The organism is Bradyrhizobium sp. BR14999, from assembly GCF_056106085.1.
Map to the genome: position 1 here is coordinate 7,116,040 of NZ_CM148536.1, position 57,462 is coordinate 7,173,501.

Genomic DNA, 57,462 nt, shown 5'->3' on the forward strand with positions numbered 1-57,462 from the left:
CGCGGCCATGCGATCGCGATTGCACGGGCCGTTGCCGGCGAGCACCTGCTTGAATTCGGTCCAGTCGATCTCGCTGTAGCGCCAGTGCCCGTCCACATCCTGCGTCATGGCAGGATCTGGAATGGTGAGGCCGAGATATTGCGCCTGCGGCACCGTAGCATCGACGAATTTCTGGCGCAGCTCGTCATTGGAGAAGCGCTTGATCTTCCACTTCGTCGAGGTGTCGCTGTGCTGGCTCGTCGCATCCGGCGGGCCGAACATCATCAGCACCGGCCACCACCAGCGGTTCAACGCATCCTGCGCCATCGCCTTCTGCTCCTCCGAGCCGCGGCACAGCGTCAGCATGATCTCGTAGCCCTGGCGCTGGTGAAATGACTCCTCCTTGCAGACGCGGATCATCGCGCGCGCATAGGGGCCATAGGAGCAGCGGCACAGTGGGATCTGGTTCATGATCGCGGCGCCGTCGACCAGCCAGCCGATGGTGCCGATGTCGGCCCAGGTCAGCGTCGGATAATTGAAGATCGAGGAATATTTGGCTTTGCCCGCGAGCATCGCGTCGACCAGTTCTTCGCGCGAGGTCCCTAACGTCTCGGCGGCGGCATAGAGATAGAGCCCGTGGCCGCATTCGTCCTGCACCTTGGCGAGCAGCGCGGCCTTGCGGCGCAGCGTCGGCGCGCGCGTGATCCAGTTGCCCTCGGGCAGCATGCCGACGATCTCGGAATGGGCGTGCTGGGAGATCTGGCGGGTGAGCGTCTTGCGGTAGGCCGCCGGCATCCAGTCGTTCGGCTCGATGCGCTCCTCGGCATCGATGCGGCCCTGGAATTGCGCAGCCCTGGCCGCGTCCTCAAGACCGCGATCGTCGGTCTCGGCCGTGTTCAGCGCCTGGGTGTACATGCGCATCCTCCCGATTTGTTGGGAGGAAATATATAACAGAATTTAGTTCATGCAAGATATTTCTGTAACATATAGATCAAACGCCGAACCTCCGTTCCAGAAGCTTCCGCGCCGCGGGCAAGGGTCCCCTCTCGTTGGTTCCATGGCTGTCGAGCCATTGTTCCGACGGAGCCAGCAGTGCGCGATAAATCTCGCCGCAAAGCGCACGCGCCGCCCTGCCCGGCCAATCCGACGGCAACAGGCTTTCGGGCAACAGCGGATCGCGCAGCACCACGCGGCGGTAATAGTGGATCAGGAGGATGCGCGCGGTGAAGGCGTCAGCCTCGGATAAATCCGTGCCGCGCGCGATCGCGGCACGGAGCGGCTCGAACGTCTTCATGAATTTCAGATACGCATCCGCAGTGCGGTCCAGCGGCCAGCTCGCGCTGAGCAGGCGGCGGCCGCTGTCATCCTCCGCCGAGACTTCGAGACGGATCGCGCCCACGGCCTCGTCGGGCACCGGTACGCCCGACGGCGCGACCCATACGCCCGGCAGCGGACTGCCGAAGCCGGCATTGCGGAGTGCCTCGCGCGAGGCGTCGCGGTCCTCGCCGTTGCCGATCAGGAGCAGCTCGAAGCGACCGGTCCAGTCGGACGGCGGCGGATCGTAGATGTGGCGCGTCGCGGCCTCGAAAGTCTGGCGTCCCTTTTCGGCCAGCCGATAGAAGCTGTTGCGGCCGACCTTTTCGCGGGTCAGCCAGCCATCGGCCGCAAGGCGCGACATCGCGGTGCGCACCACGCCACTGTCGATGTCGAGGCTTTCGAAGAATTCCAACAGCGTGCCGAGCCACACCACACCGCCGCGCGGCACGATGGCGTCACCGAACACGGTGATGACGATGGAGCCGGTGCGCGACGGCTCGCGCTTGAGCTGGTCGATGATACGGGACAACGGATGCGCCATCCGCGAGGCATAGCGCGTTTGGTGCGGGCGCGACAATGGACGGGAGCGACGAGGCGAGAGCCAGGCTCGATCCTTCGAGACGGCGCGTCCTCTTCTCCCTCTCCCCGTTCCTACGGGGAGAGGGTTGGGGTGAGGGGCTGTATCAGCAAACTCAGTAGCAGACGGACTCGCGGAGATTCCCCCTCACCCGCCACGCTCCGCGTGTCGGCCTCTCCCCGCAAGCGGGGAGAGGCGAAGGAAGCAATCACCTGTGCGGATCGGGATAGGCCAGGCTGCGCCAGCCGCTGCGATCGAACGGCCGCCACTGGCCTTCTTTCTGCGCGAGGCGGTCGGCCACGGCATAGACCACGGCGGGATGATGACCCATGCCGCAATGGCTGCTTTCGACCTCGATGCTCTCGGTCTGCGCTCCCGATTTCTCCATGCAGCCCTGCCAGGCGCAGACGCCGTCGGTGCGGCTGAAGATGGCGGTGGTCGGCACCGGCGGCGGGAGGGCTAGCTCGCCGCCGAAACGCGGATCGACCTCGTCGGCCTTGCGCCCGCTCGCCCATTCATAGACGCGCCAGGCGTTGGTCGAGCGCGGATCGCCGGCAAAGGGGCTGCCGAGCGTGATCACCTGGCGTACGCGCTCCGGCATCATCTTGGCGAGCTGGCGCGCATAGAGGCCGCCGAGGCTCCAGCCGACCAGGCTGATCTTGCGGCCATGCGTGTCGCTGAGCTCCTGGACCAGATCGACCATCGCGTGCTGGACGCCGGGACGCAGTCCGTAGTTGCGACCCTGGCGCCAGCCGCTCACCGCATAGCCTTTGCTGGCCAGAAACGCGCGCAGCGCGCGCGTGGACGTATCGGAGGCCACGAGGCCCGGCAGTACCAGCACCGGATGCCCATCGCCGCGGGGCGCAAGGCTCAGCAGCGGCAGCGCGCCGAGGAATGCGCCGAACTCATGAATCGCACGCCCCTCCAGAAACATCAGGGTGCGGGACGGCGGACGCAGCGTCTGGGCAGTTGCGGTCATCAATTTTTCCCCTGGGACGAATTCCTGGAAAGGCCGCCGGCTGCGATGCCGGCAAACGGGCGTGAATTCCAATACGCCGGCTTCTTGATCGTTCCGCAGCGCAACATGAATCAGCTAGGCGGCCGGTTCCCGACATTCAAGCGGGAGAGGCGCAAGGCGACAATAGGCCCGCGCGTTAATGCTAACGGCCGTGACGCAAAAGTCACAGCAATCGGAGCAGGAATTCTACGGAGTAGAGCGCAAGTCCCGCGAGGCCGCCGATCAACGAACCGTTGAAGCGGATGTATTGCAGGTCGCGTCCGATGTTGATTTCGATCAGCGAAATCAACTGCGTCATATTCCACGCCTTGACCTGGTCGGAGATGAAGGTCGAGACGCCGCCCTTCTGATCGGCGACGACGCTGCGCAGCACGGTCACCAAGCCCTTGTTGATCTCCCCGCGCAGTTCGGCATCGCCGGCGAGCGCTTCGCCCGCGGCGACGAACATGCCGGCGAGATGATGCTGGAGCACTTGCGTCTCGCCGCTTGCGCTGCGCTCGATGAAGGAGCGCGTGTTGGCCCAGACGGTGCGGGCGAGATCGGCAAGCTCCGGCCGCGCCAGCAGATCGCGCTTCAGGCCGTCGATGCGGTCGATATAGGCCCGATCGGTGCCGAGCTGGTCGACGAAGTTCAACACCATGCGATCGAACTCGCCGCGGAACGGATGTTTGGGGTCGCTGCGCACTTCATTGAAGAAAGCGGTGGCGGACGCCACGATCTTGTTCACCAGAAACTTGTCGGCGCGATAGAGCCGCAGCAACGTCGGCAATTCCGCGCGCACCTTCTCGCGGATCATCGCCATCGTCTCCTTCTGATTCAGCGTGTCGTGCATCACGCGCAGGAGATCGTCGAACAGAATCTGGTGCCGCCCTTCCGCGACGAAGCCGCGCAGCGTGCCCGCGGCGAGCGGCGCAAGGTCGATCGCCTGGAGCTGGGAAGACATGCGGCGGATGATGAAGGTCATCAGGCCCGAGCTTTCCGTCGCTGAGAACGCCTCCGGCAGCAGGCGCAGCGCAAAGCGCGCGAGATCGTCGCTGCGCTTGCGGTCACGCAGCCAGTCGGCGACGAAGGAGCCGAAATCGATTTCCTTCAGCTTGGCCTCGACGGGACCGGTCTCGAGGAAATGCACCTGGATGAATTCGCCGAGCTTGTCGGCGATGCGGGCCTGGTTGCTCTGGATGATCGCGGTATGCGGGATCGGCAGGCCGAGCGGCCGTTTGAAGAGCGCGACCACGGCATACCAGTCGGCGAGCCCGCCGATGGTCGCGGCTTCCGCGAAGGCCGCGATGAAGCCGAACACGGGATGCACGTTCAGCAGGAGTTTTGCGACAGTGAACAGAGCGAGCGTCGAGGCCAACACCAGCGTCGCCAGCGCTTTCACGCGCCGCAGCTCCGCCGCGCGTTCGGCGTCGCCGGGGGTGTCGAAGGAAAAGGTGGCGGGTGCGTTCATGACTGCATCACCCTACCCGTCATTGCGAGCGAAGCGAAGCAATCCAGTCTGCCTCCGTGGAAAGACTCTGGATTGCTTCGTCGCTTCGCTCCTCGCAACGACGACTGCGGCAGCGCAAAACAAAGGCCCGCCGAAGCGGGCCTCAAATTCAGTTGCTACTCAGGCGCCAAATCAGGCGGTCTTGTTGTAGACCTTGGCAAAGTTGTCCTGAGCGGACTTCGCACCGTTGGCGGCGAGCTTGCCGAGATAGTCGGCGGTCGCCTTTGCACGCGAGACGAACGCTTCGCCGCGGGCGCGGAGCAGGCTCGACTGGATCTCGACGGCCTCGCTGATCGACTTGGCGGACGCGAGCTTGTCGATGCCCGAGAAGAACGCCTCGGCGTCCTCATAGATCGCCTGCTGGATATTGCGGCTGATCTTGCCGGCCTCGGCGACGGATTCGGTCACCGCGTTCTCGACGGCGGCGGTCACCCGCTCGGAGCCGGCGAAAGCTTCGGCGGCACGGTCCTTGGCGGTGTTGGCGGTCTTCTTGACGAACTCGCGGGCGGCCTCGGGAACTTCCAGATTCTGGATGTTCTTGAAAGCGTCCTTGAAGCCCTCGAAAGCGGTGTTGGTTTCAGTGGTCATGGGGTTCTCTCCATCCTCATTGGTCTGAGCTATGGCTCACCCCGTCCGCATTGGCCCGGGGCATGGCTTATATGGCGTAGTAAATTGTGCGATGCAATATTCGTATTGCAGTGCGATATCACGAAATCGTGAACAGCCTTAACACAAGGCGCCACAGTGCCCTAGTTGGAGGCCGTCTCGGACGAATTAGGTCCGTACCGGCCCGATCTTCGGCTTAATGCTGGACGGCGCCTGGCAATCCATAGGCCTCCATCTGCGCCTGAACCTGCGCGATGTTGTGCCCCAGCACGACAATGTCATGGGTCTTGCCATCGATATCCCGCACGTGGTCGCGCAGCAGCGCCTCGGCCTTGAACCCGAGGCCTTCGAAAAGCGCGATCGCCGCCTGCTGGTCGACCGTCATCTGCACCGAGAGCTTTTCCAGGCCAGCCCCGAGCGCAAGTGCAAAGGTCTCCTGTGAGAGCGCCTTCCCCACACCCTGCCCGCGCACGTCGGACGAGACCACCATGCGGATCTCGCCGACATGAGGCGACCAGGAATGCGGATCACGCACCAGCGTGCCGCAGCCGACGACCTTGCCGTCCCTCACCGCGAGCAGGCTCGTGATTGCGCCGCGCTCGATCTCCTTGACCCAGGCGGAGAGCACCTTCGGCTCGCTGATATTGCGTGGCAGGAACAACAGATCGTGGGACGGAAGACCTTGGCCGAAGGCGAGCACCGCGGCTTCGTCTCCGGGCGACATCAGGCGGATCTCGATATCACCAGCATCGGTCTTGATGTGACGCGGATAGGAACGCTGCTCACTCATGTCGATCTCTTTCCCAGCCAGGAGTCCAATTTTGGCCACAGCCGCTTCACCGCGTTGGCACCGGCGACGAGGGAGACGTGGCCGCCCTTCAACATCACCTCTTCCTTGTCCTCGGAGCCGATCTTCGCGATCAGGTGCTTTGCGGCGTCATAAGGCACGATGTGATCGTGCTCGGCGACGGCATGAAGGATCGGCACCTTGATGTTTTCGAGCTTCGCCGCGCGGCCGCCGACCGACATGGTGTCGTTGAATAGCTTGTTGTCCCACATCAGGTCCTTGGTGATGGTGCGGAAATACTCGCCCGCCAGCGGCAGCGTGTCGGTCGCCCAGCGGTCGAACATGCGGTAAGACTTGACGAACTCGTCGTTCCAGATGTTTTCCCAGAGCTGGATTTGGCTCACCGTGCGCGAGGCCGGACGCAGCATCTCGAACGAGGACAGGATCATCTCCGGCGGCACGTTGCCGACGCTGTCGACGAGATGGTCGACATCGAAATAGCGGCGGTCGGAGAAATTCGAGAACAGCTTCATCTCGCGGAAGTCGATCGGCGTGGTGAAGCAGATCAGATTCTTCATCGGCCCGTCCTTGTGGATCGAGCCGTAGAGCAGCGACAGCACGCCGCCGAAGCAATAGCCGATGACGGAAACGTCCTGCTCGCCGGAATCGGCTTGCACGCGGCGGACGCAATCCGGGATGAAGTCGAGGACATAGTCCTCCATCCGCAGGCTCTTCTCCTCCGGCCTCGGCGCGCTCCAGTCGAGCATATAGACGTCGTAACCGCGCTTGAGCAGGAACTCGATGAAGCTCTGGCCGGGGACGAGGTCGAGAATGTAGCCGCGATTGGTCGTCGCCATCACGATCAGCACCGGGATGCGGTAGATCTCGTCCGACATCGGCCGGTAGTGGTAGAGGCTCATCGTGCCGCGCGAATGCAGCACGTCCTTCGGTGTCGAGCCGAGCGTGGGGCCGGAGGTCGAGAAATATTCGACACCCTTGATGCTGCGCTGGATCGCGCGCTGCACCTCGGTCTGGATGCGCTCCGGGATAGATGCGAAATCAAGTCCCGTCGGCGCATTCATTTCTGCTCTCCGTTTTCGGAGGGCGGACGCTTCGTCCGCGGCGGCCGTGGCGTCCCATCGGAGCCTTGCGAGATGCCCGAACTCGCCGCCATTTGGCTCAGTATCGACTTCATCTCGTCGAGCTGGACTTCAATGGACTGGAGCCGCTCCGCAAGACCCGTGACCTGCTCGCGGCTCGGCAGGTTCATTGCGACGAGGTATTTCTCCACGAGCTCGCCGAGCTGCTTCTGAGCACCTGCAGCAACTCCTCCCGCACGGTTCATCGCCTGTGAAAACTCGGGCGATGACATGGCCTGGTTGGCGAAGGAGTTGAACCCCTTCTCCATCTCGCCCACCATCTTCTGCCATAAGGCGACGGGGTCGTTGGTCTTGTCGGTCATCGGCGTCCTCCTGGTATCGAGAGCTTCGACGCCCTTCTTTTTGGCCATACCACACCGTTGCGAGGGGCCGGTCAACCGGCAAGCGACCCGGTGCCGCACACACGGCTTCTTTGCCGCGGGAAACCGTGCAATACAGCATTGGTCAGCAGCAAGGGAAAGCGACCGTGACCGTCCATCAGCCGCCCCAGACCGTCCGCGCCAATGGCATCGACATCTGTTACGAGATTTTCGGCAACGGCAACGCTGAGCCGCTGCTGCTGATCATGGGGCTCGGGGCGCAGATGATCCATTGGGACGATGCGTTCTGCGAGCAGCTCGCCGCGCGCGGCTTTCGCGTGATCCGCTTCGACAATCGCGATATCGGCAAGTCGAGCCATCTGACGGGCGGCAAGCGGCTAACGCCGCTCGAGCTGTTGAAGCTGCGCTTCCTCAGGATTCCCGTGGCAGCGACCTACAAGCTGATCGACATGGCCAGGGACACGGTCGGGCTGATGGACGCGCTCGGCATCAAGTCGGCGCATCTGGTCGGCGCCTCGATGGGCGGCATGATCGCGCAGGAAGTGACGCTGTCGTTCCCCGAGCGCGTGCGTTCGCTGACCTCGATCATGTCAACGACAGGCAATCCGCGCGTGCCGCCGCCGACACGCGAGGCGGCCGCCATGCTGATGGCGCCGCCGCCGCGCAGCAAGGAGGAATTCATGGTCCGCTTCGGCCAGACCTGGAAGGTGCTGCGCGTCGGGCATTTTCCCGAGGAGGAAGCGCTCGACCCCGGTCGTGCCGAGCGGGTGTTCGCGCGCGGACTTAATCCGGCCGGTGTCGGCCGGCAGCTCCGCGCCGTGCTCGCCTCCGGCAGCCGCAAGGAACGGCTTCATGGCATGAGGACGCCGACGCTGGTCATTCACGGCACCGTCGATCCCCTGGTCCATCCCGAGGGTGGCAAGGACACGGCAGCGTCAATTCCAGGCGCCAAGCTATTGATGATCGAGGGCATGGGCCACGCGCTGCCGATGCGGTTCTGGCCGGAGATCATCGGCGCGATCGACAAGCACGCGCATGGGGCGGCGGCGCAGGCGGCGTAGACCGCCGGTCTCCTTACGGTGACCATGTGAGTGGCTGGTTACTCTCTTAACGAAAGCCGGCGCGAAAGCTATACAGGCCTTCCTCAATCGCAAAGAAGCTGCGGCCTCTCGGAGCTCACATGCATTCGATCGTCCGACCAGGCGCAATGATCACTGCTGCAATTCTCATGCTCTCGCTCGCCAGTAGCGCTGCGATGGCCGGTAGCGCGCAAGAAGAAGCCAATCGCAAAACCTTACTGGCCTTCTACGAGAAGGGTCTCAATCAGAAGGACGCTGATGCGGCGCTTACCCATGTCGGCGACCGCTACGTCCAGCACAATCCAAACGCGGCCGATGGACCGGATGGCTTCCGAAAATTCATCGGCTTCCTGCGCGAAAAGTTTCCGAACTCGCATAGCGAGATCAAGCGCAGCTTCGTGGATGGCGACTTTGTGATCCTACACGTTCACTCCGTTCGCGAGCCCGGCAGCAAGGGGCGCGCAATCGTGGATATCTTCAAGCTGGAAAACGGCAAGATCGTCGAACACTGGGACGTCGTTCAGGACATTCCTGAAAATCCCGCAAACGGCAACACGATGTTCTGACGGATAGAACAGCGGCTGAGGAACGGCCTAACTTTTCCGCGCAATCCAGATCACGTGGCGCGCGCCGCCGCCTCTGCCGGTGGCACGGACGTTGACTTCATTGACATCGAAGCCGGCACGGCCGAGGCGCTTGGTGAAGGCGGGGTTGGGTCCTGAAGACCAGACAGCGAGCACGCCGCCCGGCCGCAGCGCCATCTTCGCCGCCGTGAGCCCGCGCGCATCGTAGAGCGCGTCGTTGCCCTTCCGGGTCAGCCCTTCCGGCCCGTTGTCGACGTCGAGGAGAATGGCGTCGAAGGCGGACCGCTGCGCCCGGATGATTTCGCCAACGTCGGTCTGCCGGATGCTCACCCTGGGATCATCGAGGCTGTCGCCGAAGACCTGCGCCATCGGGCCGCGCGCCCAGGCCGCCACCGCAGGCACGAGTTCGGCGACCACGATCCTCGCGTTGCTTCCGAGCACGGCAAGCGCCGCACGCAGCGTAAAGCCCATGCCGAGGCCACCGATGAGGACGACGGGCTTTAAGACATTCTCGATCTGCTTTGCCGCCAGCGTCGCAAGCGCCGCCTCCGAGCCCGACAAGCGGCTGTTCATCAGCTCGTTGCTGCCGAGCTTGATGGAGAACTCGTTGCCGCGCCGCATCAGGCGCAGCTCACCGTCGGAACCGGGGATTTGCGCGGTGTCGATCTTTTCCCAGGGAATCATGCCTGACGTTTAGCACGATTAGCCCGGATGGAGCGCCCGCCCTATCCGCCCGCCCAGACGTCCAGCACATAGCGGTTCTTCGCGCCCATCTCCTCGATCCAGCATGCGCTGGCCGCGGCATCGCTGCCGCTCTTCTCGCGGTGGATCGCGACGAGCGCGGCCTTCACGTCGGGCTCCATCTTGCCGCCGTCGCCGCAGACATAGATGATGGCGCCTTGCTGGATCAGCGGCCAGACCTTGTCCTTCTGCGCGGCAAGTACGTGCTGCACATAGGTCTTGGGTCCGTCCGCGCGCGAGAACGCCGTGAAGAGCTCGGCGATGCCGCTTGCCGCCAGCGCCTTCAATTCGTCCGCGTAGAGAAAGTCCTGGTCGGGGTGGCGGCAGCCGAAGAACAGCATGGCCGGACCGAGCGTGGCCCCCTTCGCCTTGCGCGCGGCGCGCTCCTGAAGGAAGCCGCGGAATGGGGCAAGTCCCGTGCCCGGCCCGATCATGATGATCGGCACCGATGAATCATCGGGAAGCCGGAAACCGGCCTTGGTCTCGCGCACCGTCGCGTAGATCGCATCGCCCGCGCGACGGTTGGCGAGATAATTCGAGCAGATGCCTTTATAGGTGCCGCTACCGGAGGCTGCCGGACCTTCGACCACGCCGACGGTGACGCTGCATCGCGCCGAGTCGACCGACGGCGAGGACGAGATCGAGTAGTAGCGCGGCGCCAACAGCGAGAGCATTTCCAGATAGACGTGAAACGGCAATTCGCAGGCCGGATATTCGAGCAGCAGGTCGAACACCGATTTGCGCTTGGCCAGGATCTCGCTGCGGTAGCGCTCGGCCGGCTCTGCTTCCTCGCCGACGAAGGCCAACAGCTTCGGTTTGGTGACCGGACAGCGGGTGTGCTCGGCCATGATCTGGATTTGCTTGCGCGTCGCCACCTGCTGCAGCTCGACGAACTCGCTGAGCAGGCGGCCGACCGATACGGCCTCGCCAACCGGCAATTGCGCGCGCCGGCCTTCGGCCACCTGAAGCCTGATCTGGTCGGCCGGCAGGAAGCCGAAACGGCGGGCGACCGAGTCCACCAGCGTTGGATCGTTGCGCGGGACGACGCTTAAGTGATCCCCGACGCGGTAGGTGATGTTGGACGGCAGCTGCACCTCGATGTGGCGCGTCGAACGCTCCGAGGGATTTGACCCTTCCTTGTTCTGGAGCTCGTCATTGACCAGCACCTTCATCGCCACCGCGCCGCCCTGGGCGACGATGGTGTTGACGGCGGTCACCGCGACGGGCTCGATCGCGTAAAGCGGATCGTCCTCCGCGGTGCGGGTGAAATTCCAGTCGATGCCGAATTCCTTGGTCGCGACCTGGGCAGCCGCCGGGAACCATTTCTGAAACTGGCCGTCGAGATCGCTGCGCGCATCGCCTTCGCCGCGCGGGAAGACGGCGCGCCCGCCATGCGCCGACAATTGCTCGTCGATGAAGCGCGGCACCGACTGATAGGTCGCCGCCCAGTCGCTGTTGCCGCAGCCGAACACGGCGTAGCGCACATTGGCAAAGGCATCCGTCGGCAAGTCGCTGCCGAGCCATTTGACGAACTGCGTCGCGTTATCAGGCGCCGCACCGTTATAGGAGGCGCAGATGATGAGCACGCCGCCCTCCTGCGGCAGCTTGCCGACGTAATCGTCGAGCGGGCCAAGGTGAACGGCGAAACCGTTGATCTCGGCGAGATCGGCCATGCGCGTCGCCAGTTCCTCGGCGGTGCCGAGATTGGAGCCGTACAGCACCAGCATCGGTGTGTTGTGGCCGGGCCGCGCGGTCGGCTGGCGTGGCGCCCTCGGTGCCGAGGCCACAGCCGCGATGGGACCGCCATAGGCACCGCGCTCGCGGTCGGCACGCGGGCGCACCTTGATCTTGAAGCCTTCCGGCTTCATCGTCAGCGTTTCCTTCAGGTGCATTTGATAGCGCTGGTGATCGATCAGCTTGAAGCGCTGCAGGATCATGCCGAGCGCAAGCGCAGCCTCGTGCATGGCAAAGCCGCGGCCGATGCAGGCGCGCTGGCCGTTGCCGAACGGCTTCCAGGCATTGATCGGCCGCTTGGCTTCCGCTTCGCGGCTGAAATTCTCGGGATCGAACGCATCCGGGTTCGGTCCCCAGACGCTGGGATCGCGATGCAACGCCGTCACTAAGATGGTCGTGAACGTGCCCTTCCTGAGTCTGTACTTGCCACCGCCAATGGTCTCGTCGTTGAGCGGCGAGATGCCGTAGGCCGGCGCCGGCGGCCACAGCCGCAGTGCCTCTTTCAGGATTTGCGTGATGTAGGTGAGCTGCGTCACCTGCTGATAGGTCGGTTTCGCATTGACGTCGGGGCCGAAGACGCGGTCGACCTCGTCATAGGCCTTCTTGAGAATGTCCGGATGCTTGAGCAGCGCATAGAGCGTGTAGGACAACAGGCCGCTGGTGGTCTCGTGACCCGCGATCAGGAAGGTGTTGATCTGGTAGCGAATGTTGACGTCATCGAGCTGCTCGCCGGTCGGGCGGTCGACGCCGGTCATCATCGCGGCCAGCATGTCCTTCTTGTCGTCGATCCCGTCCGCACTCTTGCGGCGCTCCGCGATGATCTCGTCGACCATCTTGTTCATGAAGGCGACGTCTTCGGCCAAGGTCTTGCGCCGCTTCTGCATCCAGAGCTGCTCGAACGGCAAGCCGCGCGTCATCATGATGGTTTCGAGCGAGCGCACCAGCGACTCGACGAAGGGGTGGTAGTCGCGCCGGTAGAACGAGTTGAAGCGATAATCGAAGCCGCACAGGCCGATCGTATCAAGCGTTAGCGCGGTCATGTCGTGGACGACGTCGATCTCGTCGTCGGCGTTGAGCCGCTCCCATTTGTGGACGAGTTGCTCGGCGATATCGACCATGCTCGGATGATAGGACTGCATGGCGCGGTTGCCGAACGGCTGGAGCAGAATGTTGTGCGCCTTGCTCCAGTTCGGCTCCTTGGTATCGGCCGTGAACAGGCCATCACCGCCAACCGCACGCACACGCCGCAGCGCGCCCCGCACCGTCTTGTCGAAGCGCTTCTCGTTGGAGAGTTCGTCGACGAGATCGTGGCCGGAGACGACGACGATCGGCGAGCCCATCATGTCGAGCCAGAAAATCGGACCGAGCTCCTTGGCAAGCCGCGTCAGGTGCTGCACGGGGGCGGCCGAGTCCAGCGACAACATGTTGCCGACCACCGGCTTGGTCGGCGGATGCGGGATCGGGTCGAGTCGGTTCTTGGCTGACATGAAAAGCGTTTCCCCCTCAGTAACCCTCGTCATTGCGAGGAGCTCTTGCGACGACGCAATCCAGAGTCTCTCCGCGGATACATTCCTGGATTGCTTCGCTTCGCTCGCAATGACGGCCTAGCCAAACCGCCTTCTACGCCATTCGATCAGCTTGGCGCTGACCTCCTCCGGCTTCTCCTGCTGCGTCCAATGGCCGCTATCCTTGACGAGATACTTCTCGAGATCGGGAATCAGCTTGTCCATGCCATCAGCGGAGGATGGCGGCAACACCGCGTCATTCTCGGCCATGATCATCAGCGACGGTACGCGGACCGTATGATCGAGCCCTTCGGCACGCGTCCAGTTGCGCGACATGTTGCGGTACCAGTTGATGCCGCCGGTGAAGCCGGTTCTGGTGAAGGCATCGACGAAGACTTTCTTCTCTTCCGGCGACAGGATCGGCGTACGCGGATCGTGCTTCGCGTCATAGGCGGCAATCATCTGCGGAAATGCCAGATTGAGCCGCGGCGAAGCACCGACACCGGCAACCACCTCCTCCGGCGGCGCGTCGGCCGGGCGCGGCACCGGCTTACGCATGAACGCATCGAAGGTCTGTTCGACACGGCTGCCGAAAATCCTGTCCGGCTCGCGCGCCGGATCCTGGAACTGCACGATGTACATCTTGTCGCCGAAGCGTGCGCGCAACAGCTCGATCGGATCGGCCCAGGCGCGATTGGTGTGGGGCGTGTTGATGCCGACCACGCCGGCGACCCGGTCGATATGCCGCAACGGCATCTGCCAGACGACGAAGCCGCCCCAGTCGTGACCGACGAAGATCGCCTGGTCGATCTGCAGATGATCGAGCAGTCCGACGAGATCGCCGGTCAGGTTCTCGATGTCGTAGGCCTCGACCGGCTCGGGCCGGTCGGTCGCACCGTAGCCGCGCTGGTCCGGCGCGATCACGCGGATGCCGGCCTCGCTCAACGCCTTGATCTGGTGCCGCCAAGAAAAGGCGAGCTCGGGCCAGCCGTGGCACAGCACGACCGGCGGCTTGTCATCGGCCGGGCCAGCCTCGTAATAGCCCATGCGGATTCCGTTCGTCGTCGCGAACTTGAGCGGTGGCATTTCAATCATGGCGAACTTCCTACTCCGCAGCACCCTTGATATCGGCCGCGGGCGGCGCATAGGCCGCCTCTAGTGCGGTGAACTCTTCCGGCAGCATGTCGCACATCACCTGCACATGCGGAATGATGTTGGCGCCGACGATGAAGCCGAAATCGAGCTGGTCCCGATAGCTCTGCACGGTGATGTTGAGCGCCTGCCCATGCGTCGCGATCGACACCGGGAAGATGTGCAGAAGCTCGGCCCCTGCGGCATAGAGCGTCTGTCGCGGTCCGGGCACGTTGGATACCGTGATGTTGGCGGCCGGCGGCAGCACGTCCGACAGGTTGGAGCGGCTGTAGAGCAGCGCCAGGATCTGCACCATGATCGGTGCGCCCAGCATCGAGATATTGGAGACCTGCGGCATCAGTGCCCGCAGCGGATGCGACATCTCCTTGGACTTGGTCGATTGCGCGATGATCGCTTCGAGCCGCGCCTTTGGATCGGCGATGTTGGTCGCGATCGAGCAGATCATGCCGAACACCTGGTTGTTGGCCTCGGTGTTGCCCTCCTCGCGCAGCGAGATCGGCACGGCGGCGGTGAGGGATTTCGCCGGCAGCGTGCCATATTGCTGCAGATAGCGGCGGACCACGCCTGAGGCGAGCGCCAGCACCACGTCGTTGAGCTTGCCGCCGGCCTGCTTGGCCAGCGCCTTCGCCCGTGACAGTGAAATCGATACGCCGGCGAAACTGCGCTCCGACGAGATGGTCTTGTTGAGCATGGTCGGCGGCGACACCATGCTGGCGAGGCTCTCGCGCGACTTCGGATCGGCGACCTTACCGAGCACGTCGGAGACGCTCTTGAGCACGGTCGGGATGTTGCCAGCGAAGCGTACCGCACTCTCGATCTGGTACATCGCATTGTCGAACAGGATCGAACCGATGTCACTCTTGCCGGTGCGCGGCAATTGAAGGTTCTTCGCGGCCGCCGATGCATCGAGCGGCTGGCTGAAGAGCTGCTGATAGGAATCGAGCAGGTTGGCGGCGATGTCGCGCGGCTCCTGTCCGGGCTTGGCCCCTGCCGTCGGAGGATCGACCTTCCGCGGGATCGGCGAGATGTCGTAGATCATGTTGGTCAGGGCCGCACCGGCGCCGCCGTCGATGGCGGCATGATGCATCTTGGAATAAAGCCCGACCTCGTTGTCCTTCATGCCCTCGAACACGTAGAACTCCCAGAGCGGACGGGCCCGGTTCAGGAGCTTGGCATGCATCCAGCCGACGATGCGTTCGAGCGTGGCGCGGTCGCGCGGCTGCGGCAGGCTGGCGCGGAAAATGTGGCGGTCGATGTCGAACTGGTCGTCCTCGACCCAGGAGGGGTGATCAATGTCGAGCGGCGCCTTCTCCAGCCGCGCCTTCAGGATCGGCGCGATGTGCAGGCGCGAGACGATCATCGCCTTGAAGTCTTCGAAGAAGTCGCCCTTGTAATCGTCAGGCAGGCGAAAGATAGCCATGCTGCCGACATGCATCGGCATTTCCGGCGTTTCCAGATAGAGAAACGACGCGTCCAGCGACGACAGCTTCTTACCGTCAGCCATAGTTCCCTCCCGCAAGATTTCGACGGGCGCCTTGGTCTGCGCTTCTCGTCAGGCCGATACTGCCTGTTCCGGCGGGGCATATGCAATGGCAAACGGCCCGGCCCGGTCAAATGGCCAGAATTCCCCCTCCGGTTGCGCCAGGCGGTCCGCCACGGCCCATAGCGCCGCGGGGTTGACCCCGAGCCCGATATGGCTCGCCAGGTGCACCTCGATGTTTTCGGCACGGTCGGAAGGACGCAGCAGACAGGTCCGCCAGTTCACGACACCGTCGGCGCGCGAATAGATCGAGCTCGTGGGCACCGGCAGATCGCCGGCGATCGCCTCGCGCTGTTCGGCAAAATCCTCGACCCGCTCGCCGGACAGCGCCTCGTACAGCCGCGTGGCGTTGGTCGCCCGCACGTCGTTGGCAAAAGGGCTGCCGAGCGTGACGACATAGCGGACCATTTCCGGCGCCTGAAGTGCGAGATCACGGGCATAGACGCCGCCGAGGCTCCATCCGACCAGGCTGACCTTGCGTCCGGACGCGGCATGGATTTCGCCCAGACGAACGCGCAAGGCGTCCCGCATCCGTCCGAGCCCGCCGAGATTGCGGCCCATCCGCCAGGCATGTGCCTCATAACCGAGCTCGCTGAGATAGCGCCGCATCGGCGCCATCGAGAGATCGCTGGCGAGGAAGCCCGGCAGCGCCAGCACCGGATGGCCGTCGCCCCTCGGCGCGCGCATCAGCAGCGGCGACAGCAGCAGGCTCGCATTGAGTTCGAACAGGCCCCGAGCCTCGGCAAGCAGCAGTCCGACACCCGGCGGACGAAGCCGGCCTGAATCCAGCGTCCCGTCCGGCCCTGACGCCACTATTTCTTCTTGTCGCTACTGCGCGTGCCGCCGAGGCCGGCCATCGCGACGAACATATCCTGAAACCGCTCGGCGAGCTTGGGATCGTACGTAAACCAGCTCTGGACCAACGATTCGGGCGAGACCTTGTCGATGCTGCTCAAGACCTGCTGCTGTAGCTTGTCCATCACCGCCGTCTGCATCGGCGACACATCGGGCAATCCAAAGAACTGGCGGGCCTCGAGGGGGGGGCAGTCGATTTCGATGTTAACTTTCATATCCCCTCCTGATGAGATTCGAGCGGCCTGCCGGCAGTATCGCCGCGAGTTGTGGTGCGACGCAAGCGACCTGATGTCGGCGGCGGGACGCCGGCTTCCGCCATCGGCGGGTATGGTCAATCAAATTGCTCGCACCCGCGTCCATCCGCCGGCCAATGCTGGTCAGCATTGCTGCACAGCGGTGCAAGTTGGCGCGTTCCTTGCTGGAATGACGCTTGCACGGGTCGAGAACTCTGGGCAACATGGATTGATCGGCCGGCCGAACAAATCAAAAATCACCGGCACGGCGGTGTGGAGAGGGTCAAGAATGTCAGTAGGTCGAAGTCTGTTTGCGGTGGCGCTCGCCGGTACGGTTGCGTTGACGGTCTCGCCGGCGTTGAGCCAGACGTTGCGCTATGCCAACCAGGGCGACCTGAAGTCGCTTGATCCCTATACCCTCAACGAGAGCACCACCCATGCCCATCTCGGTCACGTCTATCAAGGCCTGACTGCGCGGGACAAGGACCTCAAGATCATTCCGGCACTGGCGGAAAGCTGGGAAACTCCGGAGCCGACCCGCTGGCGCTTCCATTTGCGCAAGGGCGTGAAGTTCCACAACGGCGATCCCTTCACCGCCGACGATGTGCTGTTCTCCGCCGATCGGGTCCGCAAGAAGGGGTCCAATATGCAGACCCGCCTTGCGGCCGACGTCAAGGTCGTGAAGGTCGACGACTACACCGTCGATTTCGTTCTGCCCTCGCCCAATCCCATCCTGCATTCGTCGTGGGATGTCTGGTACATCATGGACAAGAAATGGGCCGAGGAGAACAATGTCGTCGATCCGACGCCGGTGGCGGCGACCACGCCGAGCTACGCCTCGCTGCACGAGAATGGCACCGGCCCCTTCATCATCGAAAGCCACCAGCCCGGCGTGAAGACGGTGTTCAAAGCCAACCCCAATTACTGGGGCAAGATGGAAGGTAACCTGAAGGAGATCATCTTCACCCCGATCGCCTCCGATGCCACCCGCGTCGCCGCGCTGCTCTCGGGCGAAGTCGATGTCATCGAGCCGGTGCCGATCCAGGACATTTCCCGCGTCGATTCCAGCCCGAATGCACAGGTGCTGAAAGGGCCGGAGCTACGCACCATCTTCATCGGCTTCGACCAGACCCGTGACGAGCTGCTCTACTCCAACATCAAGGGCAAGAACCCGTTCAAGGACGTCCGTGTCCGCGAGGCCTTCTACAAGGCGATTGATATCGAGCTCATCAAGACGCGCGTCATGCGTGGACTGTCGACGCCGTCAGCTCTGATGATTGCGCCGGAATTGTTTGTGCTGTCCAAGGAGTTCACGCGGCCGAAATTCGACCCTGATGGCGCCAAGAAGCTTCTGACCGCGGCCGGTTACCCCGATGGCTTCGAGGTCACCATGGATTGCCCGAACGATCGTTACGTCAACGACGCCGCGATCTGCCAGGCCGTCGTCGGCATGCTCGCCCGCATCGGCGTCAAGATCAATCTCCTGGCGCAGCCGAAGGCGCAGTACTTCGCCAAGGTGCTCAAGCAAGGCGGCTACCAGACCTCGTTCTACCTCCTGGGCTGGACGCCGAGCACGATGGATTCCCACAACGTGCTCTATGACATCATGGGTTGCCGCGACGATGCGAAATCCTCGCGCGGTGAGGCCAATCTCGGCGGCTACTGCAACAAGGAGTTCGACGCCATCACCGACAAGGTGCTGGTCGAAACCGACACTGCCAAGCGCAACCAGCTGATCAAGCAGGCCTACGAAATCGCCAACAAGGACTGGGCCTACATCCCGCTGCACCAGCAGGCTCTGGCCTGGGGCGTATCGAAAAAGGTCAACCTGCCGCAGCGTGCCGACAATCTCGTCATGTTCCACTGGGCAACCAAGAAGGAATAGCGTCAGTTGAACACGAGGTCCCGGCAGCGTCAGACTTCCGGGACCTTTCCTTTTCCGGCCGACAAGGACGTCGGCCGTACGCACACCCAAGGAAAGTGGAAGGCATGCTCGCTTTCACGCTTCGCCGCGCCGTTCAGGCCATCGGCGTCATGTTCGCCGTCGGCATCATCGCCTTCTCGATGTTCCGCTTCGCCGGCGACCCCGTCAACCAGATCGTCTCGATCGACACGTCGGCGGCCGAACGCGAGGTCGTGCGCAAGTCGCTCGGCCTGGACGATCCCGTGCCGTTGCAATTCGTGCGCTATTTCGCCGATGCCGCGCAGTTCAAGTTCGGCGTCTCCTATCAGTTCCGCCAGCCGGTCTCGACGCTGTTGATGGAGCGCATGCCCGCGACGCTGGAACTTGCGATCTGCGCGACCGTCTTTGCAATGGTGCTCGGCATCCTGATGGGCGTCTATTCGGCGCTCAGGCGGGATACCGTGCTCGCCAAATTATTCCAGGCGGTTTCGCTGATCGGCATCTCGCTGCCAACTTTCCTGATCGGCATTCTTCTGATCTATCTGTTCGCGGTGACATTGGGCTGGCTGCCCTCCTTCGGCCGCGGCGAGGTGGTCAAGCTCGGCTGGTGGACCACGGGCCTGCTCACGCTGTCGGGCCTGAAGGCGCTGATCATGCCCGCGATCACGCTCGGCCTGTTCCAGATGACCCTGATCATGCGGCTGGTGCGCGCGGAGATGCTGGAAGTGCTGCGGACTGACTATATCCGCTTCGCCCGCGCGAGGGGGCTGACCACCCGTGCCATTCATTTCGGCCACGCGCTGAAGAACACGCTGATTCCCGTGATCACGGTCGCCGGACTTCAGTTTGGCTCGGTTATTGCCTTTTCGATCATCACCGAAACCGTGTTCCAATGGCCGGGCATGGGACTTCTGTTCGTGCAGGCCGTGCAAAATGTCGATATCCCGATCATGGCCGCCTACCTGCTGATGGTCTCGCTGATTTTCGTCACTATCAATTTGGTGGTCGACATCCTCTACACCGTGGTCGATCCGCGCTTGCGCGCGACCGTCGGCCGCGCCGCATAAGGCAGCCTGCATGTCCGACGCAGTCGTCTCCAATTCCGACAAGCAGAGCGCGCAGCCGACGCATGCCGCCCACAGCTGGTTCAGCCGCGCGCTCGACAGCGACCTCTTTTATTCGTTCCGGCGCTCCAAGCTCACCATGGTGGCGGCGGCCATCACGGTCTTGTTCTTCCTGCTTGCGATCTTTGCCTCCTGGCTCGCGGTGCAGAACCCGTTCGATCCGGCGCAACTGCAATTGATGAATTCGCGGATTTCGCCGCTGTGGACCGCAGACGGCCAGAGTCCGTTCCTGCTCGGCACCGACGAGCAGGGCCGCGACGTGTTCTCCGCCATTCTCTACGGGATGCGCATCTCGCTCGCCGTCGGCGTGGCCGGCGTGATCTTCGCCGGCGCGCTCGGCATCGCGCTCGGCCTGATCGCCGGCTATTTCGGCGGCGCGGTTGACGGCGTGATCATGCGGATCGCCGACGTGCAGCTCACCTTCCCCGCCATCCTGATCGCGCTGCTGGTCAATGGCATCGCGAAATCGATCCTGGGCAACCGCCTGGATGCCAACAGCATGCTGGTGGTGCTGGTGATCTCGATCGGCCTGAGCTTCTGGGTGGGCTATGCCCGCACGGTGCGCGGTTCCGTCATGGTCGAGAAGAACAAGGACTATGTGGCTGCGGCGCAGCTGATCGGCCTGCCCGCACCAAAGATCATGCTGCGGCATGTGCTGCCGAACACGATGGGCCCGATCCTGGTCATCGCCACCATCAACCTCGCGCTGGCCATCATCACCGAGGCGACGCTGTCCTTCCTCGGCGTCGGCCTGCCCGACACCATGCCCTCGCTGGGGACGCTGATCCGGATCGGCAACAACTACCTGTTCGCCGGCGAATGGTGGATCGTCGCCTTCCCCGGGCTTGCGCTGGCAGCGCTGATCCTCTCGATCAATCTGCTCGGCGACTGGCTGCGCGACGCGCTGAACCCGAAGCTCAGATGAGTACGGCTCGCCCATGACCGAACCTGTTCTCTCCGTGCGTAATCTTCATGTGGAGTTCGCCTCCCGCCGCGGCACGCTGCGCGCCATCGACGGCGTGTCCTTCGACATCGCCAAGGGCGAGGTGCTCGGCGTGGTCGGCGAATCCGGCGCCGGCAAGTCCGTCACCGGCCTCTCGGTGATCGGCTTGATCGATCCGCCCGGCCGCATCGCCGGCGGCGAGATTCATCTCGCGGGCCTGCGCATCGACAATCTGCCACCGGAGGAGATGCGCCGCATCCGGGGCAAGCGCATCGGCATGATCTTCCAGGATCCCCTCACCTCGCTCAATCCGCTCTACCGGGTCGGCGACCAGATCGTGGAGACGATCCGGACCCACCTCAATCTCTCCGAACAAGCGGCGCGCCGCCGCGCCATCGACCTCTTGGCCGAAGTCGGCATTCCCGCGCCGGAAAAGCGCATCGACGGCTATCCCCACGAATTCTCCGGCGGCATGCGCCAGCGCGTGGTCATTGCGCTGGCGATCTGCGCCGAGCCGGAACTGATCATCGCCGACGAGCCGACCACCGCGCTCGATGTCTCCGTGCAGGCGCAGATCATCTCGCTGATCAAACGGCTCGGACGCGACCACGGCACGGCGGTGATGCTGGTGACGCACGACATGGGCGTGATCGCGGAGACGTCGGACCGGGTCGCGGTAATGTATGCCGGCCGCATCGCCGAGATCGGGCCGGTACAGGATGTCGTGAAGAATCCGCTGCACCCCTACGCCAGGGGGCTGATGGGCGCGATCCCGACGCTGGCCGGAGACGACAAGCGTCTCGTGCAGATTCCCGGATCCATGCCGCGCCTGTCGGCGATTCCGCCGGGCTGCTCGTTCAATCCGCGCTGCGCGTTCGCCTTCGACCGCTGCCGGGTGGACCGGCCGGAGCCGCTCCCACGTGGCGCGCAGTCGGTTGCCTGCCACCTCTATGACAATGTGCCCGCGGAGAGCGCGGCATGAGCGCTCCCTTCGTCCAGGCTACAAATCTACGCCGCGTCTTCGACGTCTCGAAGCCATGGCTCAACCGCGTGCTCGAAGGTGGGCATCTCGAATACCTCAAGGCGGTCGATCACGTTAGCTTCGAGATCAGGAAGGGCGAGACGTTCGCCCTGGTCGGCGAATCCGGTTCCGGCAAGACCACGGTGGCGCGCATGGTCGTCGGCCTGTTGCCGCCGAGTTCTGGCGATGTGCTGATCGACGGCGTGTCGATGACCGATCCGCGACAGGCGTCGGCGCGGCGGAAGCTGCGCCGCCGTATCCAGATGATCTTCCAGGACCCCTATGCCAGCCTGAACCCTCGCTTCCGGGTCGATGCCATCATCTCCGAGCCGATCCGCGCCTTCGACCTGATCCAGGGCGAGCGTGATATCCAGGCCCGCGTCGGCGAGCTGCTCAGCCTCGTCGGCCTGCATCCAGACGACCGGCTGAAATTTCCGCACGAATTCTCCGGCGGCCAGCGCCAGCGCATCGCGATCGCGCGCGCGCTCGCATCGGACGCCGAGTTCATCGTCTGCGACGAGCCGACCTCGGCCCTCGACGTCTCCGTGCAGGCCCAGATCCTGAATCTGATGCGCGATCTCCAGGACAAGTTCGGCCTGACCTACATGTTCATCAGCCACAACCTCGCCGTGGTCCGCCACATGGCGAGCCGGGTCGGCGTGATGTATCTCGGTCGCATCGTCGAGATCGCGGAAGGACGCGAGCTGTTCGCCCGTCCGCGCATGCCCTACACCAAGATGCTGCTGGGTGCCGTGCCAGATCTCGCCATGAGCGGCCGCCAACGCATTCCGGTCAAGGGCGAGATCCCGAACCCGATCCATCCCCCCTCCGGCTGCGCCTTCAACCCGCGCTGTCCGCTGGCGTTCGATCTCTGTCGCAAGGACACGCCGGAACTGATCGACGGCGTCGCCTGCCACGCGGTCAACACCGCGCCGGTCCCGGCGTGACGCGCGCGTGCCATGCAGCCTGCGCATTTGGCGGCGGCGTGGCCCTGTGATCAATTGCGCGCGTCGCAAATGAGGTAGCCCATGGCCAGCAAAATCAATCCCGATCCGTTCACGACGAGGCCGGAGATCGAAGGCACCTTCGGGGTCGTCGCCACCACGCATTGGATTGCGACCGCCGTTGGCATGGGCATTCTGGAGAAGGGCGGCAACGCCTTCGACGCCGGTGTCGCCACCGCCTTCACGCTCCAGGTGGTCGAGCCGCATCTGAACGGCCCCGGCGGCGACGTGCCTGTCATCGTCCATGACGTCAAGCGCGGCCGCACCGAAGTGATCTGCGGTCAAGGCCCGGCACCGGCACGCGCCACCATCGCGCACTACAAGAGCGAAGGCCTCGACATGGTGCCCGGCACCGGCCTGCTCGCCGCCTGCGTTCCCGGGACCTTCGAATCCTGGATGATGCTGCTGCGCGACTACGGCACGATGCGTGTGCGCGATGTGCTGGAGCCCGCGATCTCCTATGCGCGCGACGGCTATCCGCTGGTCGAGCGCGCCTGCGCCACGATCCAGACCGTCGAGCAGCTGTTCCGCAAGCATTGGCCGACCTCGGCCGCCGTCTACCTGCCGAATGGCGAGGTGCCGAGGCCCGGAACGCTGTTCACCAACAAGACGCTGGCTGCGACCTATACCCGCATTCTCAGCGAGGCCGAGAGCGGCGGCGGCCGCGACGCCGAGATCGAGCGCGCGCGAAAAGCCTGGTCGCAAGGCTTCGTTGCGGAAGCCATCGACAAATTCTGCCGCACCCAGGAGGTCATGGACGTCAGCGGTACGCCGCATCGCGGCGTCCTCTCGGCCGACGACATGGCGCGCTGGCAGCCGACGATCGAGGCGCCGCTCACCTACGATTATGGCCGCTACACCGTCTGCAAGGCCGGCGTCTGGAGCCAAGGCCCGGTGACGCTCCAGCAGCTCGCTCTGTTGAAAGGCTTTGCGCTCGACGGGCTCGATCCGACCGGGCCGGAGTTCATCCATCTCCAGATCGAATGCGCCAAACTGGCATTCGCCGACCGCGAAAAGTTCTACGGCGACCCCAAATTCAACGAGATCCCGATCGCGACGTTGCTGTCGGATGCCTATAATGACGAGCGCCGCAAGCTCGTCACCGACAAGGCCTCGCTCGACTTCCGCCCCGGCTCGGTCGAGGGCTTTGGCGGCGTGGTCAAGCTTCGCCGCGCCGAGGGCCAGCGCGAGGCGGTCGGCGCGCTCGGGGCCGGCGAGCCGACCGTGGGCCGCTTCGGCGAAGTGCGCGGCGACACCGTGCATTTCGACATCATCGACAAGGCCGGCAACATGGTGTCCTCGACGCCGTCGGGCGGATGGCTGCAATCCTCGCCGATCATTCCCGAGCTCGGCTTTTGTCTCGGCAGCCGCGCGCAGATGTTCTGGCTCGAGGAGGACCATCCTGCCGCGCTCGCGCCGGGCAAGCGGCCACGCACCACGCTGTCGCCGACCATGGCGCTGCGCGATGGCGAGCCGTACTTAGCCTGGGGCTCGCCCGGCGGCGATCAGCAGGACCAGTGGATCACGCAGTTCTTCCTGCGCCACGTCCATTGCAACCTCAATCTCCAGGAGGCGATCGACGCGCCGGCCTGGCACTCCGAACACTTCCCGATCTCGTTCTGGCCGCGCACCGCGCGACCGGGCGTGCTCGTGGTCGAGAACCGCGTGCCGAAGGCCACGATCGAGAACCTTCGCGAGCGCGGGCACGTCGTCGAGGTCGGTCCCGACTGGTCGGAAGGCCGCCTCACCGCGGCCTCGCGCGTCGGCGTGCGCCGGCGCGCTGCCGCAAATCCCCGCGGCATGCAGGGCTACGCCGTAGGACGCTGATGGGCAGAAAATGACCTGGTCGATCATCGCGCGAGATCCTGCCACCGGCCAGTTCGGCATTGCCGTTGCGACGCGTTTCTTCGCGGTCGGCGCGCGTGTCCCGTACATTGCCGCTGGACTCGGGGCAATCGCCACGCAGGCCTTGGTCAATCCCTATTACGGCATCGACGGCGTCAAGCTTCTGCGCGAAGGCCTCAATGCACACGACGTGCTTGCCGCGCTGCTCGCTGCCGACGACGGCCGCGAAAGCCGCCAGATCCACATCATGGACGCGAGCGGCGAGATCGCCGCGCATACCGGGCGCGATTGTATCGACTGGTGCGGACACATCGCGGGCAGCGGCTTCTCCATCGCCGGCAACATGCTTGCGGGCGCCGACGTGCTCGACGAGACCGCAAAGACCTACATCGCCAATGATAGCCTGCCCTTCCCGCGCCGTCTGCTCGCGGCCATGCGCGCAGGCGAAGCCGCCGGCGGTGACAAGCGCGGCAAGCAGTCGGCGGCGCTGCTGATCCATGGTGAGGAGGAATGGCCGGCGTTGGACATTCGCGCCGACGATCATCCCGATCCGCTCGGGGAGCTCGAACGGCTCGAGCGGGTCAGCCAGGAGCTCTGGGTGCACTTCCGCGCCTCCATGCCGACGCGGCAGAACCCGGCCGGCAATACCGATCGCAGCGTCATCGACGCCAGCATCGCCGCAGCCCGAAGACGGTCATGAGCGCGAACTCTCTCATCGAGATCGAAGATTTGCGCATCCGCTTTCACGGCGACGATGGCCGTATCACCCATGCGGTCGACAGCGTCGATCTCAGCGTCGCCAATGGCGCCACGCTCGGCCTCGTCGGCGAATCCGGCTGCGGCAAGAGCGTGACGTCGCTGGCGATCATGGGCCTGCTGCCGAAGCAGAGCGCGGAGATATCGGGCACGATCCGCTTCGAGGGCCTCGACCTGTTGCAGACGCCGGACCAGACCCTGCGCGACCTGCGCGGCAACCGTCTGGCGATGATCTTCCAGGAGCCGATGACCTCGCTCAACCCGAGCCTGACCATCGGCGACCAGATCATCGAAACCATCCTGCGCCATCGCGGCGGTTCGCAGCGCAATGCGCGCGAGCGGGCGATCGAGCTCCTGCGCCGCGTCCACATCCCCTCACCCGAGCGACGGATCGACGAATATCCGCACAAGCTCTCCGGCGGAATGCGCCAGCGCGTGATGATCGCCATGGCGCTGGCCTGCGATCCGCGCCTCTTGATTGCTGACGAGCCGACCACGGCGCTCGATGTCACCTTGCAAGCCCAGATTCTGGAGCTGATGCGGGAGTTGAAGGCGGCGAGCGGTGCCGCCATCATCCTGATCACGCATGATCTCGGCGTCGTCGCCGAGGTCTGCGACGATGTCGCGGTGATGTATGCCGGTGAGATCGTCGAGCGCGCGCCGGTGGATGAATTGTTCTCGGCACCGCAGCATCCCTACACCGTTGGCCTGCTCGGCTCGATCCCGCGGCTCGACCATCGCGCCGAGCGACTTGCCACGATCGAAGGCATGGTGCCGAACATGGCGCAACCGCCCGCCGGCTGTCGCTTCGCCGCGCGCTGTCCGTTCGTGCTGGATGCCTGCACCAAGGCGCCGCCGCCATTGATCGAAGTCAGCCCCGGTCACCTCTCGCGCTGCATCCGCGCGCCGCTCGAACGTCTGGTGTCGTGATGGCACTGCTCGAGGTCGAAGGCCTGGTCAAGCATTTCGTCGCCGAACGCTCGCTGTTCGGCCGCGCTCGGGCGCATGTCAAGGCGGTCGATGGCGTCAGCTTCTCGCTCGAAGCCGGCAAGACGCTGGCCCTGGTCGGCGAATCCGGTTGCGGCAAATCCACCGTCAGCCGTCTGGTGCTGCGGCTGATCGAGCCGGATGCGGGTACGGTGCGCTTTGACGGCCGTGATCTTCTCTCCCTCGACGCCAATGCACTCCGCGCCTTCCGCCGCGAAGCCCAAATCATCTTCCAGGACCCCTACGCCTCGCTCAACCCGCGCATGACGGTCGGCCAGATCCTGACCGAGCCGCTGGCGCTACACGATCTGGTACGGCCGAAGCAACGGCGCGAGCGGGTCGCCGAACTGCTGCGGCTGGTCGGATTGGAGCCGCGGCTGGCGCAGCGCTATCCGCATGAATTCTCCGGCGGTCAGCGCCAGCGCATTGCCATCGCCCGTGCGCTCGCGGTCGAGCCGAAGCTGATCATCTGCGACGAGCCGGTCTCCGCGCTGGACGTCTCGATCCGCTCGCAGATCCTTAATCTGCTGCGCGAGCTCCAGGACCGGCTCGGCCTCGCCTACATCTTCGTCTCGCATGACCTCGCCGTGGTCAAGCACATCGCCGACCACGTGGCGGTGATGAATCTCGGCCAGATCGTCGAGACCGCGGAGGCCGACGCGCTCTTCGCAGCACCGCGACATCCCTATAGCCGGGCGCTGTTGTCCGCGATCCCCCTGCCCCAGCCGAAAGCGAAGCGAACGGCGGTCCTATTGACGGGCGAGATCCCGAGCGCGCTCAACCCGCCGGCCGGCTGCCGCTTCCACACCCGCTGCCCCTTCGTTATCGAGCGCTGTCGCACCGAGGCGCCGGAGCTCGTGGCCGACCGCGCGGGCCACGCCGCCGCCTGTCACCGCGTGAGCGAGCTGCCGTCTGCCGACGCCATCCTGCCGGCGGCCGGCGGGTTTTCGCCGGCACTTGCAAAATTGGTCGCGGCCTTCAGCCGAAAGACGGAAGGCGAAGCCGTCTCCGGGGTTGGTATACAAGACACCGCACCCACAACGACGTAGTCGAAGCAATGGGGACTGTCCGATGAAGATGTTTCGCCTGGCCGCAACGGCCACTGCCTTCCTGCTGTCGGTGGTAACAGCGCAAGCCCAGACCACGCTGCACATCGGTCTTGCCGAGGATCCCGACATCCTCGATCCCTCGATGGCACGCACCTATGTCGGCCGCATCGTGTTCTCCGCGTTCTGCGACAAGCTGTTCGACATCGACGAGAAGCTCAACATCGTGCCGCAGCTCGCGCTGTCCAGCGAAACGGCCGATGACGGCAAAGCGCTCGTCATCAAGCTCCGCCCCGGCGTGAAATTCCACGACGGCGAGCCGTTCGATGCCGAGGCCGCAAAATTCTCGCTGGAGCGCCACCTGACCTTCCCGGGCTCCTTCCGCAAGCCGGAGCTGGCCTCGGTCGACCACATCGATGTCGTCGATCCCCTCACCATCAAGCTGGTGCTGAAGTCGCCGTTCTCGCCGCTGCTCGCGCAGCTCACCGATCGTGCCGGCATGATGATGTCGCCGAAGGCGGCGAAGGAAGCCGGCGATAAGTTCGGCCTGCGTCCGGTCTGCGCCGGCCCCTACAAATTCGTCGAGCGCGTGCAGCAGGACCGCATCGTGTTCGAGAGGTTCGCCGACTATTGGAACAAGGACAACGTCTTCATCGACCGCATCGTGTTCCAGCCGATCGTCGATGCCACGGTGCGGCTCGCGAACCTGAAGTCCGGCGGACTCGACCTGATCGAGCGGGTGCTCGCCACCGACCTCAAGGAGGTTCGCGCGGATTCGCGGCTGAAGGTCGCGACCGCCGTCGAGCTGGGCTATCAGGGGGTCACCCTCAACATCGGCAAGGACAAGGCCAAAGGGCCGCTCAGCCAGTCCGCCAAGGTGCGACAGGCGCTCGATCTCGCCATCGACCGCGAGGCGATCAACCAGGTCGTGTTCAACGGCGAGTTTCAGGTTGGCAATCAATGGGTCAATCCTGATCATCCCTATTATCAGAAATCCCTTCCGGTCCGTCCCCGCAATGTCGAGAAAGCCAAGGCGCTGCTGAAGGAAGCCGGTGTGACGCCGCCGGTCAGCGTCGACTTCCTGGTGCCGAAAGGCGCCGAGACGGAGACGCCGGCGCAGGTGATCCAGTCGATGGCGGCCGAGGCCGGCTTCGACATGAAGATCCGCCTCACCGAATTCGCGACCGGGCTGAAGCAGGCCGAGGCCGGCGACTACCAGGCCTACATGCTCGCCTGGAGCGGCCGCGTCGATCCCGACGGCAACACCTACGTCTTCCTACACAGCGGCGCGCCGCAGAATTACGGCGCGTGGAACAATGCACAGGCCGACAAGGCGCTGGAGGATGCGCGAGCGGTGACCGATCCCACCAAGCGCAAGGCCAGTTACGAAGCTCTGGCGAAACTGGTCCAGGAGGAAGAGCCCCTCCTTTACCTCTATCATCGCCGCATCATCATCGCGCACACGACCAAGCTCGAAGGCTACAGGCAGATGCCCGACGGCCTCGTGCGCGTGATCGGCCTCAAGCTGAAGTGACGCCGAAGGGATGCTGAACTTTCTCGCCCGCCGCCTTGTGCAGATCGTGCCGACGCTGTTCTTCGTGTCGGTGCTGATCTTCTCGCTGCAGCAATTGCTGCCGGGCGATCCGGCGCTGGTGATGGCGGGCGAAGAGCGCGATCCTGCGGTGATCGAGCAGATTCGGCATCAGTACCGGCTCGATCAGCCGGTTCCCGTGCAGTATGCCTACTGGATCAAGGGCGTCCTGTCGGGCGACTTTGGCGAGTCGCTGCGCAACAAGATGCCGGTGCGCGAGCTGATCGCGCAGAAGCTGCCGGTGACGCTGCAGCTCGGTTCCATGGCGATCCTGATCGCATTCTGCATCGGCATTCCCGCCGGCATCGTCGCGGCCGTGAAGAAAGGCACCGCCTGGGACTACGGCGCCAATTTCTTCGCGCTGTGGGGCATCTCCACGCCGAATTTCTGGCTCGGCATCATGTTGATCTTCCTGTTCTCGATCGAGCTCGGCTGGCTGCCGGCCTCGGGCTATGTGCCGCTCACCGAAAACTGGCGCGCGAGCCTGGCGGCCACCATCATGCCGGCCTTCGTGCTGGGCAACGCGATTGCCGCGATCCTGATGCGGCATACGCGCAGTGCCATGCTGCAGGTGCTGGAGAGCGACTATGTCCGCACCGCGCGCGCCAAGGGACTGTCGGAACGCTCGGTCATCCTCAAGCACGCGATGCGTAACGCACTGACGCCCATCATCACGCTCGGCGCGCTTGAGCTTGGCACACTGCTGTCGGGCGCGGTGCTGACCGAGCAGATCTTCTCCATCCCCGGCTTCGGCAAGCTGATCGTGGATGCCGTGTTCAACCGCGACTATGCGGTCGTGCAGGGCGTGGTGCTGGTGACGGCCACGGTCTACATCACGCTGAATCTCATTGCGGACGTCGCCTATATCCTCGTCAATCCGCGGCTACGGGGCTAGTGCCATGACCGACACGGCGCTCGCCAGCCCCGTCACGCAAGCTCACGAGCCGGACAGCCCGGCACGCCGCGCGCGGCGGCGTCTGTTCAAGCGCAAGGCCGCTGTATTTGGCCTCATCGTGATCATCGCGTTCATTCTTCTTGCGGTGCTTGCACCGATCGTCGTTCCCTATGATCCCGTCGCGACGAGCTGGAGCCTGGTGCGCAAGCCGCCGACCGCCGCGCACTGGTTCGGCACCGACGAGCTCGGCCGCGACATCCTGAGCCGCGTCATCTACGGCGCGCGAGCCTCGCTGCTCGCAGGCTTGATCTCGGTCGCGATCGCGCTCGGCATCGGCCTGCCGCTGGGCCTGCTCGCCGGCTATCGCGGCGGCTTCACCGATGCGCTGATCAGCCGGATCACCGACGCAATGCTCGCCTGCCCGTTCCTGATCCTGGCGATTGCGCTGGCGGCATTCCTCGGTCCGAGCCTCGGCAATGCCATGATCGCGATCGGCATCTCGGCGACCCCGATCTTCATCCGCCTGACCCGCGGCCAGGTTCTCAGCGTCAAGGCCGAAGACTATGTCGAGGCCGCGCGCGCGCTCGGTAATCCGCCGTGGCGGATCGCGTTCTCGCATATCCTGCCGAACATCCTGCCGGCGCTGCTGGTGCAGGCGACGCTATCGATCGCGGCGGCCATCATCGCCGAAGCCGCGTTGTCCTTCCTCGGCCTCGGCCAGCAGCCGCCGGCGCCATCATGGGGCAGCATGCTCAATGCCGCACAGCGCTTCCTGACCCAGGCGCCCTGGATGGCGATCTGGCCGGGCCTTGCGATCTTCCTGGTGGTGCTGTCGCTGAACCTGCTCGGCGACGGCCTGCGCGACGCACTCGACCCGCGCCAGCGCTGAGTTTGGATCAACGTTGCCGCCCTACACCTCTCCCCTTCGGGGAGAGGTCGGATTGCGCCTGGCGATGCAAAGCATCGTCCAGTGCAATCCGGGTGAGGGGCCGCAGCATTCAGTGAGACTGAAACCCCTCACCCGGATCGCATCTTTGATGCGATCCGACCTCTCCCTACGGGAGAGGTGAAGATCACCAGCCGATAGACCTCAAATCACCACCTCCCGCATCACGCGGCGGCAATCCATCTCATATTCGAGATCGACCACGGGAGGCCGGGCAAAATGCCAGGTCAGGCCGGAGCGCAGCGCGCCGCGACGGACCAGCTCGTCGACCAGCGCGTGGTGGAAGTCGTGCACCGAATAAGCCTGCACGCCGGTCGTGTCCTTCCAGCCGAAGCCGAAGGCCCCCATCCGGTTCTCCATCTGCGACGTCGTGGTGAAGCGCACCTTCTCCCGCAGCCCTTCCGGGCTGAGATCGCGGTAGCGCACGGTGCGCTCGACATAGGTCCCGCTGCCCTCGCGTGCCTCGGCGCCGCCGGCGATCACGAAGCTCGGCGCTGTCGAGCGGGTTGGGCGCGTGAAGGAGAACGCGTAGAATGACGGCTCGGACGGCGGATCGATCTCGGGGCAGACATTGCTGCGTGCCACCGGATTGGTGGTGCCGTCGAAGATGCCCCATTCCGACAGCGTCTTCACATAGTGCAGGTTGAACGCCCGAAAACCTTCCTCGCTGAAAGCCGCCGGCGAGCGCAATTCGCAGGCACAGAATGCCGTCAGCGGGCGCCCGGCCTGCTGGATGAACTTCGCCGCCAGCGCAAATCCTTCCGCAAGCGGCACCAGGCGGTCGAACCGAACGCGCTCGATCTCGTAGCCATCATCTGCGGCGGCACCCGCCGAGTACTGGAACACGGACGGAATGAAACGATAATTGCCGGCAGAGAACTCACGGATCATGACGGACTCCTATTCCAGTTGCATGCGAATGCCCTTGGCGCCGTTGAGCAGGCGTCTTAGGTGAAAGCCGGCCAGGGGATCGTCGGCGTGCATGCCGACCAGCGCAGCAAAGGCAGGCATGGCGGCGGCATCGCCGGCCTCCATCTTGGCAAACGCCTCCGAATATAGCGCCGTTTCCGGCGCTTCGAATTTGGCCTGCGGCAGCGGTTCGAACGCGCGCAGCGGCTCGCTGCGTCCGCGCAGCATCAGCTCGCCTATGGGGCGGCCTTGGAAGTTTTCGGCCGACTTGGCGACGCTGGCGCTGACGCAAATGCGCGTTCCCAGATGCTTGTTGGCAGCCTCCAGCCGCGCCGCGATATTGATCGTGTCGCCGTAGGCGGTGTAGTCGAAGAAGCGATTGCCGCCGAAATTGCCGACCAGCGCCGGGCCCGCATGCACGCCGATCCGGGTCGTCCCGAAATTCACGCCTCTCGCCCTCCAACGCGCCGAGAAACCCTCCGCCCAGGCGTCGAGATCATGGGCGCAGGCGACCGCACGCGTCGCATAATCCGGCTGGTCCCCCGGCGCGTTGAAGAGCACCTGGATCGCATCGCCGATGATTTTCGTGACCGTTCCCTCATGCGCGAAGACGATCTCGGTCATGCCGCCGACATATTCATTGAGGAGCTCGCCGAGCATCTGGGGCGCCGCGCTCTCCACCAGCGACGTGAAGCCGGTGATGTCGGTGAAGATGGTCGCGACCTCGCGCCACTGCACCTCCATGCCGTCGCCGGCGACATCCGCCGCCAGGCGCCTGGCGATCTCCGGCGAGAAGAAGCGCGACAGCGAGGCGTGGGCGCGCTCGGCCTCCAGCTGGCGCCGCCGCACCTCGCGCAGCATCTCGACGTGGCGAATGGTTTTATCGATCGTGGCCTCCAGGTCGGCGAAATCGATCGGCTTGGTCAGGAAGTCGAATGCGCCGCGATTCATGGCGGTGCGGATGTTGCTCATGTCGCCATAGGCGGAGACGATAATGGTCGACTTCTTGTCCTCGGCCTCCTGGAGCTTCGCGAGCAGCGACAGTCCGTCCATCCTCGGCATGTTGATGTCGGAGACCACCATGTCGACATGCGGATTCTGCTCGAGCGATTGCAGCGCCTCGAGGCCGTCGCGCGCGAACATGATATCGATGCGCCCCTCCCGGATCTGCCTGCGGAATTTTTGCAGGATCAGCGCCTCGAGATCCGGCTCGTCATCGACGAAGAGGATGGTCGCAGTCATGCGGCTTGCTCGAGCCTCGTGTCGATCTCCTGCCGCAGCAGTGCAAAGTCGATCGGCTTGGTCAGGAGCCCGACGGCGCCGCGCTCGATCGCCTTGCGGCGCGTTTCGGCGTCGCCATAGGCAGTGATCATGATGACGGGAACGTCCGGATGCGCGGCACGTACCTTCGGCAGCATGTCGAGCCCGCTCATGCCGGGCATGTTGATGTCCGATAGAATCAGGATCAGCGAGGGATCGCGAACCTCGGCGGCGCGCTTGAGTGCATCGGGCGCAGAGGACGCAAATTCCATCTGGAAGCGTCCCGCGCGCAGCTCCCGCCGGAACTGCTGCCGGAACAGCGCCTCGACGTCGGGCTCGTCATCGACGACCAGGATGTAAACGTTCAAGTCTCGTCTCCAGTAGTTCCGCCTGCCGCCATCGTGCGCGGCAGCGTGATGATGAATTCGGTGAATACACCGGGCTCGGTGTTCACGTCGATCGTGCCGCCGTGCTGCTTCACGACGATGTCATGGCTCATGGAAAGGCCGAGCCCTGTACCCTCGCCGGCCGGCTTGGTGGTGAAGAAGGGATTGAACATCTTCTGCTTCACCTCGGGCGGAATCCCAGTGCCGTTGTCGCGGATCCGGATCTCGACCCTGTCGCCGAGGTTCTTCGTTGCCGCGCGCAAGGTCGGCTCGAACGCCTCGCCCGCGCTGTCCTTGCGCTTGGCAGTGGCATAGAAGCCGTTGGAGATCAGGTTGAGGAAGACGCGCGTGATCTCCTGCGGATAGATATCGACCATACCGGCGGCCGGATCGAGCTCGCGCTGGAGTGTGACGTTGAAGGCCGGCCTTTCGGCGCGCGCGCCGTGGTAGGCCAGATTGAGGCTCTCCTCCACGACTGCATTGATATCCACCGCGCGATGCTCGCCGGAGCCCTCGCGCGAATGCAGCAGCATGTTCCTGACGATGGAATCGGCGCGTTTGCCGTGCTGCACCACCTTCTCGAGATTGGCCCTGAGCATGCCGGTCAGCTCGTCGACCTCCTCCTTCGTCTTGCCATCGAGCGCGGTCGACTGCAGGGTCTCCTTGAGCTCGTCGATCAGCTCGGTCGACACCGCGGAGAAGTTGTTGACGAAATTGAGCGGGTTCTTGATCTCATGGGCGATGCCCGCCGTGAGCTGGCCGAGGGACGCGAGCTTCTCGGTCTGGATCAGGCGGTCCTGGGCAGCGCGCAGGTCGTCGAGCGACTGCGACAACTCTCTGGTACGTTCCTGGACCTCCTCGAACAATCGGACATTCTCGATCGCGATAAGGGCCTGGTCTGCGAAGGTCGTGGCGAGTTCGATCTGCTTCGCGCTGAACGGCCGCACCTCGTGTCGCGTCAGAACGAATACCCCGATAGGTGCCCCCTCTCGAAGCAGGGGCACACCCAGCATCGTACGCACGTTGGCGCGCCTTCGGGCGGACGAGGGCGCATATTCCGGGTCGGCCTGCACATCCGGGACATGAACCGTCTTGCCATCGAGCAGCGTGCGGCCGACCATACTTCCCCGTTCAGGTACAGAGGCGAATGTCCGAAGCTTGTTTTCCTGTTCCGCGTCGAGTCCGCAGCTTGCCGCCAAATAGAAAACGCCGTCGTTGGGCCGGAAAATCGTCCCCTCGTCCGCGTCACACAGGCGAGCTGCCGAGCCAACAAGCGTGTTCAGCACGGCTTGCAGGTCGAACGCCGAACGGCTGATGACTTTCAACACGTCGGCGGTCGCAGTCTGCTGCTGCAGGGACTCGCTCAATTCCGCTGTGCGCCGTTCGACCTTGTTTTCGAGGTCGGCATAAGATTCCTGCAAGCGCGCGCCCATCTCGTTGAACTGGTTGGCGAGACCTTCGAGCTCGTCGCCGGTTTTGATCGAGATGCGCTGGGAGAAGTCGCCGCCGCCGATCCGCTCTGCGCCGCTGCGCAGCGCCTGGATCGGCCCGACCATGCGGCGCGCGAGAAAGATCCCCGCAAGCACCGCGAAGATCGAAGCCGCCAGCAGCACGATCGCGAGCCGCTGCAACGAGGCATAAAGCGCGGCATAGGCCTCCTCGACAGGAAGCTCTACGAACATGGTCCAGCCCAGCGGCGCGATCGGGGCCGATGCGGTCAACACCTTCTGCCCCTGGATATTGCGCGCTTCGGGAAGCGCGTCGGAGGTGGGGCCACTGCCGGCCTGCGCGGCGCGCACTTGTGCGAGACCCGACATGTCGGTGTTGCGTAGGACCAGGCTGATATCGGGATGCGCGATCAGGCGCCCCTCGGGGCCAACCACATAGGCGTGTCCGCGCTCGCCGACCTTGATTTGCGACACGACGTCCCAGATCAGCTTGAGATTGACCTCCGCGATGCTGACGCCGGCATCTTTGCGCGCGCCGCCTAGCGCCAACGTCATGTAGGGCTCGGACTCCCGGCGGAAATAGACCGGCCCGTAATAGATCTTGTGTGCGAGTGCCTCGGTGAATTTCGGATCGTTCGACAGGTCGATCCCGCTGTCGATCGCATTCATCGCCAGCCGCGAGACCCGCAGCCGCTCCTTGCCGGTCGAATCAACCTGGGCGAGCTCGGTGACGGCAGGCACTTGGCGGAGCAGCCGCAGCGCGTCGAAGCGGCGCTGCTCGATCGAGCCCCCCGACCAGGGCAGTTGCGTGGTCCAGCCGAGCTGGCTCTCGATCTCCTTGACGAACTGGCCGATCTTTGCCGCGGCTGCCTCGGCCTGCTCGTGCTGGACCCGGATCAGCGAGGCCTTGTGCTCACGATAATAGAAGAAGACCTCGAACAGGCCGTTGGCGAGCAGCGCGACGGCGACCACGGCCACGAACAGCGCGACATATTTGGTGAACAGCCGGATCCTGATCCCGCGGCCCGCCGCTTCGCCGGACGCGCCCTCCCCCGGCGCCGCGCTCGGCAGCGTCCTGGCTTGCGGGGTGTCGGGATGGAGGGAAAGGCTCATCCCTCGGAACCTAGCAAGAAGACCGGACCTTGTCTCTCGCAAGCGCGGGAACGGACTCTTTGCTGGAGCCGAGAACGAAAAAGGGCGGCAATGGAGGTTAACCCATTGCCGCCCTCTGGATTCGCTCGGATGGGCCTCAGGTCGGCCGCAGGGCCTTGTCGGAGCCGAGGTCGAGATCGGCCACCTGCTTGTTCCGCTCCGAATCGGCCGCCGCGCGATGGTCGGTCGCCAGCACCACATAGACCGCCGGCAGCACGAACAGCGTGAACAGCGTGCCGATCGACATGCCGGCGACGACGACCAGACCGATCGAGAAGCGGCTGGCCGCGCCCGCGCCGGTCGCGGTCAGGAGCGGGATCAGGCCCGTCACCATCGCTGCCGTGGTCATCAGGATCGGCCGCAGGCGGATGCGGGCCGACATCTCGATGGCCGAGCGGCGGTCGAGCCGCTCGTTGACCTGGAGCTCATTGGCGAACTCCACCATCAGGATGCCGTGCTTGGTGATCAGGCCGACCAGGGTGAGCAGACCGACCTGGGTGTAGATGTTCATCGTCGCCGCGCCGAAGAACAGCGGGATCAGCGCACCGACGATCGCCATCGGCACCGAGATCATGATCACCAGCGGGTCGCGCAGACTCTCGAACTGCGCCGCCAGCACCAGGAAGATGATGATCAGCGCGAAGCCGAAGGTGATGGCGAGTTGGTTGCCTTCCTGCACGTATTGCCTGCTATCGGCCAAATAGTCGTGGCTAAAACCTTGCGGCAGCTTCTTGGCCTCGCCTTCGAGGAAGTCGACCGCCGCACCAACGGTCACGCCGGGCATCGGCACGGCCGAGAACGTCGCCGAATTGAGCTGGTTATAGTGCGTCAGCGAATTCGGGTCGGTCTTGGTCTCGATCGACACCACCGTCGACAGCGGGAGCTGCTGACCGGTGTTGGTCGTCACATAGTAGCCGCCGAGCGATTCCGGCGACAGACGCTTGCCGCGCGGCACCTGCGGGATCACCTGGTAGGAGCGGCCCTCGAGGTTGAAGCGGTTGATGTAATTGCCGCCAAGCAGCACCGCGAGCGTAGAGCCGAGGTTCTGCATGTTGACGCCGAGGTCCTGCGCCTTGGTGCGGTCGATCGTGACTTTCACGTTCGGCTGGTTGTAGGCGAGGTCGCTGTCGGAGACGATGAACATGCCGCTCTTGCGCGCGGCGTCCTTCAGCTTCTCCATCTGCTCATAGACCGTCTGGAACCCGGCGGTGGAGTTGATCACCATCTGGATCGGAAGACCACCCGGTCCGCCCGGCAGCGGCGGCAGGTTGAAGGCGAAAGCCTGCACGCCCTCGATCTTGGAGAGCTCGGCCTGCACCAGCGGCTTGAGCTGGATCGACGAACGCTTGCGCTCGTCCCAGGGCTTCAAGAGCATGCCGGCGATGCCGCCCTGCGGGCCGTTGATGCCGTTCAGCACGAAACGCAGGTCGGTCTCGGGGAATTTCTGGAATTCCTTGTCGAGCTTCTCGCCATAGAAATCGACATAGTCGATGTTGGCGTATTTCGGCGCCTTGGTCACCGCGAACACGATGCCCTGGTCTTCCTCAGGCGCCAGCTCCTTCGAGGTGTGCATGTAAAGGAAGCCGACCAGGCCGAGGATCGTCACCGCGAACAGGCCGGTGATCGCCTTGTAGTCCAGCGAGCGATCGAGCTTGCGCCCGTACCACCGCGTGATCGCACCGAACACCCGGTTCACGAGCTTGGCGAAGCGGCCCTCTTCGGTGTTCTTCAGCAGCACCGAGCACATCATCGGCGACAGCGTCAGCGCGATTACGCCCGACACGATCACCGAGCCCGCGAGGGTGAACGCGAATTCGCGGAACAGCGAACCGGTGAGACCGCCAAGGAAGCCGATCGGAGCGTACACGGCGGCGAGCGTGATGGTCATCGAGATGACGGGGCCGACGATTTCGCGCGCGCCTTGTAGCGACGCCTGAACCGGCGTCTTGCCCTCCTCAAGGTGGCGGTGGATGTTCTCCACCACGACGATGGCGTCGTCAACCACGAGGCCGATCGCGAGCACCATCGCGAGCAGGGTCAGGAGGTTGAAGCTGAAGCCCAGCGCCAGCATCAGGGTGCAGACGCCGATCATCGACAGCGGGATGGTGACGACGGGAATGATGACCGAGCGGAGCGAGGCGAGGAACAGGAAGATGACCACGATCACGATGATCACGGCTTCGCCCAACGTCTTCTCCACCTCGTCGATCGAGGATTGGATGAACTTGGTCGAGTTGTAGGCGACCTTCATCTTCATCGACGGAGGCAGATTGCGTTCGAGCTCGGGGAACAGCGCGCGCACGCCCTTGACCAGCGTCAGCGGATTGCCCTGCGGCGTCGCCTGCACGCCGATGAAGATCGCGTGCTCGCCGTTGAAGGCAACGCTCGCGTCGGTGCTTTGGGCCGCAAGTTCGACGGTGGCGATGTCCTCCATCCGCACGAAGCCGCCGTCCTTGGCCTTGACGATCATCTTCTTGAACTGGTTGACGTCAGTCAGGCCCGTATTCGTCGAGACGTTCGAGACGATGAGATAGCCCTTGGCCTGGCCCGCCGCAGACTGGAAGTTGTTGGCAGTGATCGCGGCGGCGACGTCGGCCGGCGACACGTTGCGGCCGGCCATCTTCACGGGATCAAGCCACAGCCGCATCGCAAAGGTCTGACCGCCCAAAATGTCGGCCGAGGCCACGCCGTCGACGGTCGACAGCACCGGCTGCACCACGCGCGTCAGATAATCCGAAATCGCCGAGCCCGATAGCTCCTCGGACGAGAAGCCGAGATACATCACGGCCGTGGTCTGGCCCGTGGTCTTGGTGACGATCGGGTCGTTGGATTCCTTCGGGATCAGGTATTTGACCGAGTTGGTCTTGGCCAGCACCTCGGTGAGCGCCTGGTTCGGATCGAAGTTCAGCTTGATGTAGACCTGGATCGTCGAGGTGCCGAGCACCGAGGACGAGGTGATGTAGTCGACGCCCTCGGCGGAAGCGACCGCCTGCTCGATCGGCGTCGTGATGAAGCCCTGGATCAGGTCCGCGGATGCGCCGGGATAGACGGTCGTGATGTTGATGACCGTGTTCGACAGCTTGGGATATTGCCGGATCGGCAGCACCATCGCCGCGCGCAAGCCGATCAGCAGGATCAGCAGGCTAACGACGACCGACAGGACCGGTCGCTTGATGAAAATGTCGGTAAAGGCCATCGCGGCGATCTCGATTTCTATGTCTCAAGAAGCGTGATCCGGCCGAGCCGGATCACGTGAATGTATTTGTCAGTAGCGCGGCGGCTGCGCCGGGATTGCCGGGGCCGGATCGGTCGAGATCGACACCGGCGCGCCCGATTGCAGCTTGAGCTGGCCCACGGCGACGACCTTGTCGCCCGGCTTCAGGCCCTTGACGATCTCGACGCGGCCTTCGACCCGATTGCCGGTCTGCACGAAGGTGCGCACCGCGGAGAGGCTGGTCTTGCCGTCCTCTTCCTTCTTCTCGGTGATCACGAACACCGAGTCGCCGTACAGCGTGTAGTCGACCGCCGTCTCCGGCACGGTGATCACGGCCGGCTTGTCCGGCAGCACCACCGTGGTGGTCACGAACATGCCCGGCTTCAGGATCCTCTCCGGATTGGCAATCGTCGCCTGCACGCGGATGTTGCGGGTGTCGGTCGAGATTTGCGGCTCGATCGTGGTGATCTTGCCCTCGAAGGTGCGCCCCGGATAGGCGTCGACCTTCAACCGCACGGCCTGTCCAACCTTGAGGCTGCCGGAATCCTTTTCCGTCACCGTGAAGTTGGCCCACAGCTCTGACAGATCGGTCAGCGACACGATGGCGGTGCCGGCCGTCAGATATTGGCCAACCTCGACCTTGCGCATGCCGAGATCGCCGGAAAACGGCGCGCGCACCAGCTTCTGCGAGATCAGCGCCTCGGTCTTGGCGATGCCCGCCTGCGCCTGGTCGTAGGCGGCCTGCGCCTGGTCGACGGTCGCCTGCGGCCCGAACTGACGCGAGGCCAGCTGCTTGGCGCGGTCGAGCGACAGCTGAGCGACAGTCGCCTGCGCCTTGTAGTTGGCGAGATCGCCCTGCTCGGGCGTGTCGAACAGCTGCACCAGCGGCGTGCCGGCCTCGACACGCGTACCCGGCTCGAACTTGATCTCGGTGACGCGACCGTTGACGTCGGCGGAGACGTCGACCTGGTGCACGGCGGCAAGGCCGCCGACCGCGGTGAGCAGGTTCGGCACCACCTCCGACTTCGCCTCGGCGGCGCTGACGGCGACCGGCGGCGGCTTGTTGTTGGCGAAGAACTGCTTGATCATCTGGCCGCGGAAATAATTGAACCAGACGAGACCACCGACGAGCACGGCCAGAAGCATGCCGACGATGATGAACCAACGCACCGGCCTGACCGGACGCTTCGGCGCTTTGTCGATCGGTTCGCCCGAAATCTTGTGTTCGGCTACGATGTTCATGTCATGCACTTTCTGCAATTGCCGTCTTGCCGGCACCGGCCGCCTGATTGCGGCCCAGATGCGAAGCAATTGCGGCGTCGTTAAGTCCGATACCCCTCAGGAGAAATTCACAGAGCTGCCGCTCCAGATCGTTTGCCTTGCCGTAAACGAGACAGGGCGCGGCCGGCAGCCTGGTCAGCGCCGCGGTCATCACCGAATGATGCGAGAACCAGAACAGGTTGAGCGGATCGCCAGTGCACGGCCGCGCGTCCCCGGCCGCAATCGCGCGCTCGAGCGACGTGACGAAGACAGCCCCGATCAGCGTCTCGATCTTGGCATATAGCAAACGGGCGAATTCGCCATCATCCAAATGGCTCGTGGCCATCAGCCGTAGGCGCTGCGCCTCTTCCTGGTCGGGCCCGTCCGCGATCGCGAGGAAATGCTGGACCATGCCGCGGATCAGCTCGACCAGGGTAGCCGTCGACGGCTCCCGTTCGAGCAGATCCATCAGGGCCGGATCGGCCTCGCATTCGTCGCTCAGGATCTCGGCGTAGAGCGCCGCCTTGGACGGGAAATGCTTGAACAGCAGCGCCTCGGAAATGGCAGCGGCGGCCGCCACGCTCTTGGTCGTGGTGCCGTTATAGCCGTGTCGGGCAAAGCAGCGTTTCGCGGCACCGAGGATCAACTGACGCCTCAGGTCGCTCGTCATACGCAATGAGCTCATGCTAGTGAGTAAGCACTCACCCACGCAGAAGTCAAGCAATATGTTGCATCGCAACCTCTGGATTCAGTAGAAACTGGCTAGAGTACACGGCGCACGAGCAGGATGGGGGGGCCGGGCAAGGCTGGCCCTAGATCGGCTGGAAGCCCAGGTCGCCACGGATCCGGTTGACGATGTAGGTCCCATCCCGGGTCGGCAAGATCCGCTCGACGCTGGCGCTGTCGATCTTCACATTGGCAAAGCGGGGGCCCCCGGGGACGTCGTGGACGGCCTTTGCGAGGGCCTCGACCTCGGCCATGGTCGTGACGGCCCGGCTGTCCTCGATGCCGCAGGCCCTGGCGATGCCGACGAGGTCGGCGGCCGCGGAGGTGTGGCTGGTCTGACCGCCGGTCTCGCCATAGGCCTCGTTGTCGAGCACGACGATGGAGAGATTGGCCGGCTTTTGCAGGCCGATGGTGGCGAGGCTGCCCATCCCCATCAGCATCTCGCCATCGCCGGTGATGACCAGCACCGGCAGCTTTGGCTGCGCCAGTGCGAGCCCGAGCCCGATCATCGCAGCGCCACCCATGCCGCCCCAGAGATAGAAGTTGCGCGCGTGGTCGCCGGCCGCGCACATGTCGTTGGTGGAGGCACCTAAGCCGCCGATCGCAACGACGTCCTTGCGGTCCGCGAGCAGCGTGGACACCACCTGGCGGCGGTCGAGGAGATTGGCCTTGCTCATTTGGTGAAAACCTTGGCGCCGATCAGGCGCTGCGACAACAGGACGGCGGTGGGGGTGAGCGCGTTGTAGGCCTGCGCTGCAGCCGCCTCCAACACAGCCGGCACCTCGGCCGCGTTCGAGGCGCGCAGCACCTTGACGCCGGAGAGCTCGAACACGCCCTGCGTGGTCGATCCCATCGGCACCTGCCACGGATTGAACTCGCCCCACTCGCCGCGCATGGTGACGAGCGTGAGGAAGGGAAAGCGCAGGATCGGGATCAGCGACAGCATGTTGATGCAATTGCCGACGCCGCTCGACTGCATCAGCAACACGCCGCGCTGTCCGCCCGCCCAAGCGCCAGCGAGAAGTGCCACGCCCTCCTCCTCCGTCGTCAGCGCAATGCCGCGCATCGTGGAGGAGGCCAGCACGCGCTGGATCAGCTTCGAGTGACCGGCATCGGGCACGTACGGCACCTGCCGGACGTCGAAGCGCTGCAAGGTCGCGAAAATATCGTCGGGCCAATTCGGGGCCGTATCGGGAACGTCAGCGCGCGCGTGCATTTTCCTGTCCGGTCGGCTAGCAAAGACGGCGCGACTGTAGACGCATGCGTGCGTCGATCAGAACAACAAAAACGGCATATCGGCTTTAACCGGCGAGTATAACGGGATGAACGCAGATGCGAAGGAGCTGGCGGCAAGCTTCGATCTCGAGAAGCTGACGCCTGAGTTCTATGACAACCCCTATCCGACCTATCGTGCACTGCGGGAGAACGAGCCGGTCAAGCGCCTGCCGAACGGCACCGTGTTCCTGACCCGCTATGACGATCTCGTCACCACCTACAAGAACACCAAATCGTTCAGCTCGGACAAGAAGCGCGAGTTCGCGCCGAAATACGGCGACAGCCTGCTCTACGAGCACCACACCACGAGCCTCGTCTTCAACGATCCGCCCTCCCACACCCGCGTGCGCCGCCTGATCATGGGCGCGCTGTCGCCGCGCGCCATCGCCGGAATGGAGGGCGACCTCATCAAGCTGGTCGACGGGCTGCTCGACGCCATCGCTGCCAAAGGGGCTTGCGAGCTGATCGAGGACTTTGCCGCCTCCATTCCGATCGAGGTGATCGGCAATCTGCTCGACGTGCCTCACGAGGAACGCGCGCCGCTGCGCGACTGGTCGCTGGCGATCCTGGGCGCGCTTGAACCGGTGGTGACGCCCGAAGCGGCTGCGCGCGGCAACAAGGCGGTACAGGACTTCCTCGCCTATCTCGAGACGCTGGTCGCGCGCCGGCGCCAAAAGCCCGGCAATCCCGAGCGCGACGTGCTGACGCGCCTGATCCAAGGAGAAGGGAGCGGCGAGGAGAACGGCGAGCGGCTGACCGAGAAGGAGCTGCTGCACAATTGCATCTTCCTGCTCAATGCCGGTCACGAGACCACCACCAACCTGATCGGCAACGGCCTCGTCGCGCTGCATCGGAACCCGGATCAGAAGCAGCGCCTGATCGACAACCCCGACATGATCAAGACCGCCGTGGAGGAGATGCTGCGCTACGAGAGCTCCAATCAGCTCGGCAACCGCATGACAACCGAACGGGTCGAGCTCGGCGGCGTCGTGCTCGAGGCCGGCACGTCGGTGACGCTGTGTATTGGGGCGGCCAACCGCGACCCCGCGCAGTTTCCGGACCCCGAACGCTTCGACATCGCGCGCACGCCGAACCGGCACCTCGCCTTCGCCACCGGCGCGCATCAATGCGCCGGCATGGCGCTGGCGCGGCTGGAAGGCGCGATCGCGATCTCGCGCTTCCTGGCGCGATTCCCGAATTATGCCGTGAGCGGGCAGCCGGTGCGGGGCGGACGGGTCCGGTTTCGCGGCTTTTTGAGCGTGCCCTGCACGATCGGGTGAGTCCTCCAAACAAAAATGACGAAAACAACCCCATGCACAGTAGAGCCTGGGTCGGCGAACCATGCCCTGATGCTCCGCAGAACTACCTGACATTTCAGGAAAATCAGGCAGCGGCACGCAATCGGCCGCACGAAGGCTTCCAAGGCGGCAGTCCGATCCCCAGATCAAGCTGAAGGCCGCCGGTGCAGTCGGTTGACGCCCCCGCGCGCAGCAATGGAGTGACGGCAGATGAGCGCGTCGGTCATTGATTTCATCGCAACGGAAGCACGCTTTGGGGCCCGTAATTACGAGCCGATCGGGGTCGTCCTGTCGCGCGGCGAGGGTGTCTGGGTCTGGGATACCGAAGGCAACCGTTATCTCGATTGCCTGTCGGCCTATTCGGCTGTCAGCCAGGGCCACTGCCACCCCAAGATCCTGGCGGCGATGGTCGAACAGGCACACAGGCTGACGCTCACCTCGCGCGCCTTCCACAACGACCAGCTCGCCTTGTTCTACGAGGAGATCGCGGCGCTCACCGGCTCCCACAAGGTGCTGCCGATGAACAGCGGCGCCGAGGCGGTCGAAAGCGCGATCAAGTCGGTCCGCAAATGGGGCTATGAGGTGAAGGGCGTGCCGGACGGCCAGGCCGAAATCATCGTCTGTGCCAACAATTTCCACGGACGCACGCTGGGCATCGTCGGCTTTTCAACCGACCCCGAGACGCGCACACACTTCGGTCCGTTCGCGCCTGGCTTCAGGATCATCCCGTTCGGCGACGCCGCGGCGCTGGAAGGGGCCATCACGCCAAACACCGTCGCCTTCCTGGTCGAGCCGATCCAGGGCGAAGCCGGTGTCGTCATTCCTCCAGCCGGCTATTTCACTGAGGTGCGGGAGCTCTGCACCGCCAATAACGTGATGCTGGTGCTCGACGAGATCCAGACCGGGCTCGGCCGCACCGGCAAGCTGCTCGCCGAAGAGCACGAGGGAATCGAGGCGGACGTGACGCTGCTCGGCAAGGCCTTGTCCGGCGGCTTCTATCCGGTGTCGGCCGTGCTCTCGAACAACGACGTGCTCGGCACATTGAGACCCGGGCAGCATGGCTCGACCTTTGGTGGCAACCCGCTTGCCTGCGCGGTGGCGCGCGCGGCGATCCGCGTGCTGGTCGAGGAAGGCATGATCGACAACGCGGCCAGGCAGGGCGCGCGCTTTCTGGAAGGCTTGAAGGACATTCGTGCCAACACAATCCGCGAGGTGCGCGGACGCGGCTTGATGCTGGCGGTCGAGCTGCATCCCGAGGCCGGCCGCGCACGCCGCTACTGCGAGGCGCTTCAGGCCAAGGGCATCCTTGCCAAGGATACCCACGAGCAGACGATCCGCATCGCCCCGCCGCTGGTGATCACCAGCGACCAGGTCGACTGGGCGCTGGAGCGGCTCGCCACCACCCTGACGCAGGATTTCTCTTGAGGCTGCCTGCGTCGGAAGATCGCAATGCCTGAAGCGGCCAACAACGAACGATTCCGCCAGCTGCGCGTTGAAACGTCGTGGGCGATTACGAGCTGGGAGCTACAATCATGCTTCCGCGTGGCGTTTGCCTTTCGGCTGTTTTAGTTGGTGTCTCGATCTTGTCGGCGAGCCTCAGTGCGTTCGCCCAAGGACCCGGCCAGGGACACGGAAGGGGCGGACCACCCGGTGCAGGCGCAGCGCCGGCAGCTCGGCCGGCAGCACCACCGGCCATGGCCCGTCCGGCGGCGCCGCCAGCCATGGCGCGTCCCGCCGCGCCGGCATTCCATCCCCCGGCCATGTCGCAACGACCGGCCATGCCGCAACATTCGGCGCCGCATATCGCCTCACCGCCATCGCGCCCGACCCCGCATTTCGCTGCACCGCCGTCCCGCCCGACACCACATTTCGCTGCACCTCCGTCGCGGGCGGCCCCGCACGTGGCGGCTCCGCGGCCTGAAATTCATCGGGCGCCGGCAGCAATGCAGCGTCCGGCCATGGCACCCCAGCGGACGCCGCATATCGCAGCCCCCTCACGCCCCAGCGCGCCGCCGGCCGCGAGCGAGCGGCTGTCGCGGCGGGATCAGATTGAACAGCGCGGGCAGCAGCGCCAGCAGCAGATCCAGCAGCGCCAGCAGATGGTGCAGCAGCGGCAGCGCGAGATGCTGTCGCGCCAGAGCACAGAACGGCAGAGCCGCATCGATCGCATGCAGCAGCGCGTCCAGCAACTGCAGTCGCAGAAGCCGGAAGGCCTGCGGGCGCAACGCGCGCAGGAGCGGACGCTGCAGACGCAGAACCGGCTGCTGCAGCGCGAACAGCGCTTGCAGCAAAGTGATCAGGCGCGCCTGCAGCGGTTGGGACCTGAGCCGACGACAGTTGGGCGAGCCGCCACGGCCGCCGCTGTGCAGGCCGCCGAGCGCGGGCGGTTTGCGGAGCGCTTCCGTGAGCAGGCCGCTCCGCAGACCCAAGCCGCCCTCCTCACTCGCCAGAGCGGCTGGGCTCCCCGGCAGGCCTGGCGTCACCGTCATCCCGCGGTGTTCGTGGCGTGGCTTGGGCCGGTGTTTTGGCCATACGCTTACTCCGACATTTTTGACTACACGTTCTGGTCCTATGCTTATGAGCCCGGCTATTGGGCGTACGCGTATGACGACTTCGTCGACACCGTGTTCTGGGGCGGTGACGGCCCCTATTCCGCCTTTGCCAGCACCAACCCGTATGACTATCCGCAAGCCGGCGGCGGCGGCCGCGCGCGTCCGCGCGCCAGCGTGAGCCCGCAGACGCTACAGCAATTGTGCGGCACGCCGGACAAGGGCGTCACCGCTTGGCCGCTTGCCGATATCGCGAAAGCAGTGCAGCCCACGCCGGAGCAACGCGCGCTGCTCGACGAGTTGAAGACTGCGGCGGCCGACGCTGCCGGTGTGTTCAAGGATTCCTGCGCGGAGACTTATGCCCTGACGCCGCCCGGCCGCTTGCGCGCGATGATGAACCGCATCAGCGCGACGCTGGAAGCCGTCAAGATCGTGCGACCGGCCCTGGAGAAGTTCTACAACTCGCTCAGTGACGAACAGCAGGCCCGCTTCAACGCGCTCGGCCCCAATGTCGGCGACCGCTCGTCACAGCAGCAGCAAGCCAGTGCCGAGGGCTGCGGTGATCCCAAGTCCAGCCTGACCCAGTTGCCGATCCAGAGGATCGAGGCCGTGCTTCACCCCGCAGGCAAGCAGAAGGACGCGCTCGACCGCCTCGGCGAAGCGACGGCGAAGGGCGTTCAGGACTTGCAGGCGGCCTGCCCGAACGATGTGCCGCTGACGCCGGTCGGACGGCTGGAGGCGATGCAGCGCCGGCTCGAGGCCATGCTGACGGCCGCCAAGCTGGTCGAACCTGCGCTGGACGAGTTCTACGCCACGCTGAGCAGCGAGCAGAAGGCGCGCTTCAACACGCTACAACAGGTCGCAAGCCCGTGAGGTCAGCGCGCGCGTGACCTAGAGCACTATCGGTTCTGATTGAATCAGAACCGACGCTCTAGATTTTTGTTTTGACGCGTTTTCTTCACGCGAACCGGTATCCACTTCGCTCGAAAACGCTTTACACCACCGTCTTATGCCGCGCGATGCAGGTGCGCAGTACCTCGTCCATCGGCTTGGCCCACCAGTCATTGGAGAAGATTTCGATCTCCGAATAGCCGGCAAAGCCCTGCGCTTCGACCGCTTGACGCACCGATTTGATGTCGATGACGCCGTCGCCCATCATGCCGCGGTCGTTGAGGATGTCCTTGGTCGGCACCATCCAATCGCAGACGTGGAAGGCGAGCAGGCGATCTTGGCCGGCGCGCGCGATCTGCCCCATCAGCTCCGGGTCCCACCAGATGTGATAGACGTCGAGCGCGACGCCGAGCATGCCGCTGCGGCCGGGGTCGAGCCGGTCGCAGATGTCGAGCGCCTGCTTCGTGGTGTTCACGCAGGCGCGGTCGGCTGCATAGGCCGGATGCAACGGCTCGATCGCCAGCGGCAGGTCTGCCTGTCTGGCGTAGTCGAGCATCTCGGTGAGCGCTTCCTCGACCTGCCCCCGCGCTGCAGCGATGTCCTTCGACGCCTCGCTGCCCGGCCGCGAATATTGCGGCAGGCCGCCGACGACAAGCACGATGCAGGGCGCGCCGAGCGCCTTGGCCTCGTCCACACAGCGCCGGTTGTCGTCGCGCACTTCGCTCCGGCGCGACGCATCCGAAGTGAACATACCGCCGCGGCAATAGCCCGACAGATCAAGGCCGGCATCGCGCACCGCGCGTGCGGCACGGTCGAGACCGACGGCGGCGACCTGGTCGCGCCAGGGATCGATGGCGCGAATGCCGTGACGCGCACAGGCCTCGATGATCTCGACGAGGTCACCCTGCTTGCGGACCGTCGCCGTGTTCAGCGACAGCCAGCGGTGGTCGGACGAGAAATCACGCATCAGGATTCGATCCCGTGGGTGGCGAGGACGGTCTTCATCCGCTGCGTCGCGAGTTCAGGGTTGGCGAGCAGGCCGGCCTTGTCGGCCAGACGGAACAACTCGGCCAAGTGCAGCGTGGAGCGCGTACTCTCCTGGCCGCCGACCATGGTGAAGTGGTCCTGGTGGCCGTTGAGATACGCCATGAACACCACGCCGGTCTTATAGAACCGCGTCGGCGCCTTGAAGATGTGGCGCGACAGCGGCACCGTCGGTCCAAGCACGTCGTGGAAGCCGGCGTCGTCGCCGGCCGCCAGCCGCGACAGCGCGTAGGAGGCTGCCGGCGCGATCGCATCGAAGATGCCGAGCAGCGCATGGGAAAAGCCTTGGCTATCGCCGGCGATCAGCTCCGCATAGTTGAAATCGTCGCCGGTGTACATCTTGATGCGCTTGTCGAGCCGGCGGCGCATGTCGATCTCACGCTGCTTGTCGAGCAGCGAGACCTTGACGCCGTCAACCTTGGCGGCGTTGCCGTTGATGATGGCAACCGCGGTATCCATCGCCTTGTCGAGATCCCCGGTGCCCCAATATCCCGTCAGCGCCGGATCGAACATGTCGCCGAGCCAGTGGATGATCACGGGCTCGCGGACCTGCGACAGCACACGGTCGTAGACTTTTGCGTAATCGTCGGCGTTGCGGCCGAGTTTGGCGAGCGCCCGCGACGCCATCAGGATGATGCGGCCGCCGATCTTCTCGACCGCCGAGATCTGCTCCTCATAGGCGCGGATCACGTCGTCGATGGTCTTGGCATCCTCGACCGCGAGATGGTCCGTGCCGGCTCCCGAGAACACCAGCGCGTTGCGGCGCTTGGCGGCACCGACCGAGCGCGTGATCAGCTCCAGCGAGGTCGGCCAGTCCAGCCCCATGCCGCGCTGCGCGGTATCCATCGCTTCGGCGACGCCAAGGCCGAGGTCCCAGACGTGCTCGCGGAAGGCGATGGTCTTGTCCCAGTCGACAGCGACCGAAAGCCAGGGATCATTGTCCGCGAAGGGATCGGCCACCGTATGCACGGCCGAGAAGGCGATGCGGTTCAGCGGCCCTTCGAGCTTCGCCGGAAAGGTGCGTGAAGCCGCGAGCCGGTAGGTCTCGATCGAGCGATCGGCCTTCGGCAGTTTTAGCGACAATGACGACATTGAAGGGACAGGCTTGGGCTGTACGGGCTTGTTCATGACTTCGAACCTCTCCTCGTCATTGCGAGCGAAGCGAAGCAATCCAGGATGCCTCCGCGGCAACAGTCTGGATTGCTTCGTCGCCAGCGCAAAATTGCTTCGCAATTTTGTCGCGGGCTCCTCGCAATGACGGCTTAGTAGACATCGGGGCTTATCCAATAGACGTCAGGCCTTGATCGGGGCGACGTCGATCCAGCGCCGCTCCTTCCAGCTCTTCAGCGCGCATTCGGCGAGCTGCACGCCCTTGGCGCCTTCGAGCAGCGTGAACTTGTAGGGCGCATCCTCATAGACGTGCCGGATGAACATCTCCCACTGCTCCTTGAAACCGTTGTCGTAGGAGACGTTGTCGGGCATCTTCTGCCAGTCGCCGTAAAAATCGTGCAGCCGCTTCTCGTCGGGATTCCACACCGGACGGGGCGTCGCCTGCCGCGCCTGGATCATGCAGTCGGAGAGCCCTGCGACCGCCGAGCCCAGCGTGCCGTCGACCTGGAAGGTGACGAGGTCGTCGCGATAGACCCGCGTTACCCAGGACATGTTGATGTGAGCGATGACACCGCCCTTGAGCTGGAACGTCGCGTAAGCCGAGTCGTCCGCGGTCGCCTTGTACTTCTTGCCCTGCTCGTCGTAGCGCTCGGGGATGTCGGTGTTGCCGATGCAGCTCACGCTCTCGACTTCTCCGAACAGGTTGTCGAGCACGTAGCGCCAGTGGCAGACCATGTCCAAAATGATGCCGCCGCCGTCCTCGTCGCGGTAGTTCCAGGACGGCCGCTGCGCCTCCTGCCAGCCGCCTTCGAACACCCAATAGCCGAACTCGCCGCGCACCGAGAGGATGCGGCCGAAGAAGCCGGAGTCGCGCAGGAAGGCGATCTTCTTCAGGCCGGGCAGGAACAGCTTGTCCTGCACCGTGCCGTGCTTGACGCTCTTGGCATTGGCGAGCTTCACGACCTCGACAGCCTCCTCGAAATTCGTCGCGATCGGCTTCTCGCAATAGACGTGCTTGCCGGCATTGATGGCCTGGGTCAGGAGGCCGGGGCGGGCCTGCGTGGTCGCGGCATCGAAGAACATGGTGTCGTTCTTGTCGGCAAGCGCGGCATCCAGATCAGTGGTCCAGCGCGTGATGTTGTAGCGCTTGGCGAGGGCCTCGATCTTCTCGGCGCTGCGCCCGACCAGGATGGGATCTGGCATCACGCGGTCGCCGTTCTTCAGGCGGACGCCGCCCTGGTCGCGGATCGCGACGATCGAGCGGATCAGATGCTGGTTGAGCCCCATGCGGCCGGTGATGCCGTTCATGATGAGGCCGAGGCGCTGGGTGGTCATGGCAATTGCTCCTGAAGTGATTTTGGCTGTTCGAGCGGGCGGAGCGCCGACCAATCCGGATGGACCGAGGTGGCGAAGCCCGCAGCATGAAGCGATTCCGTCAAGAGATCGCCGTCGTGGATGGAGAGGCGAATACCTTGCCCGGCATCGGCATAGAGATCGGGATGCGCGGCCGCGAAGGCCGCCGCTTCGGCAGCCGGCGTCTCGCCAAAACCGTCGACATAGTGATGGCCGTTGCGCTCCGCGTGGGTGACGCCAACCAGGGCACCGAGCGCGAGGTCCTGCTGCACGGCAAGCCCGGCCTGACAGGTCAAATCCTCGCCGGTCACGAAGAAGGTCTCGCCTTCCGCGCTCCATTTCGCCGCGCGCGTGGCATTGACGATGGACTTGTAGAGGCCCTTGCAGGATTTCGATGAGATGCCGCGATAGCCGAGCGCCCGCGCTGCCGGGAAGGCGTCATAGGAATCATCCGCTTCGTCGATGATGAAGCCACGTGTGGCCAGCGAGCCCAGCGGCGACTGCCTTGTGATGTCGCGCGGCATCGGCTGCTCGACATAGAGCAGGCGCGTGGCGATCGGCCGCAACGCTGCATCATGATCGAGCCGAGCCATCAGCGCCTGCAACGCGGCGAGATCGGCGTATTGCTCGTTGGCGTCGAGCGTCACCTTGTAATCCTGTCCCAGCCTATCGAGCTCCTTGCCGATCTGCGCCAGCCGCGCCGCATCGGCCGCGGGATTGCCCGACAGCTTGAGCTTGAAATAGCGAGCACCGGCGTTCTCGCGTGGATCGGCAACACCGCCCTCGCCTTCCACCGCATCATCGAGGCCGACGGTGTGCCTGATGGCAACACGCTCCAGCCGCGTCCGGCCGGAGAGAAACGTCCTGATGTCCCTTTCGCTCAGGTCAGGCGAAAGCCGCGCATCGATGCCGGCAATGTTGCCGGCCATCCCATCGAAAAAGCTGGTCTCGGCGGCGCGGAGCAGCGCATCGAGGATCGCCTTGTCGATCTCGGCTGGACCGTAAGCCGCTGCAAGCGCCGGAATGTTCTTCTTCGCACAGGTCGCAACCTGGGCGCCGATGCACGCGGCATGCAGATCGAACGCCGTCAGATATCCAGTCCGCGCCAGGTAAAGACCGCGTGCGATCTGGAGCGAGCGGCGTAGGCCGTCGACCGTCTGCGCCGGCGACAGCTCCGGCCGCTTGTCGAACCACTTTGGCACCAGCAGCTCGGCACTGGCGCCGACCGCAACGCCCCTGCCCTCGACCTCGATCTCGACGCGCACGAACAGCTGGGGCGTCACGTTGATGGTAATCGCGCCAAAGCGGAACGGCCGCGCGAAATGTACGGGACGTTCGAAGAAGGCGATGTCTCGCAGCTTCAGGCGCGGCGCCATGGTGCTACTTGGCTCCGGAGGTGTGGCCGCAGGCGCGGTGCACCTCTCCCGCTTGCGGGAGAGGTCGGCGCGCAGCGTCGGGTGAGGGTTCTCTCCTCTTTGGGGTTTCCCACTGCGGAGACACCCTCTCCCCAACCCTTCCCCGCAGGCGGGGGAGGGAGCGCACCGTCGCCGCGGTTACAGCCCGACTCAATCGCATTGCCCTTAGTCCAATGCACCTTGCGAGAAGAAATGCTTGCGGATGCGCTGCACGAGCTCGGTGAAGACAGGGTCAGCCATCACGTCGAGCGAGCGCGGGCGCGGCAGCGGCACGTCGTAGATCGCGGCGACCGCACCGGGGCGCTCGGTCATGACCAGCACGCGGTCGGCGAGGAACACGGCCTCCGGAATCGAATGCGTGATCAGCAGCACCGTCTTCTTCGTCTCGCGCTGGATCCGCATCAGCTCGACGTTCATGCGTTCGCGCGTCAGCGCATCGAGTGCGCCGAACGGCTCATCCATCAGCATGATCTTGGGATCGTGCACCAGCGCGCGGCAGATCGAGGCGCGCTGCTGCATGCCGCCGGAGAGCTGCCAAGGCAGCTTCTTCTCGAAGCCTTCGAGCCCGACCAGCTTCAGCAGCGACTTGGCGCGATCGAGATATTGCTGCCGCGGCAGCCGCTTCATGTCGATCGGCAGCATCACGTTGTTGAGGATGTTGCGCCAGGGCAGCAGCAACGCGTTCTGGAACACGATGCCGACATTGCCATGCGGCTTCGTCACCTTCTCGCCCTCGACCAGGACCTCGCCCGTGGTCGGCGGCAGCAATCCCGAGATCAGCTTGAGCAGCGTGGACTTGCCGCAGCCGCTTGGGCCGACCACGACGAAGAACTCGCCGTCATTGATGTGGAAGTCGAGCGGCCGCAGCGACGGCACATCGCCGTCGCGCGTCCGGTAGGTCTTGGACACGCCGGACAGTTTGATGCCCGACGCATCGCCGGCAGCCCGGTCGCTCACCAGTCTCAGATGCGCGGCCGGCTGGACGGTTTCGCTCATTACTGTCGCAGATTTCACGAGCCACTCTTCGGCAGATAGTCGTTGGTGTAGAACGCCTTCGGGTTCTCCTTGGCCTTGGCGTCGAGGCCGCCATATTCGACCAGCAGATTGACGGTCTCGGTCATGTTCTGATCGGTGACCTGGAACGGCCGCTTGCTCTTGGTCTCCGCGGCCCGGTAGAGCGGGATGGTCAGCTCAAAACCCTGGGTCAGCGTATCGATCTTGCCGCCCTTCGGGTTGGCATCGAGGATCGACTGCGCCGCGGCCTTCGGCTCCTTCTCGGCCGCTTCGACCGCCTTGGTCGTCGCCGACATGAAGCGGCGGACCAGATCGGCATTGGCCTTCACATAGTCGGTGTTGGCGATGATGCCTGACGAAACCATGTTGATGCCGTAGTCGGCGAACTTGATCGGATAGACGTCCTTGCCGGTGGCGTCCTTGATCTTCATCGACTGGTCCATGACGTAGCCGAGCAGGAGATCAGCCTGGCCATTGATGACGGCGTTGAGCTTGGTCTGGCCGTCTCCGGCGACTGTTTTGAAGTCGCTCTCCTTCAAGCCGGTCTTCTTCAGGAACAGCGGCCAGATCTGGGTCATGGAATCGGCTGGCGTGATCGCTACCGTCTTGCCCTTGATGTCCTCGGGCTTCTTGATGTTCTTGTCGATGAAGCCCATGGCGGACATCGGGCTGGTCTGGAGCAGCACGCCGGTCGCAACCACAGGCGCGCCCTTGATCGCGGCACGCATCATGGTGGGAACGTCGACATAGCCGAAATCCGCAGTCTTAGCGGCGACGGCCTGCGTGGTCGCAGCCGAGCCGCGGCCTTCCTGGATCTCGAGGTCGATGCCCTCGGCTGCGTAAATGCCCTTGGCCTTGCCGTAATAGAACGGCGCGTGCTCGCCATAGACGTACCAGTTCAGCATCAGCACGACCTTGTCGGCCGCCTGCGCCGGCATCGCCGCAAACACCATCAGCGCCGCCGAGACGACTCCTATCCACCGCTTCATTGCCACTCTCCCTTGCCCTTATTGCGTCGACCGTTGGCGGCCGCTCGTTGCTTCACTTCAGAACCTGAAAATACTTAAGAGGCGAAAATCACGTCTTCGCGCTGGCTGACATGCCAGGGGATGATCAGCTTCTCGATGCGGTCCACGACCCAGAACAGGACCACGCCGAGCAGCGCCAGGATCACGAGGGCCGCGAACATCGTCGGCAGATCGAAGGTGCCGATCGAGCGCTGCATGACATAGCCGATGCCGGAATTGGAGCCGACGAACTCGCCGACGACGGCGCCGACCACGGCAAGGGTCACCGAGACTTTGAGACCGGAGAAGATCGCGGGCAGCGCATGCGGCAGGTTCACCGCTCGGAACACCTGGAAGCGGCTGCCCTGCATGGCGCGGGCGAGATCGACCATATCAGGATCGACCGACTTGAAGCCCTGCACGGCAGACACCACCACCGGGAAGAAGCCGAGCAGGAAGGCCGAGATCACTTTCGGGATGATGCCGAAGCCGAACCACACCACGAACAGCGGTGCGATCGCGATCTTCGGCACGGACTGCGAGAACACCAACAGCGGATAGACATAGCTCTCCACCGTCTTCGACCCCGCGATCAGCATCGCGACGGGAATGCCGAACAACGCCGACAGCAGGAAGCCGCACACGGTCGCATAAGTGGTCGGCCACGACTGGCGCAGCAGTTCCGGCCATTCAGTGCGCAGCACGGCGACGACATCGGCCGGCGACGGAATCTGGTAGGCGGGAATCTTGAACAGCCGGATCGCGAGATCCCAGGCAACCACGATGAAGACCAGGAACAAAAACGGCCGAACCCAGGCCGCATTCAGCATCTTGGACACCGCACTCTGCGGCTTCAACTCAGCCACGTCTCACTCCCGGCATTCTTCTTCGTTGCGGAGAGAAATTAACCCGTTGGATAAATACTGTCCAGCCCTTTCCCTGTGACGTTTTGCGGCGGGTTCCGGGCGTTTGGGATCATGCAGCTCGCCAAACCAACAGTGTCGTCCCGGCCTAGTGCGCAATTGCGCACGGGGGCCGGGACCCATAGCCACAGGGGGAAATTTGGCGAAAGCTGGTCCTTCGGGATTGGCACTAAACACAGCCGAGAGTTCACGCGGTATGGGTCCCGGCCTTCGCCGGGACGACGATGAGGAGGCACATTCGCGCCGCACTCTCGGTGTCATTCCCGGGAAAGCGGGGAATCCAGTACGCCGCGGCTTATCGATTCAATCTCAACCGCCTCTGGAATACTGGATTGCCCGCCCCAGTGCGCAACAGCGCACAAGGCGGGCAATGACGGCGGAGATTGAGGAAACAGCGGGCGCGACGTCGACCAGCGCGCGAACCGCAGCGCTAAATCGTCTGCACCACGCTCGCGCGCGACTTCGGCGCCTTGGCGAGCTCGAACAGCGCGGCGGACTGCCCCGTCAGGGCGGCGAGCACGAGGCCGACCATGTGCGCGAGGCGCTCGTCCTTGGCGTCCTTGGCGAGCAGATCGCGGCCGAAGATCACGCTGAGCGTCGCCGAGTTGGAGAGGTAGAAGAAGCAGAGCCCCGCGATCGAGATGTAGAGCTGCACCGGATCGACCGCGACCTGGAAGTCGCCGCTGTCGACGCCGCGGCGCACCACGGTGCGGATCATCTCGACGAAGGGCGAGTGCATCGACTTGACCTTGGTCGAGCGCTTCAGGTGCTTTGCACGCGCGAGGTTCTCGGTCTGCAGCAGCGACAGGAATTCTGGATTGCGCAGGAAGTAATTCCAGGTGAACTCGATCAGGCGGCGGATCGCCTCGGGCGGATCGAGATGTTCGAGGTCGAGCCCCCGCTCCTCGCTGCGGATCTTGTCGTAGGCGCCTTCGAGCACGGTGAGATAGAGCTCGTCCTTGTTGCCGACGTGGTAGTACAGCATGCGCTTGTTGGCGCCGGCCTTGGCGGCGATGCGGTCGACGCGCGCGCCGGCGAGGCCATGGGCGGAGAATTCCTGCTTGGCGGCTTCGAGAATGCGCAGCCGCATCCCCTCGGGGTCGCGCTGCCATTTCAGAGTTCGTTTCGCCTTCGCCAAACCGGTTGCTCGCTGGGTGCTGAAGGTATGCATGTAACACGCGGGCGGCCCGCCGCATAGTTTCGTCATTGCGAGTGAAGAGCGACGGCGAAAGCGAAGCAGGCCAGCTTCGTAGGGTGGGCAAAGGCGCGTTTGCGCCGTGCCCACGTCTTCTCATCAAGTCACCAAAACGTGGGCACGCTTCGCTTTGCCCACCCTACGGGAGTCTTCGTCGCATCCGCACAATGACGACGGAAAGATCGCCGCCCTACTCCACCGGCTTCGGCGAACGCTCCAGCAGCACGGTCTGGATGCCGCAGGTGCCGTTCCGCACCGTCATCACTCTCGTGCCCGGCTTGCGGCCGTTGCGGACCTCGGAGACGTCGAGGCCGCCAGCGATCAGGCGGGCGCGGGTGGCGTCGATGTCGGCGACGCGCCAGCTCAGGCCCCAGAGCCGGTCATGCGCGGGATCGCCGCCCGCCACCGGGCGGCGCACCACCTCGACGATGAGATCGCCGCAGCGGAAGAACATCAGCTGGCCCCAATCCTGGTGGGAGCGGTCGAGCGCCAGATCGAGCCCGAGCCGCGCGCCATAGAGCGCGGCGGCGCGCTCGGAATCCTCCGTCGTGATCACGACGTGATCGAGCGCGTCGATCGGTGCGATGTCGGTCGCAACCGACTTGGGACGCTCGTCGGCGAGCTCTAGGAAGAACATGCGCACGCCGCGCGTGAGCTCCGTGGCGGCACGCGTGCGCTTCCAGTGCAGCACCGCATCGGATGCGGCATCGCTGCTTTCGACCTCCGCGACCGGATCCGGCCTCAACGCCACCCGCTCCAGCCGGCGGCGCATCTTGCCCATGTCTGCGACACGAAAGCACAGGCTGGCGAGCATGCCCTCCTGGTCATCGAGCAGCGCGCGCATGCGGTCGGCGCTGACGCTGAAGCCGCTCGGCGCCATCAATTCGATCGTCATGTTGTCGAGGGTGAACAGCACCCGGTCAGCGCCCTCGCCGGAATTCTGCCAGGCCGGCGCGCGTCCCAAGAGCGTCTGATAGGCCGCCTTGGCCGCACCGATATCTCTGACCAGAGCGACGACATGATCGAGGCCGGTGATCATCTTCCCCCCTTTTTGACCGCCCCTTGTCGACCCGGAACCAAGGGCCGAAAAACGGCGTTTGTCCGGGCTTGGCATTTCCCTGTCATGGTCGTATTCCCCCACCATGCTGACCTCAAGCGCTTCGGGCGGCAGTCTTGCGAATATTTTCAGCGATCCCTCGGCGGAACCGGTGTTAGAGTAGGCGTGCCGGCCGGGACCACAAGCGCATCACGGACAAGCAATGCAGGCTCTCTTCATCGGACAGACCTATATCGACG

51 protein-coding genes (2 of these 51 cut by a window edge) are annotated in these 57,462 nt (G+C 64.4%); 18 read left to right on the forward strand and 33 right to left on the reverse strand.

Features of this window, described 5'->3' with window-relative positions; translation table 11 throughout:
• The 8 genes from paaA to ACR9YP_RS33280 form a co-directional block, all read right to left on the reverse strand.
• A protein-coding gene (gene paaA / locus ACR9YP_RS33245; protein ID WP_370985128.1) for a 1,2-phenylacetyl-CoA epoxidase subunit PaaA crosses the window boundary here: on the reverse strand, positions 1-894 show its 5' portion. The gene continues 99 nt to the left of window position 1, outside the view; only the first 894 of its 993 coding nucleotides appear in the window; the start codon lies at positions 892-894; its stop codon lies beyond the left edge, outside the window.
• A gap of 76 nt (positions 895-970) precedes the next feature.
• Positions 971-1,837, reverse strand: a complete 867-nt coding sequence (paaX, locus tag ACR9YP_RS33250; RefSeq protein WP_370985127.1) for a phenylacetic acid degradation operon negative regulatory protein PaaX — start codon at positions 1,835-1,837, stop codon at positions 971-973.
• Between the two features lie 244 nt (positions 1,838-2,081).
• Positions 2,082-2,852 (reverse strand): esterase/lipase family protein, encoded by a 771-nt coding sequence (locus ACR9YP_RS33255; protein WP_370985125.1) that lies wholly within the window; start codon positions 2,850-2,852, stop codon positions 2,082-2,084.
• Between the two features lie 202 nt (positions 2,853-3,054).
• A complete protein-coding gene (locus tag ACR9YP_RS33260) occupies positions 3,055-4,341 on the reverse strand; it encodes a DUF445 domain-containing protein (RefSeq protein WP_370985124.1) in 1,287 nt (428 codons plus the stop codon).
• Positions 4,342-4,512: 171 nt separating this feature from the next.
• Positions 4,513-4,968, reverse strand: a complete 456-nt coding sequence (locus ACR9YP_RS33265) for a phasin (RefSeq protein ID WP_438110010.1) — start codon at positions 4,966-4,968, stop codon at positions 4,513-4,515.
• A 214-nt stretch (positions 4,969-5,182) separates the two neighbouring features.
• Positions 5,183-5,776, reverse strand: coding sequence for a GNAT family N-acetyltransferase (locus tag ACR9YP_RS33270; RefSeq protein WP_176945755.1), 594 nt, complete (start codon positions 5,774-5,776; stop codon positions 5,183-5,185).
• Positions 5,773-6,855: a PHA/PHB synthase family protein gene (locus ACR9YP_RS33275; RefSeq protein WP_474217879.1), complete on the reverse strand. Its 1,083-nt coding sequence runs from the start codon at positions 6,853-6,855 to the stop codon at positions 5,773-5,775. Before ACR9YP_RS33275 ends, ACR9YP_RS33270 begins: the two co-directional genes overlap by 4 nt.
• Positions 6,852-7,235 (reverse strand): hypothetical protein, encoded by a 384-nt coding sequence (locus ACR9YP_RS33280; RefSeq protein WP_438110012.1) that lies wholly within the window; start codon positions 7,233-7,235, stop codon positions 6,852-6,854. Before ACR9YP_RS33280 ends, ACR9YP_RS33275 begins: the two co-directional genes overlap by 4 nt.
• Before the next feature lie 164 nt (positions 7,236-7,399).
• Between ACR9YP_RS33280 and ACR9YP_RS33285 the strand changes: the two genes are divergently transcribed.
• Together ACR9YP_RS33285 and ACR9YP_RS33290 are read left to right on the forward strand one after the other, a co-directional pair.
• Complete coding sequence (locus ACR9YP_RS33285) at positions 7,400-8,314, forward strand: alpha/beta fold hydrolase (RefSeq protein ID WP_438110014.1); 915 nt, start codon at positions 7,400-7,402, stop codon at positions 8,312-8,314.
• 119 nt (positions 8,315-8,433) lie between these two features.
• Positions 8,434-8,898: a nuclear transport factor 2 family protein gene (locus tag ACR9YP_RS33290; protein ID WP_438110016.1), complete on the forward strand. Its 465-nt coding sequence runs from the start codon at positions 8,434-8,436 to the stop codon at positions 8,896-8,898.
• Positions 8,899-8,925: 27 nt separating this feature from the next.
• Here the strand turns inward: ACR9YP_RS33290 and ACR9YP_RS33295 are convergent, their stop codons facing one another.
• The 6 genes from ACR9YP_RS33295 to ACR9YP_RS33320 form a co-directional block, all read right to left on the reverse strand.
• Positions 8,926-9,600, reverse strand: a complete 675-nt coding sequence (locus ACR9YP_RS33295) for a spermidine synthase (protein ID WP_438110018.1) — start codon at positions 9,598-9,600, stop codon at positions 8,926-8,928.
• A 41-nt stretch (positions 9,601-9,641) separates the two neighbouring features.
• Positions 9,642-12,878 (reverse strand): bifunctional cytochrome P450/NADPH--P450 reductase, encoded by a 3,237-nt coding sequence (locus ACR9YP_RS33300; protein ID WP_474217880.1) that lies wholly within the window; start codon positions 12,876-12,878, stop codon positions 9,642-9,644.
• Between the two features lie 117 nt (positions 12,879-12,995).
• Positions 12,996-13,991 (reverse strand): alpha/beta fold hydrolase, encoded by a 996-nt coding sequence (locus ACR9YP_RS33305; protein WP_438110022.1) that lies wholly within the window; start codon positions 13,989-13,991, stop codon positions 12,996-12,998.
• 10 nt (positions 13,992-14,001) lie between these two features.
• Positions 14,002-15,552, reverse strand: coding sequence for a WS/DGAT/MGAT family O-acyltransferase (locus ACR9YP_RS33310; protein WP_438110024.1), 1,551 nt, complete (start codon positions 15,550-15,552; stop codon positions 14,002-14,004).
• A gap of 48 nt (positions 15,553-15,600) precedes the next feature.
• On the reverse strand, positions 15,601-16,401 hold the full coding sequence (locus ACR9YP_RS33315) for an esterase/lipase family protein (RefSeq protein ID WP_438110026.1): 801 nt from the start codon (positions 16,399-16,401) through the stop codon (positions 15,601-15,603).
• Positions 16,401-16,658: a DUF6489 family protein gene (locus ACR9YP_RS33320; protein ID WP_474217882.1), complete on the reverse strand. Its 258-nt coding sequence runs from the start codon at positions 16,656-16,658 to the stop codon at positions 16,401-16,403. Before ACR9YP_RS33320 ends, ACR9YP_RS33315 begins: the two co-directional genes overlap by 1 nt.
• A gap of 307 nt (positions 16,659-16,965) precedes the next feature.
• On the opposite strand from ACR9YP_RS33320, the gene ACR9YP_RS33325 reads away from it, so the two are divergent.
• From ACR9YP_RS33325 to ACR9YP_RS33380, 12 genes are all read left to right on the forward strand, one after another.
• A complete protein-coding gene (locus tag ACR9YP_RS33325; RefSeq protein ID WP_438110030.1) occupies positions 16,966-18,561 on the forward strand; it encodes an ABC transporter substrate-binding protein in 1,596 nt (531 codons plus the stop codon).
• A gap of 104 nt (positions 18,562-18,665) precedes the next feature.
• Positions 18,666-19,646 (forward strand): ABC transporter permease, encoded by a 981-nt coding sequence (locus ACR9YP_RS33330; protein WP_438110032.1) that lies wholly within the window; start codon positions 18,666-18,668, stop codon positions 19,644-19,646.
• A 10-nt stretch (positions 19,647-19,656) separates the two neighbouring features.
• Complete coding sequence (locus ACR9YP_RS33335) at positions 19,657-20,628, forward strand: ABC transporter permease (protein WP_474217883.1); 972 nt, start codon at positions 19,657-19,659, stop codon at positions 20,626-20,628.
• 13 nt (positions 20,629-20,641) lie between these two features.
• Positions 20,642-21,628 carry an ABC transporter ATP-binding protein gene (locus tag ACR9YP_RS33340; protein ID WP_474217884.1) on the forward strand — a complete coding sequence of 329 codons (987 nt, stop codon included), beginning with the start codon at positions 20,642-20,644 and terminating at the stop codon, positions 21,626-21,628.
• A complete protein-coding gene (locus ACR9YP_RS33345) occupies positions 21,625-22,614 on the forward strand; it encodes an ABC transporter ATP-binding protein (RefSeq protein WP_474217885.1) in 990 nt (329 codons plus the stop codon). The genes ACR9YP_RS33340 and ACR9YP_RS33345 overlap by 4 nt, the downstream gene beginning before the upstream one ends.
• 81 nt (positions 22,615-22,695) lie before the next feature.
• Entirely contained in the window at positions 22,696-24,498 is a 1,803-nt protein-coding gene (locus ACR9YP_RS33350) for a gamma-glutamyltransferase family protein (RefSeq protein ID WP_438110038.1), read from the forward strand.
• A gap of 10 nt (positions 24,499-24,508) precedes the next feature.
• Entirely contained in the window at positions 24,509-25,216 is a 708-nt protein-coding gene (locus tag ACR9YP_RS33355) for a DUF1028 domain-containing protein (protein ID WP_474217886.1), read from the forward strand.
• On the forward strand, positions 25,213-26,202 hold the full coding sequence (locus tag ACR9YP_RS33360) for an ABC transporter ATP-binding protein (protein ID WP_438110040.1): 990 nt from the start codon (positions 25,213-25,215) through the stop codon (positions 26,200-26,202). The genes ACR9YP_RS33355 and ACR9YP_RS33360 overlap by 4 nt, the downstream gene beginning before the upstream one ends.
• On the forward strand, positions 26,202-27,308 hold the full coding sequence (locus tag ACR9YP_RS33365; RefSeq protein WP_438110042.1) for an ABC transporter ATP-binding protein: 1,107 nt from the start codon (positions 26,202-26,204) through the stop codon (positions 27,306-27,308). Before ACR9YP_RS33360 ends, ACR9YP_RS33365 begins: the two co-directional genes overlap by 1 nt.
• A 22-nt stretch (positions 27,309-27,330) precedes the next feature.
• Positions 27,331-28,839 (forward strand): ABC transporter substrate-binding protein, encoded by a 1,509-nt coding sequence (locus tag ACR9YP_RS33370; RefSeq protein ID WP_474217887.1) that lies wholly within the window; start codon positions 27,331-27,333, stop codon positions 28,837-28,839.
• Between the two features lie 10 nt (positions 28,840-28,849).
• Entirely contained in the window at positions 28,850-29,791 is a 942-nt protein-coding gene (locus ACR9YP_RS33375; protein WP_128935124.1) for an ABC transporter permease, read from the forward strand.
• Positions 29,792-29,795: 4 nt separating this feature from the next.
• Positions 29,796-30,680, forward strand: a complete 885-nt coding sequence (locus tag ACR9YP_RS33380; protein WP_474217888.1) for an ABC transporter permease — start codon at positions 29,796-29,798, stop codon at positions 30,678-30,680.
• Positions 30,681-30,881: 201 nt separating this feature from the next.
• On the opposite strand, the gene cnbZ is transcribed toward ACR9YP_RS33380, so the two are convergent.
• From cnbZ to ACR9YP_RS33425, 9 genes are all read right to left on the reverse strand, one after another.
• Positions 30,882-31,628: a 2-amino-5-chloromuconate deaminase CnbZ gene (gene cnbZ / locus ACR9YP_RS33385; protein ID WP_249760459.1), complete on the reverse strand. Its 747-nt coding sequence runs from the start codon at positions 31,626-31,628 to the stop codon at positions 30,882-30,884.
• 9 nt (positions 31,629-31,637) lie between these two features.
• Positions 31,638-32,888: an adenylate/guanylate cyclase domain-containing protein gene (locus ACR9YP_RS33390; RefSeq protein ID WP_474217889.1), complete on the reverse strand. Its 1,251-nt coding sequence runs from the start codon at positions 32,886-32,888 to the stop codon at positions 31,638-31,640.
• Positions 32,885-33,274 (reverse strand): response regulator, encoded by a 390-nt coding sequence (locus ACR9YP_RS33395; RefSeq protein WP_018315558.1) that lies wholly within the window; start codon positions 33,272-33,274, stop codon positions 32,885-32,887. Before ACR9YP_RS33395 ends, ACR9YP_RS33390 begins: the two co-directional genes overlap by 4 nt.
• Positions 33,271-35,853 carry a sensor histidine kinase gene (locus ACR9YP_RS33400; protein WP_474217890.1) on the reverse strand — a complete coding sequence of 861 codons (2,583 nt, stop codon included), beginning with the start codon at positions 35,851-35,853 and terminating at the stop codon, positions 33,271-33,273. The genes ACR9YP_RS33395 and ACR9YP_RS33400 overlap by 4 nt, the downstream gene beginning before the upstream one ends.
• A 136-nt stretch (positions 35,854-35,989) precedes the next feature.
• Entirely contained in the window at positions 35,990-39,088 is a 3,099-nt protein-coding gene (locus ACR9YP_RS33405) for a MexW/MexI family multidrug efflux RND transporter permease subunit (protein ID WP_474217891.1), read from the reverse strand.
• Positions 39,089-39,157: 69 nt separating this feature from the next.
• Positions 39,158-40,348, reverse strand: coding sequence for an efflux RND transporter periplasmic adaptor subunit (locus ACR9YP_RS33410; protein WP_438110050.1), 1,191 nt, complete (start codon positions 40,346-40,348; stop codon positions 39,158-39,160).
• A 1-nt stretch (position 40,349) separates the two neighbouring features.
• Positions 40,350-41,051, reverse strand: coding sequence for a TetR/AcrR family transcriptional regulator (locus ACR9YP_RS33415; protein ID WP_438110856.1), 702 nt, complete (start codon positions 41,049-41,051; stop codon positions 40,350-40,352).
• Between the two features lie 127 nt (positions 41,052-41,178).
• On the reverse strand, positions 41,179-41,769 hold the full coding sequence (locus ACR9YP_RS33420; RefSeq protein WP_438110052.1) for a thiamine pyrophosphate-dependent enzyme: 591 nt from the start codon (positions 41,767-41,769) through the stop codon (positions 41,179-41,181).
• A complete protein-coding gene (locus tag ACR9YP_RS33425) occupies positions 41,766-42,308 on the reverse strand; it encodes a phosphonopyruvate decarboxylase (protein ID WP_438110054.1) in 543 nt (180 codons plus the stop codon). The genes ACR9YP_RS33420 and ACR9YP_RS33425 overlap by 4 nt, the downstream gene beginning before the upstream one ends.
• A gap of 106 nt (positions 42,309-42,414) precedes the next feature.
• On the opposite strand from ACR9YP_RS33425, the gene ACR9YP_RS33430 reads away from it, so the two are divergent.
• Both ACR9YP_RS33430 and rocD read left to right on the forward strand, forming a co-directional pair.
• Positions 42,415-43,647 (forward strand): cytochrome P450, encoded by a 1,233-nt coding sequence (locus ACR9YP_RS33430; protein ID WP_474217892.1) that lies wholly within the window; start codon positions 42,415-42,417, stop codon positions 43,645-43,647.
• Between the two features lie 228 nt (positions 43,648-43,875).
• Positions 43,876-45,090 carry an ornithine--oxo-acid transaminase gene (rocD, locus tag ACR9YP_RS33435; protein ID WP_438110056.1) on the forward strand — a complete coding sequence of 405 codons (1,215 nt, stop codon included), beginning with the start codon at positions 43,876-43,878 and terminating at the stop codon, positions 45,088-45,090.
• Positions 45,091-45,659: 569 nt separating this feature from the next.
• On the opposite strand, the gene ACR9YP_RS33440 is transcribed toward rocD, so the two are convergent.
• The gene (locus ACR9YP_RS33440) at positions 45,660-46,094 is read right to left on the reverse strand and encodes a hypothetical protein (protein ID WP_438110058.1); all 435 of its coding nucleotides are present in this window, start codon (positions 46,092-46,094) and stop codon (positions 45,660-45,662) included.
• A gap of 90 nt (positions 46,095-46,184) precedes the next feature.
• Between ACR9YP_RS33440 and ACR9YP_RS33445 the strand changes: the two genes are divergently transcribed.
• The gene (locus ACR9YP_RS33445; protein WP_438110059.1) at positions 46,185-47,087 is read left to right on the forward strand and encodes a Spy/CpxP family protein refolding chaperone; all 903 of its coding nucleotides are present in this window, start codon (positions 46,185-46,187) and stop codon (positions 47,085-47,087) included.
• A gap of 121 nt (positions 47,088-47,208) precedes the next feature.
• Here ACR9YP_RS33445 and ACR9YP_RS33450 read toward each other — a convergent pair whose 3' ends face one another.
• The 9 genes from ACR9YP_RS33450 to ACR9YP_RS33490 all read right to left on the reverse strand — a co-directional run bounded on the left by ACR9YP_RS33450 (position 47,209) and on the right by ACR9YP_RS33490 (position 57,205).
• Positions 47,209-48,072, reverse strand: a complete 864-nt coding sequence (locus ACR9YP_RS33450) for a sugar phosphate isomerase/epimerase family protein (protein ID WP_438110061.1) — start codon at positions 48,070-48,072, stop codon at positions 47,209-47,211.
• The gene (locus ACR9YP_RS33455) at positions 48,072-49,277 is read right to left on the reverse strand and encodes a dihydrodipicolinate synthase family protein (RefSeq protein ID WP_438110063.1); all 1,206 of its coding nucleotides are present in this window, start codon (positions 49,275-49,277) and stop codon (positions 48,072-48,074) included. Before ACR9YP_RS33455 ends, ACR9YP_RS33450 begins: the two co-directional genes overlap by 1 nt.
• A 165-nt stretch (positions 49,278-49,442) precedes the next feature.
• Positions 49,443-50,594, reverse strand: coding sequence for a Gfo/Idh/MocA family protein (locus tag ACR9YP_RS33460; protein WP_438110065.1), 1,152 nt, complete (start codon positions 50,592-50,594; stop codon positions 49,443-49,445).
• Positions 50,591-51,988: a hypothetical protein gene (locus tag ACR9YP_RS33465; RefSeq protein ID WP_474217894.1), complete on the reverse strand. Its 1,398-nt coding sequence runs from the start codon at positions 51,986-51,988 to the stop codon at positions 50,591-50,593. The genes ACR9YP_RS33460 and ACR9YP_RS33465 overlap by 4 nt, the downstream gene beginning before the upstream one ends.
• 204 nt (positions 51,989-52,192) lie before the next feature.
• Entirely contained in the window at positions 52,193-53,023 is an 831-nt protein-coding gene (locus ACR9YP_RS33470; RefSeq protein ID WP_128937502.1) for an ABC transporter ATP-binding protein, read from the reverse strand.
• A gap of 14 nt (positions 53,024-53,037) precedes the next feature.
• Positions 53,038-54,030: an ABC transporter substrate-binding protein gene (locus tag ACR9YP_RS33475; RefSeq protein WP_474217895.1), complete on the reverse strand. Its 993-nt coding sequence runs from the start codon at positions 54,028-54,030 to the stop codon at positions 53,038-53,040.
• A gap of 74 nt (positions 54,031-54,104) precedes the next feature.
• Positions 54,105-54,914 carry an ABC transporter permease gene (locus tag ACR9YP_RS33480; RefSeq protein ID WP_091891646.1) on the reverse strand — a complete coding sequence of 270 codons (810 nt, stop codon included), beginning with the start codon at positions 54,912-54,914 and terminating at the stop codon, positions 54,105-54,107.
• A gap of 487 nt (positions 54,915-55,401) precedes the next feature.
• On the reverse strand, positions 55,402-56,109 hold the full coding sequence (locus tag ACR9YP_RS33485; RefSeq protein ID WP_438110069.1) for a TetR/AcrR family transcriptional regulator: 708 nt from the start codon (positions 56,107-56,109) through the stop codon (positions 55,402-55,404).
• Positions 56,110-56,356: 247 nt separating this feature from the next.
• Positions 56,357-57,205 (reverse strand): VOC family protein, encoded by an 849-nt coding sequence (locus tag ACR9YP_RS33490; protein WP_438110070.1) that lies wholly within the window; start codon positions 57,203-57,205, stop codon positions 56,357-56,359.
• 220 nt (positions 57,206-57,425) lie between these two features.
• On the opposite strand from ACR9YP_RS33490, the gene ACR9YP_RS33495 reads away from it, so the two are divergent.
• A protein-coding gene (locus ACR9YP_RS33495; RefSeq protein WP_438110072.1) for a sugar kinase crosses the window boundary here: on the forward strand, positions 57,426-57,462 show its start. It continues 857 nt past the right edge of the window; 37 of the gene's 894 nt are visible here — the first part of the coding sequence; its start codon is at positions 57,426-57,428; the stop codon falls past the right edge of the window.

Excerpts from the sequence above, each read along its gene's own strand:
- paaX (WP_370985127.1), bottom strand. The coding sequence starts at position 1,837 with ATGGCGCATCCGTTGTCCCGTATCATCGACCAGCTCAAGCGCGAGCCG.
- ACR9YP_RS33255 (WP_370985125.1), bottom strand. The coding sequence starts at position 2,852 with ATGACCGCAACTGCCCAGACGCTGCGTCCGCCGTCCCGCACCCTGATG.
- ACR9YP_RS33260 (WP_370985124.1), bottom strand. The coding sequence starts at position 4,341 with ATGAACGCACCCGCCACCTTTTCCTTCGACACCCCCGGCGACGCCGAA.
- ACR9YP_RS33265 (WP_438110010.1), bottom strand. The coding sequence starts at position 4,968 with ATGACCACTGAAACCAACACCGCTTTCGAGGGCTTCAAGGACGCTTTC.
- ACR9YP_RS33270 (WP_176945755.1), bottom strand. The coding sequence starts at position 5,776 with ATGAGTGAGCAGCGTTCCTATCCGCGTCACATCAAGACCGATGCTGGT.
- ACR9YP_RS33275 (WP_474217879.1), bottom strand. The coding sequence starts at position 6,855 with ATGAATGCGCCGACGGGACTTGATTTCGCATCTATCCCGGAGCGCATC.
- ACR9YP_RS33280 (WP_438110012.1), bottom strand. The coding sequence starts at position 7,235 with ATGACCGACAAGACCAACGACCCCGTCGCCTTATGGCAGAAGATGGTG.
- ACR9YP_RS33290 (WP_438110016.1), top strand. The coding sequence starts at position 8,434 with ATGCATTCGATCGTCCGACCAGGCGCAATGATCACTGCTGCAATTCTC.
- ACR9YP_RS33295 (WP_438110018.1), bottom strand. The coding sequence starts at position 9,600 with ATGATTCCCTGGGAAAAGATCGACACCGCGCAAATCCCCGGTTCCGAC.
- ACR9YP_RS33300 (WP_474217880.1), bottom strand. The coding sequence starts at position 12,878 with ATGTCAGCCAAGAACCGACTCGACCCGATCCCGCATCCGCCGACCAAG.
- ACR9YP_RS33305 (WP_438110022.1), bottom strand. The coding sequence starts at position 13,991 with ATGATTGAAATGCCACCGCTCAAGTTCGCGACGACGAACGGAATCCGC.
- ACR9YP_RS33310 (WP_438110024.1), bottom strand. The coding sequence starts at position 15,552 with ATGGCTGACGGTAAGAAGCTGTCGTCGCTGGACGCGTCGTTTCTCTAT.
- ACR9YP_RS33320 (WP_474217882.1), bottom strand. The coding sequence starts at position 16,658 with ATGAAAGTTAACATCGAAATCGACTGCCCCCCCCTCGAGGCCCGCCAG.
- ACR9YP_RS33325 (WP_438110030.1), top strand. The coding sequence starts at position 16,966 with ATGTCAGTAGGTCGAAGTCTGTTTGCGGTGGCGCTCGCCGGTACGGTT.
- ACR9YP_RS33330 (WP_438110032.1), top strand. The coding sequence starts at position 18,666 with ATGCTCGCTTTCACGCTTCGCCGCGCCGTTCAGGCCATCGGCGTCATG.
- ACR9YP_RS33335 (WP_474217883.1), top strand. The coding sequence starts at position 19,657 with ATGTCCGACGCAGTCGTCTCCAATTCCGACAAGCAGAGCGCGCAGCCG.
- ACR9YP_RS33340 (WP_474217884.1), top strand. The coding sequence starts at position 20,642 with ATGACCGAACCTGTTCTCTCCGTGCGTAATCTTCATGTGGAGTTCGCC.
- ACR9YP_RS33345 (WP_474217885.1), top strand. The coding sequence starts at position 21,625 with ATGAGCGCTCCCTTCGTCCAGGCTACAAATCTACGCCGCGTCTTCGAC.
- ACR9YP_RS33350 (WP_438110038.1), top strand. The coding sequence starts at position 22,696 with ATGGCCAGCAAAATCAATCCCGATCCGTTCACGACGAGGCCGGAGATC.
- ACR9YP_RS33355 (WP_474217886.1), top strand. The coding sequence starts at position 24,509 with ATGACCTGGTCGATCATCGCGCGAGATCCTGCCACCGGCCAGTTCGGC.
- ACR9YP_RS33360 (WP_438110040.1), top strand. The coding sequence starts at position 25,213 with ATGAGCGCGAACTCTCTCATCGAGATCGAAGATTTGCGCATCCGCTTT.
- ACR9YP_RS33365 (WP_438110042.1), top strand. The coding sequence starts at position 26,202 with ATGGCACTGCTCGAGGTCGAAGGCCTGGTCAAGCATTTCGTCGCCGAA.
- ACR9YP_RS33370 (WP_474217887.1), top strand. The coding sequence starts at position 27,331 with ATGAAGATGTTTCGCCTGGCCGCAACGGCCACTGCCTTCCTGCTGTCG.
- ACR9YP_RS33375 (WP_128935124.1), top strand. The coding sequence starts at position 28,850 with ATGCTGAACTTTCTCGCCCGCCGCCTTGTGCAGATCGTGCCGACGCTG.
- ACR9YP_RS33380 (WP_474217888.1), top strand. The coding sequence starts at position 29,796 with ATGACCGACACGGCGCTCGCCAGCCCCGTCACGCAAGCTCACGAGCCG.
- cnbZ (WP_249760459.1), bottom strand. The coding sequence starts at position 31,628 with ATGATCCGTGAGTTCTCTGCCGGCAATTATCGTTTCATTCCGTCCGTG.
- ACR9YP_RS33390 (WP_474217889.1), bottom strand. The coding sequence starts at position 32,888 with ATGACTGCGACCATCCTCTTCGTCGATGACGAGCCGGATCTCGAGGCG.
- ACR9YP_RS33400 (WP_474217890.1), bottom strand. The coding sequence starts at position 35,853 with ATGAGCCTTTCCCTCCATCCCGACACCCCGCAAGCCAGGACGCTGCCG.
- ACR9YP_RS33405 (WP_474217891.1), bottom strand. The coding sequence starts at position 39,088 with ATGGCCTTTACCGACATTTTCATCAAGCGACCGGTCCTGTCGGTCGTC.
- ACR9YP_RS33410 (WP_438110050.1), bottom strand. The coding sequence starts at position 40,348 with ATGAACATCGTAGCCGAACACAAGATTTCGGGCGAACCGATCGACAAA.
- ACR9YP_RS33415 (WP_438110856.1), bottom strand. The coding sequence starts at position 41,051 with ATGAGCTCATTGCGTATGACGAGCGACCTGAGGCGTCAGTTGATCCTC.
- ACR9YP_RS33420 (WP_438110052.1), bottom strand. The coding sequence starts at position 41,769 with ATGAGCAAGGCCAATCTCCTCGACCGCCGCCAGGTGGTGTCCACGCTG.
- ACR9YP_RS33425 (WP_438110054.1), bottom strand. The coding sequence starts at position 42,308 with ATGCACGCGCGCGCTGACGTTCCCGATACGGCCCCGAATTGGCCCGAC.
- ACR9YP_RS33430 (WP_474217892.1), top strand. The coding sequence starts at position 42,415 with ATGAACGCAGATGCGAAGGAGCTGGCGGCAAGCTTCGATCTCGAGAAG.
- rocD (WP_438110056.1), top strand. The coding sequence starts at position 43,876 with ATGAGCGCGTCGGTCATTGATTTCATCGCAACGGAAGCACGCTTTGGG.
- ACR9YP_RS33450 (WP_438110061.1), bottom strand. The coding sequence starts at position 48,072 with ATGCGTGATTTCTCGTCCGACCACCGCTGGCTGTCGCTGAACACGGCG.
- ACR9YP_RS33455 (WP_438110063.1), bottom strand. The coding sequence starts at position 49,277 with ATGAACAAGCCCGTACAGCCCAAGCCTGTCCCTTCAATGTCGTCATTG.
- ACR9YP_RS33460 (WP_438110065.1), bottom strand. The coding sequence starts at position 50,594 with ATGACCACCCAGCGCCTCGGCCTCATCATGAACGGCATCACCGGCCGC.
- ACR9YP_RS33465 (WP_474217894.1), bottom strand. The coding sequence starts at position 51,988 with ATGGCGCCGCGCCTGAAGCTGCGAGACATCGCCTTCTTCGAACGTCCC.
- ACR9YP_RS33470 (WP_128937502.1), bottom strand. The coding sequence starts at position 53,023 with ATGAGCGAAACCGTCCAGCCGGCCGCGCATCTGAGACTGGTGAGCGAC.
- ACR9YP_RS33475 (WP_474217895.1), bottom strand. The coding sequence starts at position 54,030 with ATGAAGCGGTGGATAGGAGTCGTCTCGGCGGCGCTGATGGTGTTTGCG.
- ACR9YP_RS33490 (WP_438110070.1), bottom strand. The coding sequence starts at position 57,205 with ATGATCACCGGCCTCGATCATGTCGTCGCTCTGGTCAGAGATATCGGT.